Raw genomic sequence first — 55720 nt, 5'->3', positions numbered from 1 at the left:
GTGGAGCGGATGACCGGCCTGGAGGTCGTCGAGGTCAACATCGCGGTCAGCGACGTGAAGCTGCCGGAGGACGAGGAAGAGGAGCCCGAGCCGAGGCTCCAGTAGCCGGGCCGGCCCACCAGACGCACCACACGCAGAGGAGAGCGGGATGAGCATGGCGGTGGTCGGCCTGCTGGCCGGCATGGCCCTCGGATTCGCCGGGTACTTCGGCGGCTTCGGGGCGTTCCTGCTGGTCGCCGCCCTGGGTGCGATCGGCTTCGTGGCCGGGCGCTTCCTGGACGGGGACCTGGAGCCCGGCGAGTTCTTCCGGGCGCGCGAGCGCGACGACCGGCGGCGGTGACCACGGGTGGCCGTCGACGCCGTCAGCGCCGCCGACCGGGGGGCCACCGACATCGCCGACCGCGTGGTGGCGAAGATCGCCGCGCACGCAGCGCGGGAGGCCCTCGGCGAGCTGCCCGAGGACGCCCACGCGCCGCGCGCCACCGTGACCGTGGACCGCGACCGGGCCCGTGTGCGGATCAGCCTCGAACTGGGCTATCCCGGTGACATCGGCGCGCAGTGCCGCGAGGTGCGTCGACAAGTGGCCGAGCGGGTAAGCGCGTTGGCGGGAATGCGGGTGCCCGAGGTGGCCGTCCAGGTGGAGCGGCTGCACTCCGCGCACACCCGTCGGGACCGCGGGAGGCTTCGGTGAACATCGAGCTCGACCAGTCCGCCTCGTCGGCGGCGTACGAACCCGTGCCCGTCCTCGAGAAGGAGGACGGACACCGGGCCCGGCCCGCCCGCGCGGGCCGCTTCTGGTCCGCGCGCCGGGTGCCCGCCGCGCTGGCGGCCCTGGTGCTGCTGGCCGCCGCGGGACTGCTCCTCTACGACCTGGCGGCGGTACGCACCCACCACACCGCCCTGCCCTGGCGCAGGTCCCTCGCGCACGAGCTGGCCCGCCGCCCGCTCGACGACCCCTGGGTGCTCGCCGGGGCCGGGGTGGCCGTCGCGCTCGGCCTCTGGCTGCTCCTGCTCGCGCTCACCCCCGGGCTGCGCGCCGTCCTGCCCATGCGCACCGGGGCCAACCCGGTGCGGGCCGGGCTCGACCGGGAGGCGGCGGCGCTGGTGCTGCGCGACCGGGCCGTGGAGGTGCCGGGCGTGCAGTCGGTACGGGTGCGCGTGCGGCGCTCCCGGGTGGCGGTCGCGGCCGTCTCCCACTTCCGCGAACTCGACGACGTACGGGCCGATCTGGACGCGGCGCTCGGCGACGGCATCCGGCAGCTGGGCCTCGCCCGGCCGCCCGCGCTGTCGGTGCGGGTGCGGCGCCCGGCGGGAAAGGGGTGAGGGGCGTGCTGCGTACGGTGAACAGGGTCCTGCTCGCACTGGGCGGGCTCGTCCTGCTCGCGCTCGGCGGCGCCGTGCTCGCGGCCGGGCTCGGGGCGGGGCTGCCCTCCTGGTGGCCCTGGTCGGGCCGGGACGACGTGCTGCTCAGCCGCGCCGACCGGGCGGCCGTGCCCTGGCCCGCCCTGGTCGCCGCGCTCGCCGCCCTGGTGGTCATCGCCCTGTGGTGGCTGCTCGCCACGCTGCGCCGGGCCCGCCTGGCGGAGGTGGTGGTCGACAGCGGCGACGGCGAGGGGGCGCTGCTCCGGGGGCGTGCCCTGGAGGGCGTGCTGGCCGCGGAGGCCGAGGCGCTGGGCGGGGTGGAGCGGGCCCAGGTGACGCTGCTGGGCCGGCGCGCCGCTCCGCACGCGCGCGTGGGCCTGGTCCTCGAACCGCACGCGGCGCCCGCGGAGGTGCTGTGGGGGCTGACGGGGGAGGCGCTGGCGCACGCGCGTGACTCGGCGGGGCTCGCGGCCCTCCCGGCGGAGGTCCGCGTCCGCGCCGCAGGACACCGGGCCCGCCGGGTGACCTGACGCCCACCCGGGCCGTGGGCAATCGTTCCGCCCCTTGCGGAACGCCCGCCCACAGCCCGGGGGCGGTCAGAACCCGTGGCGCGCGCCCCCGTCGACCGGGAGCATGATCCCCGTGAGGTACGACGCCGCGGGCGACAGCAGGAACGCCGCCGCGTTGCCGAACTCCTCCGGCGTGCCGTACCGCCGCAGCGGGATGCGGGACTCGTGTCCCGTACGGGTGGCCGACGCGTCGCCGGAGAGGGCGTCGAGCTCGCGCACCCGGTCGGTGTCGATGCGGGCCGGGAGCAGTCCGACGACCCGGATGCCGCGCGGACCCAGCTCGGTGGCCAGGGACTTGGCGAAGCCGGCCAGACCGGGGCGCAGGCCGTTGGAGATCGTCAGGCCCGGGATCGGCTCGTGCACCGAGGCGGAGAGCACGAAGCCGATGACCCCGCCCTCGCCCAGTTCGGCCGCGGCGGTGCGGGCCAGCCGCACCGCGCCCATGAACACCGAGTCGAAGGCCGACCGCCACTGCTCGTCCGTGTTGTCGGCGGCGGTGCCCGGCGCGGGCCCGCCCACGCTGATCAGCACCCCGTCGAGCCGCCCGAAGTGCGCGCGGGCGGCGGCGACGGCCCGCTCCGCGGTGGCCGGGTCGGCGTTGTCGGCGGCCAGGCCCACCGCGTCCGGGCCCAGTTCGGCGGCGGCGTCCGCCACGTTCTTCTCGTCGCGGGCGACGAGGACGACCTTCGCGCCGTCCGCCACCAGGGCGCGGGCGGAGGCGAAGCCCAGTCCGCGGGAGCCACCGGTGACGACGTAGACGCGGTCCTTCAGTCCAAGATCCATGCGCCTATCCTGCCGCCTCGGCGTCGTCCCGGGCCAGCGCGAGCGCCGTGCACACCAGCCCGATGTGGCTGAAGGCCTGCGGGAAGTTGCCCAGCTGCCGCCGCGCCACCGGGTCGTACTCCTCGGCCAGCAGCCCCACGTCGTTGCAGAGGCCGAGCAGCCGCTCGAAGAGCTCGCGGGCCTCCTTGTCGCGCCCGGTCATGCGCAGCGCGTCCGCCAGCCAGAACGAGCAGACCAGGAAGGTCCCCTCCTGCCCGGGCAGCCCGTCGACCGCGGCCCCCTCGGCGCCGTCCTCGGTGCTGTAGCGGCGTACGAACCCGTCGGCGGCCAGCTCGTCCCGCACCGCCTCCACGGTCCCCACCACCCGCGGGTCGTCCGGCGGCAGGAAGCCCACCCGGGGGATCAGCAGGGTCGCCGCGTCCAGCTCCCGCGAGCCGTAGGACTGGGTGAAGGTGTTCCGCTCGGGGTCGTACCCCTTCTCGCACACCTCCTGGTGGATGGCCTCCCGCATGGCCCGCCAGCGCTCCGCGTCGCCGCCCAGGTGCGGCTCCTGCTCCAGGAGGCGCACCACCCGGTCCGCCGCGACCCACGCCATCACCTTGGAGTGCACGAAGTGGCGCTTGGGGCCGCGCACCTCCCAGAGCCCCTCGTCGGGCTCGCGCCACGCGGACTCCAGGAACCCGAGCAGGCTCAGCTGGAGCTTCCAGGCGTGCTCCTTGGGCGGCAGCCCGGCCTGGTGGGCCAGGAACAGCGAGTCGACCACCTCGCCGTACACGTCGATCTGCGTCTGGTCGACCGCGCCGTTGCCGATGCGTACGGGAGTGGAGCCGGCGTACCCGCCCAGCCACGGCAGCTCCAGCTCGGGCAGCCGCCGCTCGCCGCCGAGCCCGTACATGATCTGCAGGTCGGCGGGGTTCCCGGCGATGGCGCGCAGCAGCCAGTCGCGCCAGGAGGCGGCCTCGTCCAGGTAGCCCGCCTCCAGGAGGGCGCCGAGGGTGAGGGTGGAGTCGCGCAGCCAGCAGTAGCGGTAGTCCCAGTTCCGCACCCCGCCCAGGTCCTCGGGCAGCGAGGTGGTCGCGGCCGCGACGATCCCCCCGGTCGGGGCGAAGGTCAGGGCCTTCAGCGTGATCAGGGACCGCATCACGGCGGACCGGTACGGGCCGTCGTAGTCGCAGCGGCCGGCCCACTCCTTCCAGTCCTCCAGGGAGTGCTCCAGCGCCTCGAACGGGTCGACCAGGTCAGGGCGCGGCTCGTGCGAGGGGTGCCAGGTGAGCACGAACGCCACCTGCTCGCCCGCCTCCACGGTGAACGACGAGCAGGTGCTGTACCCCTGGCCCCAGGTCCTGACCTCGGGCACGCTGCGCAGCCACGCCGCGTCCGGCCCGGCGACCGCCACCCGGTGGCCGTCGGTGCGCCGCACCCAGGGGACCACCCGGCCGTAGTCGAAGCGCAGCCGCAGCACGGCCTCCATCTCGACGGTGCCGCTGACGCCCTCCACGATCCGTACGACGTCGGGCGCGGTGTCGCGCTGCGGCATGAAGTCGACGACCTTGACGGTGCCGGTGGCGGTCTCCCAGAACGTCTCCAGGACCAGCGAGTCACCGGCGTAGCCGCGCCGGGTGCAGACGTCCGCGCCCCGGGGTGCGATCCTCCAGTGGCCGTTCTCCTCGTCGCCCAGCAGCGCCGCGAAGCAGGCGGCGGAGTCGAAGCGCGGCAGGCACAGCCAGTCGACCGACCCGTCCCGGCCGACCAGGGCGGCGGTCTGCAGGTCGCCGATGAGCGCGTAGTCCTCGATGCGTTGCGTCACGCCAGGCGTGTTCCCGCGCCGCCTCACCGCCAATCAGCCCCAAGCCGCAGGTGACGGACGTTACGCGGGGGCCGCCGCGGGCTCCTCGGACGGTTCGGCGCGGGCCGCCTCCCGGTCCCGCTTCTCCCGGCGCACCAGGATGGACCAGCCGACCGGGACGCCCGCGGCGAACAGCCACCACTGCACCGCGTACGCCATGTGCGGGCCGATCGACGAGCTGTCCGGCTCGGCGATCTGCTCGGGGGTGCCGTTCGCGGCGGCGGGGGAGGTCAGCTCGATGTAGCCGCCGAGCACCGGGCGGCCGATGAGCGCGGCCTGCTGCTCGCTGTTGATGAGCATCACCTGGCGCGGCGGCAGGCCCTTGAGGTCCTTGATGCCGCTGGCGCCGGTGGTCTCGTCGGCCTTGAGGCGGCCGGTGACCGTGACCTCGCCCTTGGGCGCGGGCGGCACCGGCGGGAAGGACTGCTGGTCGGCGGCGGCCGGGATCCAGCCGCGGTTGACCAGCAGCGTGTCGCCGCCGTCCAGCCGCAGGGGGGTGAGCACGTGCACGCCGACCTGGTCGTCGGAGCTGGTGCGGCGGCGCACGACGACCTCGTGGGCGGTGTCGAAGGTGCCGGTGGCGGTGACCTGCCGCCAGTAGTCGGCGCGCGGGACGGTGTGTCCGGGGGAGGTCAGCTCGGTGACCGGGACGGGCCGGGCCTTCAGGTTGTCCGCGATCAGGGTGTTCTGGGCGACCCGGTGCTGGTGGCGGTGGAGCTGCCAGAAGCCCAGCTCGATCATCACGGGGATGAGGACGAGGGCGACGAGGGTGAGGATCACCCACTGCCGGGACAACAGGAAGCGGTACACCCCATGACCGTACAACTCGGCCACGGGGCGCTCGACGCTGGGGCGCACCTACGGTGGCGCGTACCGGTCAGACCTTGTCGACGATGCCCACCTTGCCCTCCGCCCGGGCGCAGTGGGCTCCGCAGAACCACTGGCCGTCGGCCTCCACGCCCTGTCCGATGACCCGGACGCGGCAGTGCTCACAGATGGGCGCCATGCGGTGGATGGCGCAGGAGAAACAGTCGAAGACGTGCACCGCGCCCTGCGCGTGCACCTCGAACGACATTCCGTAGTCGTTTCCGCAGACCTCACAACGTGCCATGCGCCACAGGGTGCGGGGCGGTGCGCCGCCCGCGGGAACGGCGCGCCCGTGCGGTCACTCGTCTGCCGGTGCGACGTCCCGCAGGAGCTGGGTGAAGGCTGCCTCGTCGACGACCGGCGTGCCGAACGACTTCGCCTTGACGGTCTTGGAGGTGGCCGAGTCGGGGTCGTTGGTGACCAGCAGGCTGGTGAGCCGCGACACACTGGTCGCGACGTGCAGCCCGGCCTCCACCGCCCGGTCCTCCAGCAGCTCGCGGTCGACGGAGGTGTCGCCGGAGAAGGCCACCCGCATGCCCTGCTTGAGCGGGGCGTCCGACCGGTAGCGCCCGGGGTTGGGGTAGGGGCAGGCCGGGCGCTTGCGCGAGGCGCGCCAGCCGTTCTGCCGGTAGGAGGCCTGGTAGCCGATGCGCGGGGAGGTGGCGGGGGAGGCGGCCCACTCGGTCAGTGGGCGGCACTCCAGGAGCGGCAGCCGGACCCCGCGCTCGGCCGCCGTGTGCAGGCTCGGGCGGAACGCCTCGGCCAGCACGCGCGCGTCGTCCAGCGCGTTGTGCGCGCGCTGCTGCACCACGCCGTAGTGCGCCGCCAGGGACTCCAGCTTGTGGTTGGGCAGCGGGAGCGCGAGCTCCTTGGAGAGCGCGATGGTGCACAGCCGCTGGCGCACCGGCGCGGTGCGCTCCGCGCGCGCGTACTCCCTGGCGATCATCTGCCAGTCGAACATCGCGTTGTGCGCGACCAGCACCCGGCCGTCGAGCCGGGCGGAGAACTCGGCGGCGATCTCCGCGAACAGCGGGGCGCCCTCCAGCAGGTCGCTGGTCAGCCCGTGGATCCAGACCGGCCCGGGGTCCCGCTCCGGGTTGACCAGCGTGTACCAGTGGTCCTCGACGTCGCCCTGCGCGTCGAGCCGGTAGACGGCGGCGGACACTATCCGGTCGTCGCGGGCGAGGCCGGTGGTCTCCACGTCGACGACCGCGTACCCCTCTGGGTACGCGGCCGGCCAGGCTGCTGCGGTCGTGCGGTCGTCGAGCATGGTCACAGAGAATACGGGCCGCCACTGACACTTCCGTCCCCGGCTTCCCCCGAGGAGGGCTCCCCGGGAGCCAACAGGGCCTCCACCAGGGCCCGTACGGACAGCGAGAACAACCGTTCCGGATCCGGCGGGCGCGCGAGGGCGCGGGCCAGCGCCGGGTCGTGCTCCGCGGTGCGCGCCGTCCACAGGTCCTCCTCGCCGGGCGACTGCGCGGGCGCCCGCTCGCGGGCCCGCTCGACCAGCAGGAAGCCGACGATCTGGAACTGCACGGCCCGTACCGTCCGTGCCGCGCGGGTGCCGCGCAGGCCCGCCGCGTGCACCTCGTGGACCAGGGCCCGCTGCACCGGCAGGAACATGCGCTCGGTGAGGCCCCGTTCGTGCACCATCGCCACCAGGTGCGGCCGGGCGCGCAGCTCCCGGCGCAGCCGGCGGGCCAGCGAGACGATCCGCTCGGCGGGGGTGGCACCGGCCGGGCCGATGGCGCCGATCTCGCTGACGGTCCGCTCCACGAGCGCGTCGAGCAGCGACTCGCGGTTGCCCACGTGCCAGTAGATCGAGGTGACCGCCGTGCCCAGCTCGGCGGCGAGCTTGCGCATCGTCAGCGCGCCGGGGCCGTGCTGGCGCACCAGCGCCGCGGCGGCCTCCAGGACCTCCTCGCGGGTCAGCGCGGTACGTGCCATCCGGTCCCCCTGTGTCGTGGATTCCCGTAGGTGCACGGCTCTTTACCCTTCATCGGCCGCGGTGTAACTGTGTTACAGCCAGTGCGGCCGGCACCGCCCCTGACGGCCGCACCGCGCGGAACAGCCTTCCTCTGCGACGAAGGGTGGTACGACATGGCACGAGTACGGTACGGAGCGCGCACCGAGGCCGAGATCGCCGCGGCCCGCGCCAAGGGCGCCTCGCTCCCCGACATCTGGTCCACCGGCGTCGTCGCCGTCTGGGAGAGCGACCCGGACGCGATCGCGGCCGTCCTGCCGCCGCCGCTCAAACCCACCGGGCGCCCCCTGGTCCGGGCCAACATCAGCAAGGTCGACCTGCCGGGCTACCCGCTGGGCGCCGGATCGGTCGCCGTCGCGGCCGCCCACGGCGACCAGGAGGGCTGGTACCCGCTGGTCATGCCGATGACCCACGAGCGCGCCCTGACCGGCGGGCGCGAGGTCTTCGGCGAGCCCAAGAAGCTCGGCGAGGTCACCGTCGAGCGCGACGGCCTGGTGGTGCGCGCCGCGCTCGCCCGGCACGGCATCGCCTTCGTCGAGGTGCGCGGCGCCGTCGACGGCCCGCTGCCGGTGCCCGGACCGGTCGAGAAACTCGACTTCTACTTCAAGTTCCTGCCCGCCGTGGACGGTTCGGGCTTCGACGTCGACCCGGTCCTGGTGCACTGCGTGCGCAACGAGAAGGTGCGCAAGCTGGAGCGGATCACCGGGGACGTGGTCCTGCGCGAGTCGATGTTCGACCCGGTCGCCGACCTGCCGGTGCGCAGGCTCGTCGAGATCACCATCGGCGAGAAGACCACCGACCAGAAGGGCCGCGTCGTCGAGCGCGTCAGCGCCCAGGCCCTGCTGCCCTACATCCACCAGCGCTACGACGACCCCCAGCAGATCCTCGACGGACCGCCCGAGGGGAGCGCCTGACATGGAGCTGCGCCCCGGACAGGTCGCCGTGGTCACCGGCGCGGCCAGTGGCATCGGCCTCGCCATGGTCCGCCGCTTCGCGGCCGAGGGACTGAAGGTCGTCCTCGCCGACGTCGAGGAGGCCGCCCTGGAGAAGGCCGCCGCCGCCCTGCGCGACGAGGGGGCCGCCGTGCACGCGCGCGTGGTCGACGTCAGCGACCGCGACTCCGTCGTCGCCCTCGCCGACGCGGCGTACGACGCCTTCGGCACCGTGCACGTGCTGTGCAACAACGCGGGCGTCGGCTCCGGCGCCGAGGGCCGCATGTGGGAGCACGAGCCCAACGACTGGAAGTGGGCCTTCTCCGTCAACGTGTGGGGCGTCTTCCACGGCGTCCAGGCCTTCGTCCCCCGCATGATCGCCGACGGCGGCCCCGGCCACGTCGTCAACACCTCCTCCGGCGACGGCGGCATCGCGCCGCTGCCCACCGCCTCCGTCTACGCCGTCACCAAGGCGGCCGTGGTCACCATGACCGAGTCGCTGTACGCCCACCTCAGGGCCGAGGGCGCCCCCGTCGGCGCCTCCGTGCTCTTCCCCGGGCCGCACATGCTGCGCACCGGACTGTGGGAGTCGCACCGCAACCGCCCCGACCGGTACGCCAAGGAGCGCCCGCGCCGCACCCCGTACCGCAGCCTCGACCAGTGGGAGGCGGCCATGAAGGAGGCGGGCAAGGAGGTGGCCTTCACGCCCGTCGAGGAGGTCGCGGAACTCGTCGTCGACGGCATCCGCGCCGACCGCTTCTGGATGCTGCCCGCCAGCGAGCACAGCGACCGGCAGATCCGGGCCCGCTCCACCTCGATGCTGGAGCGCGCCAACCCGGCCTACCTCGAAAGCTTCATCCTCGACTGAACCCGACCGAACGGACCGAGGCACCCGATGACGAACGGTTTCCACGACCCGTACCTGATCATCTCCTCCGACTGCCACGCCGGGCTCCCCACCGAGCGGTACCGGCCCTACCTCGACTCCCGCTTCCACCGGGACTTCGACGACTTCCTCGCCGGGCGCGAGCGCCGCCGCGAGGAGGCGACCCGGCTCGGCATCCGCAACGAGGCGTTCGCCAGCAAGTGGTTCAGCGAGAACGAGGAGGGGCTGCGCGGCGGCTGGGACTCCGCCCAGCGCCTCAAGGAACTGGACGGCGACGGGGTCGCCGCCGAGGTGGTCTTCCCCGACGCGGACGCCGTCGACAGCCAGACCGCCGCCCCGTTCGGCGTGGGCCTCGGCCTCTCCGGCGACCAGGACCCCGCCCTCGGCATGGCGGGCGCCCAGGCGCACAACCGCTGGCTCGCCGACTTCGTCTCCGAGAACCCCGAACGCCACTGCGGCGTCGCCCTGCTCCCCGTCACCGCCGGCACCGACGAGGTCGTCGCAGAGATCCACCGGGCCAAGGAGTCCGGGCTCGGCGCCCTGATGATCCCCTCGATGTGGGTCGACAAGGAGCCCTACCACGACCGGCGCTACGACCCCGTGTGGGCCGCCGCGGCCGAGACCGGGATGCCGGTGCTCACCCACTCCGGCGCCGCCCCGCGCCACGAGTACGGCGACCACCTGGGCATCTACGTCTCCGAGGTCACCTGGTGGCCGGCCCGGCCGCTCTGGTTCCTGCTCTGGTCCGGCGCCTTCGAGCGCCACCCGGGCCTGAAGTTCGGCGTCGCCGAGTCCGGCTGCTGGTGGCTGCCGAACCTGCTGTGGTTCATGGACCGGCTCTACCTGGGCGCGCACGGCGGCAAGAAGCTCTCCCCGTTCGCCGAGCTGAAGCGCCCGCCCAGCGAGTACCTGGACCGCCAGGTGTTCGTCTGCGCCACCAACACCAAGCGCCGCGAACTGGCCCAGCGCTACGAGATCGGCGTCGACAACATCCTGTGGGGCAGCGACTTCCCGCACCCCGAGGGCACCTGGCCCGACACCCGGGGCTGGCTCAAGCGGACCTTCCACGACATCCCGGTCGCCGAGACCCGCCGGATGCTGGGCCTGGCCGCCGCCGAGGTGTTCGGCTTCGACACCGACAAGCTCGCCCCGCTCGCCCGCCGCATCGGGCCCACCCCCGCCGACCTCGGCCAGCCCGAGGACCAGACGGCCGTGGAGGCCTCCTGGGCGCGCTCGCGCGAGGTGGGCAGGCACTGGCTCACCGACCACGACTTCCCGGTGCTGGGGGCCAGCTGATGGAGCGCTACACCGTCATCTCGGCCGACTGCCACGCCGGGGCCGACCTGCTCGACTACAAGCCCTACCTGGAGAAGCGCCACCACGACGACTTCGACGCCTGGGCCGCCGGTTACGTCAACCCCTACGAGGACCTGCTCGCCGACACCGCCGACCGCAACTGGAACTCCGACCGGCGCGTCAGCGAGCTGGAGCGGGACGGCATCGTCGCCGAGGTCGTCTTCCCCAACACCATCCCGCCGTTCTTCCCCAGCGCCTCCCTGATGGCCCCCGCGCCGAGCAAGGAGGAGTACGAGCAGCGCTGGGCGGGCCTGCGCGCCCACAACCGCTGGCTCGCCGACTTCTGCTCCCAGGCCCCCGGGCGCCGGGCCGGGGTCGCCCAGATCCTGCTCAACGACGTCGACGCGGCCGTCGACGAGATCCGCCGCACCAAGGAAGCGGGCCTGACCGGCGGGATCCTGCTGCCCGGCGCCCCGCCGGGATCGGGCGTCCCCGAGCTCTACTCCCAGGCGTACGACCCGATCTGGGCCGTCTGCTCCGAACTGGACGTCCCCGTCAACCACCACGGCGGCTCCGCCTCCCCGCCGCTGGGCGAGGAACCGGCGGCCCGCGCGGTCTTCATGGTGGAGACCACCTGGTTCTCCCACCGCGCCCTGTGGCACCTGATCTTCGGCGGTGCCTTCCGCAGGCACCCCGCGCTGAAGCTGGTCCTCACCGAGCAGGGCTCCGGCTGGATCCCCGGCGTCATCCAGATGCTGGACTACTACCACGGCCGCCTGGTGGCCGCCGCGGGCAGGGCCGCCACCGCCGAGTCCAAGTTCGGCGCCGGGCTCGGCGCCTCGATGGGCAAGGGTCCCAGCGAGGTCTGGCGCGACAACTGCTTCGTCGGCGCCAGCTTCATGCGTCCGCACGAGGTGCCGCTGCGCGACCGGATCGGCCTCGACAAGATCATGTGGGGCTCCGACTACCCGCACGACGAGGGCACCACCCCGTTCTCCCGCGAAGGCCTCCGCATCGCCTACGCGGGCCTGCCCCGCGAGGAGGTCGCGGCCATGGTCGGCGGCAACGCGGCCCGCGTGTACGGCTTCGACCTGGCCCGCCTCGACGCCCTCGCGGCCGTCCACGGGCCCACGGTGGCGGAGGTCGACGAACCCCTGAAGGAGGTGCCCGCCGGGGCCACCAGCCCCGCGTTCGCCCCGGGCGGGTCGGTACGCATCTGGTGAGGCGGCGGGTGAGAACTTGGCCGCATGACTGAAACCGGCTCCCACGAAGCGTCCCGCGAGGGCGCCCCGGAGGACCACGGCGAGGCCCACGACGGAGCCCTCGGCTCGCGGCTCAACTGGCTGCGGGCCGCGGTGCTCGGCGCCAACGACGGCGTCGTCTCCACCGCGGGCCTCGTCGTCGGCGTCGCCGGGGCCACCGGCGACCGCGGCGCCCTGCTCACCGCTGGCCTCGCCGGACTGCTCGCGGGGTCCCTGTCGATGGCCGCGGGGGAGTACGTCTCCGTGTCCACCCAGCGCGACTCCGAGAAGGCCGCCCTCGCCCAGGAGAGGCGCGAGCTGCGCGAACAGCCCGAGGCGGAACTGCGCGAGCTCACCGACCTGTTGGAGGCGCGGGGCCTGACCCGCGAGGTGGCCCGCGAGGCGGCCGGACAGCTCACCGAACGCGACGCGCTGCGCGCCCACGCGCGCGTGGAGCTCGGCATCGACCCCGACGAGCTGACCAACCCCTGGCACGCCGCAGGAGCGAGCTTCCTCGCCTTCACCGTCGGCGCCCTCCTGCCCCTCCTGGCGATCGTCCTCCCGCCGCCCTCCGTCCGCCTGTACGTCACCGTCCTCTCCGTCCTCGCCGCGCTGACCCTCACCGGCTGGTGGAGCGCCCGCCTGGGCGCGGCCCCGGTGGGAAGGGCGGTGGCCAGGAACGTGGGCGGGGGAGCGGTGGCGATGGCGGTCACTTACGGGGTGGGGGTGTTGTTGGGGGCGGTGGGGGTGTGAGGGTCAGAAGGCGCGCGCGATGCGCAGGCGCTCGGGCGGTATTCGCTCGTGGCCGGTGAGTGGGGTGCTGTCGTCGGCGCTGATCGCGAGCTGGTCCCGCTCGGCGAGAGGACGCAGATCCACGGGCCCGGACCCGCTCGTACAGCCCCACAGGTAGAGAGTGCGCAGGGCCGGTAGCTCCGGCACGAGCCCCAGGCCCGGCGGGAGGGCGCAGCGCTGGAGGTACAGCTCCTCCAGTCGCGGGAACGAGGCGAGCAAGGGGAGGTCGGCCTCTTCCAGGTTGCTGAGGAACAGCTGGGTGATGCGCTCCGCGTGGGGCATGCCCGCGAGCTGCCGCAGCCGTGCCGGGCCGGAGATCTGGAGCGAGACCAGCCCCGGCCAGCGCTCGATCCCGTCGAGACGCACCCGAGAGGCCGTCTCGTGCAGGGTGAGCCCGGTGAGCTGTTCACCGACGGGCAGTTCCTCCAGGCACGTCAGGCCCATCGGCTGCGTCAGCGAGAGCCGGAGCAGGCGCGGCATCTCCCGCAAGGGATCGAGGGAGAGGTCGTCCCGTACCTGCGACAAGGACATGAAGGACAGGGAGGACCCCCGAAGGGGCGAGAGGTCACGCAGCTCCAGGCACCCGCTCAGCCAGAGCTCGTCGAGCCCGGCGAACCGGCGCAGGGGCGACAGGTCGGCCGCCCGGTTCTGGAAGAGGAAGAGGCGCCGCAAGTCGTCCAGGGCGTGCAGGACGGACAGGTCCGGGTGATCGCCCTTGAGGTTCACGGAATGGACCGAAGGGAGGTCCCGCAGCGCCGCCAACTGCGCGTCCGTCTCCACCGGCAGCATGTGCCCGGTCCACGAGGAGACGGACAGGACCTCCCTCGCATAGGCGGCGGTGTCGAACGCCCCCCAGCCCTCCGCGATCTGCACACGGACCGGGAACCGCTCATCCTCGCGCAGCCGCGCCACCACCTCGAAGCCGCCGTCCCCGCCGATCAGTCGCGCCGTCATCACCACGGCCGCCGCCTCGTACTCGTCCAGCCCCTCCCCGGACCCCGGCAGCAGCTCCAGCACCAGCTCCCCGACCTTCGCCAGCTCCTCCGCGGCCCTCCGGCTCCTCGGCGGCAGCAAGTCCCGCGTCCGCTCCTGCACCCGCTCCCGCACCCCCGGGTCCAGCTCCGGCGCGTGTTCCAGGCTGGCCGCCGCGAGGAGGACCAAGCGGTGCCGGTGCTCCTCCTCCGCGTCCGCGCGGTCGAGGAGGTCCGTGAGGAGGCGGGCCCGTTCGTCCGCGCGCGCGTGGCCCACCGCCATCTGCACCACGTCGTCCCACGCGTCGTCGTGCGCCTGGCGCAGCAGCACCCCGAAGTCGCGGGCCTCCACGGCCGCCCTGGCGCCCAGGTAGTCCTGGAAGGTGCGGTGCACGAACCCCACCGCGCCCGGGGCCGGTTCGCGCAGCAGCCCGCTGCGGATCAGCAGGTGGGCGAAGACCTCCTCGGCGCCCGCCTCCACCTGGGACATCGCGGTGAGCCAGCCGTCCAGGAGCTCCACCACGTCGGTGCGGTCGGCCTCGGCGAGACCGTTGCGGATGAGCCAGTACGCCAGGCGCTGGAGCAGCGCGGTCTGCTCCTCGCGGGTCAGGTCGACCCCCTCCACGCCCACGATGTCCCGCTCGGTGTCCCGGCGCACCAGCAGCATGTCGAGCGCCGCGTCGTACAACTCCTTGCGGGCCCGGGGCAGTTGCATGCGGCGGTCGCGGTTGAGCGCGCAGAGCAGGGCGCACATCAGCGGGTTGGTGGCCAGCCTGGCCAGGTCGCGCCTGCTGCCCACGGCGCGCCGCAGGGACGCCTCGTACACGCCGAGCTGCTCCAGCTCCCCGGGCGAGGCGCACTCGGTGCGGGCGGCCTCGTGCCAGTGGGCGACGAAGGAGCGGATGTCTGCGCGGTCCATCGGCAGCAGCGAGTGCGCGGTGAACCCCTGCCGGGCCAGCCAGTCCTCGGGGACGGCGGCCGGGCGGGTCGTCACCACGTACCGCGCGCGGGGGTAGGCGGTGACCAGGGCGCGCAGCCAGCTCTCGGTGCGGCGGCGCAGCCGGGCCGGCACCTCGTCGACGCCGTCCACGAGCACGACGGCGCGTCCCTCGGTGAGCAGCCCCTCCACCCAGCCCGCGGGCGCCGAACCGCCCATCGGCACCCCGCCGGCGCGCAGGAATTCGTCCGGCTGCGGCAGTGCGTCGGCGGCGGTGAAGGCGCGCAACCGCAGGACGAAGGGCACGCGGCGGTTCCAGTCGGCCAGTTCGCCGGTGAAGGTCCGTCGGGCCGTGTTCAGCGCGAGCCACTGCAGGAGGGTCGTCTTGCCCGAGCCGGCGGGTCCGCGCAGCACCAGCCGGCCGGACGAGGCGAGGGCCTGCTCGGCCTTCACGGCGACCGGCGAGCCGCCCGCCGGGCCGAAGCCCCCGGGGCCCGGTGCCGCCGGGTCGCCACTGACGGCCAGGCTGATGTACGCCGTGTCCAGCGGCCACTCCTGGTGGCCGGAGCGGCCCAGGGTGAGCCCGAACAGTTCGAGCCGCCCGTGCGTCTCGGCCAGGAAGTCCGCGTACCGCTGCTCGAACTCCAGCGCGAGGGCCTCGGGCGGGCGAACCGCCAGGGCGGCCACCGCGTCCCGGGTGCGGGCGGCCGCCCGGGTCTGCTCCACCGCGGCGCGGGTCGCGAACGACGGGTGGGCGGTGGCCTGTTCGAGCAGGTGCGCGCAGCACAGGAGCAGCAGCTCGTCGTACAGCTGGAGCGTGCGCCCGGACAGGCCCGCGTCCGGGGCGCGCAGCTCGTCCCGTAACCGCGCGGGCTCCAGGTCGAGGGCGAACAGCCGGTCCGTGTCGAGGGCGCCCGCCCGTGCGAAGGAGTCGCGGACGGCCAGGGCGGCGGCCTCCCGCTCATGGTCCGGCAGGTCCCCGTAGCCGGCGGCGAGGCGCTCGCCGAGGACCCGGGCCAGCCGCTCGGGCCCGGCCGGGCGGGGGAGCGGGCGCAACGGGGACGGCACCAGGCCCGCCCCGCTGCGCGGCGTCACCAGTGATTTGGCCAGGGCGCCCGCGACGGTCCCCGCGAGCCGCACCAGCACGGCCTCGATGCCTGTCATGGTCCTGCCTCCCCCCGGCCCTCCCCCCGAAGAGCCTGCTGACCGCCATGATCGTACGAACCGCCGCGGCGGGGGTAGTCATCGAAGGTCGTTGGCGGAATCCACCAAAGTCAACTGACAACTCGTCTCGCATACTTGTCGGTAACAACCTCTAGTCGCGCCCCGACCCGCGCCTCTACGGTGCAGGCATGCCGAACCTGCCCGATGTCGTGCTGTGGTCGATACCCGCCTTCGTGCTGCTCACCGTGATCGAGATCGTGAGCTACCGGCTCCATCCCGACGAGGACGCCGCCGGGTACGCGGCCAAGGACGCCGCCACCAGCATCGGCATGGGACTGGGCAGCCTCGCCTTCGACTTCGTGTGGAAGATCCCGATCGTGGCGATCTACACGGCGGTGTACGCCGTCACCCCGCTGCACGTGCCCGTCCTGTGGTGGACCCTGCCGCTGATGCTGCTCGCGCAGGACTTCTTCTACTACTGGTCCCACCGCGGCCACCACGTCATCCGCATCCTCTGGGCCTGCCACGTGGTGCACCACTCCAGCCGGAAGTTCAACCTCTCCACCGCGCTGCGCCAGCCCTGGACCTCGCTCACCGTCTGGCCGTTCTACCTGCCGCTGATCGCCTGCGGCGTGCACCCGGCCGCGCTCGCCTTCTGCTCCTCGGTCAACCTCGTCTACCAGTTCTGGGTGCACACCGAGCGCGTCGACAAGCTGCCCCGCCCCTTCGAGTTCGTCCTCAACACCCCCTCCCACCACCGCGTCCACCACGCCTCCCAGGGCGGCTACCTGGACCGCAACTTCGGCGGCATCCTCATCGTCTGGGACCGGCTCTTCGGCTCGTTCGTGCCCGAGACCGAGCGCCCGGTGTTCGGGCTCACCAAGAACATCGAGACCTACAACCCGCTGCGCGTCGCCACCCACGAGTACGCCGCCATCGCCCGCGACGTGCGCGCCGCGCGCACCTGGCGCGAGCGCGCCGGGCGCGTCTTCCGCGGCCCCGGCTGGCAGCCCGCCGCCCCGGCCGTCCCCGGCGCCCCCGCCGAGCGCAGCCCGGAGCACGTCGCGTGAGCCGCACCGCACGCGTACCCGCCTGGGCGGTCCCGCCCACCGGTGACGGCCGCGCCGACCGGGCCGCCCGCGCCCTGCTCGCCGCCTTCGCCGTGGCCCTGCTGGCCGACCTGGCCTCGCTGCTCCTCGACCTGCGCGCGGGGCACCTGGTCGCCAAGCCGCTCCTGATGCCGCTGCTCGCCGGGTACGCCGTGGCCCGGCGCGCGCCCCGGGCCCTGGTGGCGGCCCTGCTGTTCGGCTGGGGCGGAGACGTCCTGCTGCTCTCCGACGCCGACTGGGCCTTCCTCGCCGGGATGGCCTCCTTCGCCGCCGGCCACGTCTGCTACCTGCTGCTCTTCGGCCGGGCCCGCTCCTCCGCGCCGCTCGCCCTGGTCTACCTGATCGCCCTGGCCGGCACCGTCACCCTGCTCTGGCCCGGCCTCCCCGCGGACCTGCGGATCCCGGTCGCCGGGTACGCCACCCTGCTCACCGCCATGGCCTACCGGGCGAGCTCCGCCGGGGCGGTCGCGGGCGCCGGCGGCTTCCTGTTCCTGCTCTCGGACACCCTGATCGCCGGCGGCGTCGCCGACTGGCCGCGGCCCCCCGTCCCCGACTTCTGGGTGATGCTGACGTACGGGCTGGCCCAGTTCCTGCTGGCCGCGGGCACCCTCGGGCACGCGGGCGCGCGCACCCGGGCGTACGGTGAAAGCCGAGGCGGCACGCGCACCCCCGTGTGACCGCCCGCCGGCACCACCGTTCGACAGCAAGGAACCACCCCTCATGCGCGCCACCACCATCCACGCCCCCTTCGACATGCGCGTGGAAGACGTGCCCGACCCCGTGGTGCGGCAGCCCACCGACGCCGTCGTGCGCGTCCTGCGCGCCTGCATCTGCGGCAGCGACCTGTGGGCCTACCGGGGCGAGTCGGCCCGCAAGCCCGGCCAGCGCATCGGCCACGAGTTCCTCGGCATCGTCGAGGAGGCGGGCCAGGACGTGTCCGGCTTCGCCCCCGGCGACCTGGTCGTGGCCCCCTTCGTCTGGTCCGACGGCACCTGCGACTTCTGTGGCGAGGGCCTGCAGACCTCCTGCCCGCAGGGCGGCTTCTGGGGCACCCCGGGCTCCGACGGCGGCCAGGGCGAGGCCGTGCGCGTCCCGTTCGCCGACGGCACCCTGGTCAAGCTGCCCGCCGAGGCCGCGGGCGACGACCGCCTGCTGGCCGCCCTGCTCGCCCTCTCCGACGTCATGGGCACCGGCCACCACGCCGCGCTCGGCGCGGGCGTCACCAAGGGCTCCACGGTCGCCGTGGTCGGCGACGGCGCGGTCGGCCTGTGCGGCGTGCTCGCCGCCCGCCGCCTGGGCGCCGAGCGGATCATCGCCCTCGGCCGCCACCAGGCGCGCACGGACATCGCCCGCACCTTCGGTGCCACCGACGTGGTGGCGGAGCGCGGGGAGGCCGCCGTCGCCGCCGTGCGCGAGCTGACCGGCGGGCAGGGCGCGCACGCGGTGATCGAGGCCGTCGGCACCGAGCAGTCGATGCGCACCGCCGTGGAGATCACCCGCGACGGCGGCTCCATCGGCTACGTCGGCGTCCCGCACGGCTCCGGCACCGGACTGGACCTGGGCGTGATGTTCGACCGGAACATCGCGCTGCGCGGTGGCGTCGCGCCCGTGCGCGCGTACATCCCCGAGCTGCTGCCCGACGTCCTGGACGGCACCATCGACCCCTCGCCGGTCTTCGACATGACGGTCGACATCGAGGGCGTCCCCGGCGGCTACAAGGCGATGGACGACCGCTCGGCCCTGAAGGTCATCGTCAAGCCGTAGGGCTCCCGTACGGACCGGAACCCTTGTCGCAGGGTGGCACTCAGTGCCACCCTGCGGGGATGACGACGACACCCTCCAGCGGTACGGCGCGGGCGTGGGCGGCTCTCGGCGGCGATCCCGCCCTTGTCGACGGCGTCGCGTACGGCGGCCCGGGCGGCGGGCTCCCCTCCCGGCTGCCGGTGGCGGAACTGGCCCGGGCCACCGTCGCGGCCTGCTCGCTGGCCGCCGCCGAACTGGCCTCCGTACGCGCGGGCGCACCCGTCGCGCGCGTACGCGTGGACGAGGGCCGGGTCGCCGCGGCCTTCCTGAGTGACCGTCTGGTCCGGCTGGACGGCCGGGCGCCGACCACGTTCGCGCCGCTGTCCCGGTTCTGGCGGACGGCGGACGGCTGGGTGCGCACGCACGCCAACTACCCGCACCACCGCGCCCGGCTGCTCGGCGCGCTCGGGCTGCCCGAGGAGGCCGGGCCCGAAGCGCTGGGCGCCGTGCTCGCGGAGCGCCGCGCGGCCGACGTCGAGGAGGCGGCGTACGCGGCCGGGGGCCTCGCGGTCGCCGTGCGCACCCGCGAGCAGTGGGCGCGCGGCGAACAGGGCCTCCAGGTGGCCCGGCAGCCGCTGCTGACGAGCGAGCCGCTGGGCGACGGACAGCTGGCGGTGCCGGGCGCGGACGCGGCCCTGCCGTGCGCCGGGCTGCGGGTCCTCGACCTGACCCGGGTGCTGGCGGGACCGATCGCGACCCGCACCCTGGCGCTGCTCGGGGCGGACGTGCTGCGGATCGACACCCCGCGACTGCCGGAGGCCCAGGACGCCCACGACGACACGGGCCTGGGCAAGCGCTCGGCCCTGGTCGACCTGGAGTCGGCGCGGGGGCGCGCGGACTTCGGGGAACTGCTGGCGTCGGCGCACGTGGTGGTGACCGGGTACCGCCCGGGCGCCCTGGACCGGTTCGGCCTGGCGCCCGGGGACCTGGCCGCGCGCCGTCCCGGGCTCACCGTGGCCCAGGTGTCCGCCTGGGGTCCCCACGGGCCCTGGCGGGCGCGCAGGGGCTTCGACAGCCTGGTCCAGGCGGCCACGGGCATCGCACTCCTGGAGGGCTCGGAGGGCTCGGAGCGGGAGCCGGGGGCGCTGCCCGCCCAGGCCCTGGACCACGGCAGCGGCTATCTGCTGGCCGCCGGGGTGCTGCGCGCGCTGGCCCTCGGCGGCGGCCGGCTGGTGCGCCTGTCGCTGGCCCGCACCGGGCACTGGCTGACCGGCGAACTGGCCGGGGAGCCGCACGCGCAGGGGGCGCCCGACCACGCGGCGCACCTGGTGGAGCGGGACACGTCGCGCGGACGGCTGCGGTACGCGCTGCCCGCGGTGGGCTTCGAGGGCGGCCCGTCGGACTGGGCGCGCCCGTCGGGGCAGTGGGGCGCCGACCCGGCCAGGTGGTCCGCGCCGGAGTGAACGCGGCCGCGCGCCCCGGGACCGTACCCAACCCGACCCCGGCACCGGGCCCCGTACCCACCCGTCCCCGGCCCCCGGACCCGTACCCACCCGCCCACACGAAGGACCCCGGCGCACCGCACCGGGGTCCTCCGTTTCACGACCTCACGCCCCGCCCGGCGCGTCAGCGACGCCTCGGGCCGCGGGGAACGAGGGACGATCAGCGGCGCACCGCGTCCAGCGCGTCCGCCACACCCGTGCCGTAGAAGCTGTTGTAGCGCTTGTTGCCCGCGCACACGGCGTCGATCTTGCCGTCGCCGTCGATGTCGTAGGGCGCGCCGCACGCGGTGTCGTCCGCCTGCTCGTACAGCATCTGCTTCAGCTCACCGGCCGAGGCCCACGGGTTCGTCGACTTCAGCAGCGCCACCACGCCCGCGACGTGCGGGGACGCCATCGACGTACCGCCCTTGTAGCCGTACTTGTTGCCCGGCAGGGTCGACAGGATCAGACCGTTGACCGCCGGCGGCTCCGGGGCCTGGTAGATCGTGCGGTCGCCGCCCGGCGCCGCGATGTCGATGACGCCCGTGCCGTAGTTGGAGTACGACGCCTTCAGGCCCTTGGCACCCGTCGCCGACACGGTCACCACGCCCGGCAGCATGGACGGGATGTCCAGGCACTCGCGCGGGTTGATGACACGGTCCGAGGGGGTGCTGTCGTCGGGGCTGCTGTCGTCCAGGATCTCCTCGGCGGCCAGGTCCTGGCTGGAGTTGCCCGCCGCGGCGACGTTGACCATGCCCTTGCGCTCCGCGTAGCGGGTCGCCCGGGTCAGCGCGTCGACGAGCGCCTTCTGGTCGGGGTCGTTCTTGCAGTTGTACAGCCACGGGTCCGTGTAGTAGCTGTTGTTGCTCACGTCGGCCCCGTGCTCCACGGCCCACACCAGCGAACAGACCACGGCCTCGGTGTAGTACAGGCCGGTGGCGGGCTCCGCCACCTTCAGGCTGGCCACCTTCACGCCCGGCGCCACGCCCGTGATGCCGACGCCGTTCTTCGCGGCGGCGATGGTGCCCGCCACGTGCATGCCGTGGTCGCTCTCGCCGGCGACCGGACGCCACGCCTTGTCCTTCTGCGTCGGCACACCGCCCAGACAGCTCGCCGAGGCCTTCTCGTCGAAGTTCGGCGCGATGTCCGGGTGGGTGTCGTCCACACCGGAGTCGATCACGGCGACCGTGACGTTGCGGCTGCCCAGCGACCGCTTGTGCGCCTTGTCCGCCTTGATGGCGGGCAGGTCCCACTGCAGCGGCTCCAGGGCGTCCTGCTCGTCGCCCGCCTTGGTGGCCCTGGCCGCCTTCGCCGCCGCGGCCTGCGCCTCCGCGGCGGTCAGCGGCTGCTCGGCGGCGATGTCGTCGCTCGACTGCGCGGCGAGCGGAACCGTACGGGTGGCACCCGCCGACTCGACCCCGCGTGTCTTGCGGATCGTCTGCGCGAACTGCGCGTTCTTCGAGTGGACGACGATGACGCCGATCTGGTCGTACGCGATGACGACGTCGCCACCGGCGGCCTTGATGGCCTTCTTGACCGACTTGGCGACGCTCTTGCCGCCCTTGACGTTCACGACGTACGACATCGAGGGGCCGTCGGCCGTGACGGCGGCCGGTGCGCCCCCGGCGGGGGCGGCCGTCGCCGCGCCCGCGGGCAGGAAGCCGAGGGAGGCCGTGAGGGCCAGACCGGCGGGCAGGGCGAGTATCCGCCCGCGTCTGCTTCCCAGATGAGCCATGGGTTCTCCACATCATCCGTGTCCGTCGCCCGCACGCCCCGTTGCGCACGGACGGGTACATGACCACGGAAGCTATCGCCGATCATCCCGGCACATCAATGAGTTGACGGACAACGCCGGAAATCCGGGCGGAGAAAACGGCCGGCATTGAACCACCCGGCCCCGCGCTCCGTGCCGTTGTCAGGGGGAGGACCAACATCACCCGCCGACCCCTGTGAGGCACTTCTTGTCCATCCCTACCGCACCCGCGTCGCGAGGAGAATCCGTGGCTACCGATGCACCGCCGCCCGAGGGCGGCACGGACACCAGGTCCGCCCAGCCCACGACCGAGGAGTTCGTCGTGGTGCAGGAGAGCGCGGAGTTCGGCGAGCTGCGGCGCGCGCACCGCTCCTTCGCCTTCCCCCTCACCCTCGGGTTCATCGCCTGGTACCTGCTGTACGTGCTGCTGTCCAACTACGCGGGCGGCTTCATGGGCACCAAGCTCTTCGGCAACATCAACGTGGCCCTCGTGCTCGGCCTCGGACAGTTCCTGACCACCTTCCTCATCGCCTGGCTCTACTCGCGGCACGCGGCCGAGAAGCTCGACCCCAAGGCGGAAGCGATCAAGTCCCGTATGGAGGCCGACGCATGAGCACGACCCTGACGCTCGCCGCCGAGAGCGCCACCACCCAGCACCGCCCGCTGATCATCACTCTTTTCGGCCTGTTCGTGGTCGCGACCCTGGTGATCACCGTGTGGGCCGGCCGGCAGACCAAGTCCGCCGCCGACTTCTACGCGGGCGGCCGCCAGTTCACCGGCTTCCAGAACGGCCTGGCGATCTCCGGCGACTACATGTCCGCCGCGTCCTTCCTCGGCATCGCCGGCGCCATCGCCCTGTTCGGCTACGACGGCTTCCTGTACTCCATCGGCTTCCTGGTCGCCTGGCTGGTCGCGCTGCTCCTGGTGGCCGAGCCGCTGCGCAACTCCGGCCGGTTCACCATGGGCGACGTCCTCGCCTACCGGATGCGCCAGCGCCCGGTGCGCACCGCCGCGGGCACCTCCACCATCGTCGTCTCGATCTTCTACCTGCTCGCCCAGATGGCGGGCGCGGGCGTCCTGGTCTCGCTGCTGCTGGGCATCACCAGCGACGGCGGCAAGGTCGCGATCGTGGCCCTGGTCGGCCTGCTGATGATCGTGTACGTCACCATCGGCGGCATGAAGGGCACCACCTGGGTGCAGATGGTCAAGGCCGTCCTGCTCATCGCGGGCACCCTGCTCATCACCTTCCTGGTCCTGCTGAAGTTCCACTTCAACATCTCCGACCTGCTGGGCAAGGCGGCGGAGAACAGCGGCAAGGGCGCGGCGTTCCTGGAGCCCGGCCTGAAGTACGGCGCCACCGGCACCTCCAAGCTGGACTTCCTCTCGCTCGGCATCGCCCTGGTGCTCGGCACCGCGGGACTGCCGCACATCCTGATCCGCTTCTACACCGTCCCCACCGCCAAGGCCGCCCGCAAGTCCGTCAACTGGGCCATCGGCATCATCGGCGCGTTCTACCTGATGACCATCGCGCTGGGCTTCGGCGCGGCCGCGCTCGTCGGCCCGGCCGAGATCACCGCGTCCAACAAGGCGGGCAACACCGCCGCCCCGCTGCTCGCCCTGCACATCGGCGGCACGGACTCGGCGGGCGGCGCGATCCTGCTGGCCGTGATCTCCGCGGTCGCCTTCGCCACCATCCTCGCCGTCGTCGCCGGCCTCACCCTCGCCTCGTCGTCGTCCTTCGCGCACGACATCTACGCGAACGTGATCCGCAAGGGCCAGGCCAGCGAGAAGGAGGAGGTGCGGGCGGCCCGCTGGGCGACCGTCTTCATCGGCATCGTCTCCATCGCCCTCGGCGCCCTCGCCCGCGACCTCAACGTCGCCGGGCTGGTCGCCCTGGCGTTCGCGGTCGCCGCGTCCGCCAACCTGCCGACGCTCCTCTACAGCCTGTTCTGGAAGCGCTTCACCACCCAGGGCGCGCTGTGGTCCATCTACGGCGGCCTGGTCAGCTCCGTGGTGCTGGTGCTGTTCTCCCCGGTGGTCTCCGGCAACCCCAAGACGTCGATGTTCAAGACCGTCGACTTCCACTGGTTCCCGCTGGAGAACCCGGGCCTGGTCTCCATCCCGCTGGGCTTCCTGCTCGGCTGGATCGGCTCGCTGCTGTCCAAGGAGCAGCCGGACAAGGGCAAGTACGCGGAGCTCGAGGTCAAGTCGCTCACCGGAGTCGGCGCCCACTGACCTGCGCGGACCTCTGGGACACGGCCGCGTCGTAGGACCCTACGACGCGGCCGTGCCGTACCTCGTGACAATCGGCCCCTGATGTTGTCGGTGTGCTGGCGTAGGCTCGATCCCGTCGCACCGCACACGTCGTCGCGCCACCACGGCGCCACGACGTCCTGATCGTCCGGGAGGGGGCCAGCAGTGCTCATCGACACCTACGGCCGAGTCGCCACCGACCTGCGGGTCTCACTGACCGACCGGTGCAACCTGAGGTGTACGTACTGCATGCCCGAGGAGGGCCTGCAGTGGCTCTCCAAGCCGGACCTGCTCACCGACGACGAGATCGTCCGGCTGGTCCGCATCGCCGTCACCGACCTGGGCGTCACCGAGGTCCGCTTCACCGGCGGCGAGCCCCTGCTGCGCCCCGGCCTGGTCGGCATCGTGGAGCGCTGCGCGGCCCTGGAGCCGCGCCCCCGGATGTCCCTGACGACCAACGGCATCGGCCTCAAGCGCACCGCCGCCGCCCTCAAGGCGGCCGGCCTCGACCGGGTCAACGTCTCGCTGGACACCCTGCGGCCCGACGTCTTCAAGACGCTCACCCGCCGTGACCGCCACAAGGACGTCCTGGAGGGCCTGGCCGCCGCGCGCGACGCCGGACTCACTCCGGTGAAGGTCAACTCGGTGCTGATGCCGGGGCTCAACGACGACGAGGCCCCCGACCTGCTGGCCTGGGCCGTGGAGCACGACTACGAGCTGCGCTTCATCGAGCAGATGCCGCTGGACGCCCAGCACGGCTGGAAGCGCGACGGCATGATCACGGCCGGTGACATCCTGGCCTCCCTGCGCACCCGCTTCACCCTCACCGCCGAGGGCGACGACGAGCGCGGCTCCGCGCCCGCCGAGCGCTGGGTCGTGGACGGCGGCTCCCACCGGGTGGGCGTCATCGCCTCCGTCACCCGCCCCTTCTGCCGCGCCTGCGACCGTACGAGGCTGACGGCCGACGGGCAGATCCGCACCTGCCTGTTCGCCACCGAGGAGACCGACCTGCGGGCCGCGCTGCGCTCGGACGCGCCGGACGAGGAGGTCGCCCGCATCTGGAAGGTCGCGATGTGGGGCAAGAAGGCCGGATCCGGTCTCGACGACCCGACGTTCCTGCAGCCCGACCGCCCGATGTCGGCGATCGGCGGCTGACCGGAGCCCTGTGGTACGGGCGGTGGCCGTCCCCGTCGGGGCTACGCCCCGCGCTCCCGCTCCTGCCAGTCGGCGAGCGTCACGACGTCCTTCAGGAAGCTCCGGACGTCCAGGAAGCGCGACAGGTGCTCGCGGTGCTCGTCGCACGCGAGCCAGGTCTTGCGGCGCTCCGGCGTGTGCAGCTTCGGGTTGTTCCACGCCAGTACCCACACGGCGTCGGCGCGGCAGCCCTTGGCGGAGCAGATCGGGTTCTCTTCACTCACGGTTTCGTCCCAAAACGGCCTGGAAACAAGGCGACGCCGAGCAGCCACGGGGGGAGCTGCCCGGCGTCGGTCCGTCGCTCCGACGGGGGATGCGGAGCGCACAGGCAGTATGTCACGCGGACCCCGGTGCGGTGCACTGGAACTTCATGATTGATCTGAGCTTTTCTTGAGCTTCGGCCCCCGTGCGGGCCGTGCCGCAAACGGAAGGACCGCCGCCGCGACCGGCCGCGATCAGGTCTGCTCGAAGCGCCGTTCCGTCCGCTCGTCCGCCACCGGTTCCGGCGCCGGAAGGGCCGGGCGCACCGGCGCGGGCACGAACGTGGAGGGCAGCCCGGGCGCGTTCTCCCGCCCCGCGTTGGCGATCACCACGGCCACGTACGGCAGCAGCACGCCCAGGGCGAGGCAGACGATCGCCACGTGCCGCTCCACGTTCCACAGCACCGCCGCGCCGATCACGGAGAGTGTCCGCACCAGCATCGAGATCACGTACCGGCGCTGCCGACCGCGCACGTCGTCCGCGAGGCCCTGCCGGGCTCCGGTGATCCGGAAGACCTCGGCGCCACCGTGCTTCCGCATCGCGTCCACCACCCGTAACTCCCTGGGGGCTCTCCCCGGCCCTCGCGTCGTTCCACCGTACGCCCGGGGTCCGCGCGGTACGAGAGCGGGGCCGGACTTCACCGGGCCGGGACGCCCCGGACGACACGTACGGACTCGTCCGACATGCGCCGTATGGCCGATGGCCGGAGACTGGGCGCACATGGGCACACCGCGCCGCATGAGGAGGCGACCATGAGCTGGTTGTGGGCAATCATCGTGGGTCTGGTGCTCGGTCTGATCGCGAAGGCGATCCTGCCGGGCAAACAGCAGATCCCACTGTGGCTGACGACCGTGTTCGGAATTCTCGGCAGCATCGTAGGCAATGCCGTCGCGAGCTGGATCGGAGTCAACGACACCAAGGGAATCGACTGGATCAGGCACCTGCTCCAGCTGATCGGCGCCGTCGCCGTGGTCGGTGTGGGCGACCTGCTCTGGCAGGCGATCAGAGGGGACAGACAACGCACCTGACGTGCACGGAGGCCGGGCCCCGCAAGGGGTCCGGCCCGCGCGCCGGGCAGTTCCCGACCGTTTCCGCCCGGCACACCGGTGGCCCGGTTCCGCGACGCTCCGCGGACCCGGGCCACCCGTGCGACGCACAGGGCGCGGCGGTCAGGCCGTGACCTCCACCGCCGCCAGGTTCTTCTTGCCGCGCCGCAGCACCAGCCAGCGGCCGTGCAGCAGGTCACCGGTGGTCGCCACGGCGTCCTCGGCGGTGACCTTGACGTTGTTCACGTACGCACCGCCCTCCTTCACCGTGCGGCGCGCCGCCGACTTGCTGGCCACCAGGCCGACCTCGGCGAACAGGTCCACGACCTGCCCCAGCTCCGAGACCCGCGCGTGCGGCAGCTCCGACAGCGCGGCGCGCAGCGTCGCCTCGTCCAGGTCCGCGAGCTCGCCCTGGCCGAACAGCGCCTTGGAGGCGTTGATGACGGCGGCGCACTGGCCGGCGCCGTGCACCAGCGTGGTCAGCTCCTCCGCCAGCGCGCGCTGGGCGGCGCGCGCCTGCGGGCGCTCCTCGGTCTGCCGCTCCAGCTCCGCCAGCTCCTCGCGGGACTTGAAGGACAGGATCCGCAGGTAGCGGGAGACGTCCCGGTCGTCCGTGTTCAGCCAGAACTGGTAGAACGCGTACGGAGTGGTCATCTCAGGGTCGAGCCACAGGGTGCCCGTCTCGGACTTGCCGAACTTGGTGCCGTCCGCCTTGGTCATCAGCGGCGTCGCCACGGCGTGCACCTCGGCGTCCGGCTCCAGGCGGTGGATCAGGTCCAGGCCGGCCGTGAGGTTGCCCCACTGGTCGCTGCCGCCCTGCTGCATGGTGCAGCCGTGGCGGCGGTACAGCTCCAGGAAGTCCATGCCCTGGAGCAGCTGGTAGCTGAACTCGGTGTAGCTGATGCCCTGCTCGGACTCCAGACGGCGGGCGACCGAGTCCTTGGTGAGCATCTTGTTGACGCGGAAGTGCTTGCCGATGTCCCGCAGGAACTCGATCGCGGACAGCCCCGCGGTCCAGTCCAGGTTGTTGACCATCGTCGCCGCGTTCTCGCCCTCGAAGGACAGGTACGGCTCGATCTGGGCGCGCAGCCGGTCCACCCACAGGGCGATGGTCGCCGGGTCGTTCAGCGTGCGCTCCGCGGTCGGGCGCGGGTCGCCGATCTGACCCGTCGCGCCGCCCACCAGGGCCAGCGGCCGCAGGCCGGCCTGCTGCAGGCGGCGCATGGTCAGCACCTGCACCAGGTGCCCGACGTGCAGGCTGGCCGCGGTCGGGTCGAAGCCGCAATAGAACGTCACGGGACCGTCCGCGAGCGCCTTGCGCAGGGCGTCCTCGTCAGTGGACTGGGCGAGCAGCCCGCGCCACTTCAGCTCGTCGACGATGTCCGTCACGGTCGTACGTCTCCTCTGTACGGGATGAAAAGGGTCTCCGGCCAGTCTAGGCGGGTCAGACGCCCTCGCCGACCGGGTTAAAGCGCCGCGGGCGGTCACACGCCCTCGCCGACCGGGTCCGATCGCCGCGGGCGGTCACACGCCCTTGCTGACCGAGCTCATGTTGAAGTCCGGCACCCGCAGCGCCGGCATCGCGGCCCGGGTGAAGTAGTCGCCCCACTCGCGCGGCAGCGTCCGCTCGGTCCGCCCCGCCTCCGAGGCGCGCGACAGCAGGTCCACCGGCGACTCGTTGAACCGGAAGTTGTTCACCTCGCCGACCACCTCGCCGTCCTCCACCAGGTAGACGCCGTCCCGGGTCAGCCCGGTCAGCAGCAGCGTCGCCGGGTCGACCTCGCGGATGTACCACAGGCAGGTCAGCAGCAGCCCGCGCCCGGTCGCGGCCACCATCTCCGCCAGCGAGCGGTCGCCACCGCCGTCCAGCACCAGGTTGCCCACCGTCGGGGCCACCGGCAGCCCGGTGAGGGCGGCGCTGTGCCGGGTGGTGGTCAGCCGGGCCAGCTCGCCCTCGCGCACCCACGCGGTGGGCTCCAGCGGCAGTCCGTTGTCGAACACCGACGAGTCGTCGCCCGAGGAGTGCGCCACGACGAACGGCGCGGACTCCAGACCGGGCTCGTGCGGGTCGCTGCGCAGGTTCAGCGGCAGCGGCGAGAGCCGCTCGCCGACCCGGGTGCCGCCGCCGGGGCGGGAGAAGACGGTACGGCCCTCGGCCGCGTCCCGGGCCGCCGACGACCACAGCTGGTAGATCAGCAGGTCCGCGACCGCGGTCGGCGGCAGCAGCGTCTCGTAGCGGCCCGCGGGCAGCTCGATCCGGCGCTCCGCCCAGCCGAGCCGGACGGCCAGCTCCGCGTCCAGGGCGCCCGGGTCCACGTCCTTGAAGTCCCGGGTGGCCCGGCCCGCCCAGGCCGACCGGGTCCGGTCGGGCGACTTGGCGTTCAGCTCCAGCGTGCCGTTCGGCTGGTCGTGCCGCAGCCGCAGGCCCGTGGAGGTGCCCAGGTAGGTGGAGGTCAGCTCGTGACTGGCGAAGCCGTACAGCTCGCGGCCCCCCTCCCGGGCCCGGGCGAAGGCCTCGCCTAGGGCGGGCGCGAAGTCCGTGAAGACGGCCGAGGAGGTCTCGGCGGGCGCGTCCGCGAAGTCCGGGCTCGCGGGCACCCCGGTGACCAGCGGCCGGGCGTCCTCGGCGGGGCCCGCGGCGCGCGCGGCGGCCTCCGCGGCCCGCACCAGGGGCTCCAGGTCGTCGGCGGTGACGGCGGTGCGGGAGACGACGCCCGAGGCGGTGCCCTCGGTGCCGTCGACCGTGGCGATCACGGTCAGGGTGCGGCCGCGGGTCACGCCGTTGGTGGTCAGGGCGTTCCCGGCCCAGCGCAGGTTGGCGGAGGAGAGCTCGTCGGCGATGACCACGCAGCCGTCGGCGGTGGACAGCTCCAGGGCGCGCTCGACGATCTCGTGCGGCTTGGTCGTACGGGGGCTCATCGGCCGGCCTCCTGGGTGGTGTTCAGAACGTTGACGCCCCGGAAGAGGGCCGAGGGGCAGCCGTGCGAGACCGCCGCGACCTGGCCCGGTTGGGCCTTGCCGCAGTTGAAGGCGCCGCCCAGGACGTACGTCTGGGGGCCGCCGACCTTCTCCATGGAGCCCCAGAAGTCGGTGGTCGTCGCCTGGTACGCCACGTCCCGCAGCTGCCCGGCGAGCCGCCCGTTCTCGATGCGGAAGAAGCGCTGCCCGGTGAACTGGAAGTTGTAGCGCTGCATGTCGATGGACCAGGAGCGGTCGCCGACGACGTAGATGCCGCGCTCCACCCCGCCGATCAGGTCCTCCGTCGACAGCCCGCCCGGCTCCGGCCGGAGCGAGACGTTGGCCATGCGCTGCACGGGCACGTGCCCGGGGGAGTCGGCGTAGGCGCAGCCGTTGGAGCGGCCGAGCCCGGTGAGCTTCGCGATGCGCCGGTCCAGCTGGTAGCCCACCAGCGTGCCGTCCTTCACCAGGTCCCAGGACTGGCCCTCGACGCCCTCGTCGTCGTAGCCGATGGTCGCCAGGCCGTGCTCGGCGGTGCGGTCACCGGTCACGTTCATCACCGACGAGCCGTACGTCAGCTTGCCGAGCTGGTCGAAGGTGGCGAAGGAGGTGCCCGCGTAGGCCGCCTCGTAGCCGAGCGCCCGGTCCAGCTCGGTGGCGTGGCCGATCGACTCGTGGATGGTCAGCCACAGGTTGGAGGGGTCGATGACCAGGTCGTAGGCGCCCGCCTCGACGCTGGGCGCGCGCATCTTCTCGGTCAGCAGCGCCGGGATCTCCTCCAGCTCCGCGTCCCAGTCCCAGCCGGTGCCCGTCAGGTACTCCCAGCCGCGCCCGGCCGGCGGGGCGATGGTGCGCATCGAGTCGAACTCGCCGGTCGTGGCGTCCACCGCGACGGCCGTCAGCTGCGGGTGCAGCCGGACGCGCTGCTGCGTGGTGACGGTGCCCGCGGTGTCCGCGTAGAACTTGTTCTCGTGCACGGTGAGCAGCGAGGCGTCCACGTGCGCCACGCCGTCCGCGCGCAGCAGCCGCCCGCTCCAGTCGGCCAGCAGCCCCGTCTTGTCCTCGTCGGGCACGGTGAACGGGTCGATCTCGTACGACGAGACCCAGGTCCGCTCGGCGTGCACCGGCTCCGCCGCCAGCTCCACCCGCTCGTCCGACCCGGCGGCCGCGATCACCCGCGCGGACAGCTGGGCCATCGCGACCGCCTGCGAGGCGACCCGCGCGGCGGCGTCCATGGTGAGGTCGACGCCGGAGGCGAACCCCCAGGCGCCGCCGTGCACCACCCGCACCGCGTAGCCGAGGTCGGTGGTGTCGGACGAGCCCGCGGGCCGGGCGTCGCGCAGCCGCCAGGAGGCGCTGCGCACCCGCTCCAGGCGGAAGTCCGCGTGCTCGGCGCCCAGCGCTCGCGCGCGGGCCAGTGCGGCGTCGGCGAGGGCCCGCAGCGGTAGCCGCAGGAAGGCTTCGTCGATCGAATGGGTCCCAGTTGGCACAGGTGTCTCCCGTTTGGTGTGAGACGGTCGCCCCGATCATGTCGCGCGACCGGGCCCGGTGCCCAGTCCCTTTTCTGTAGGGACCCGACAGTGCTTCCCAGCAGCCACTGTCAGGGCCCGATTCCACACGAGCCGGGCCGTACCGATAGGTTTTCGAGGTACCAGACCGCTATCGAAAGGGTGATCCGTTGAGCCGCTCGGTTCTCGTCACCGGAGGAAACCGGGGCATCGGCCTCGCCATCGCCCGCGCGTTCGCCGAGGCCGGCGACAAGGTCGCGATCACGTACCGGTCGGGCGAGCCGCCGGCCGGCTTCCTGGCCGTCAAGTGCGACATCACCGACACCGAGCAGGTGGAGCAGGCCTACAAGGAGATCGAGGAGAAGCACGGTCCGGTCGAGGTGCTGGTGGCCAACGCCGGCGTCACCCGTGACCAGCTCCTGATGCGCATGTCCGAGGAGGACTTCACGTCCGTCCTCGAGACCAACCTGACCGGCACCTTCCGCGTCGTCAAGCGTGCCAACCGCGGCATGCTGCGCGCCAAGAAGGGCCGCGTCGTCCTGATCTCCTCGGTCGTCGGCCTCCTCGGCTCGGCCGGCCAGGCCAACTACGCCGCCTCGAAGGCCGGACTGGTCGGCTTCGCCCGCTCGCTGGCCCGGGAGCTGGGTTCGCGCAACATCACCTTCAACGTCGTCGCCCCCGGTTTCGTCGACACCGACATGACCAAGGTGCTGACCGACGACCAGCGCGCGAACATCGTGAAGCAGGTGCCGCTCGGCCGCTACGCGCAGCCGGAGGAGATCGCCGCGGCGGTCCGCTTCCTGGCGTCCGACGACGCCTCGTACATCACTGGAGCCGTCATCCCGGTTGACGGCGGATTGGGCATGGGTCACTGACCATCATGAGTGGAATCCTCGAGGGCAAGAAGATCCTCATCACCGGTGTGCTGATGGAGTCCTCCATCGCGTTCCACGCCGCGAAGATCGCCCAGCAGCAGGGCGCGGAGATCATCCTCACCGCCTTCCCGCGGCCCACGCTCACCGAGCGCATCGCCAAGAAGCTGCCCAAGCCCGAGAACGTCAAGGTCATCGAGCTCGACGTGTCCAACGACGAGCACCTGGCCCGCCTGGAGGGCCTGGTCCGCGAGCAGCTCGGCGACCGCCTCGACGGCGTCGTGCACTCCATCGGCTTCGCCCCGCAGGACGCGCTCGGCGGCAACTTCCTGAACACGCCGTTCGAGTCCGTGGCCACCGCCATGCACGTCTCGGCGTTCTCGCTGAAGTCACTGACGATGGCGCTGCTGCCGCTGATGACCGAGGGCGGCTCGGTGGTCGGCCTGACCTTCGACGCGCAGTACGCCTGGCCGCAGTACGACTGGATGGGCCCGACCAAGGCCGCCCTGGAGGCCACCAGCCGCTACATGGCGCGCGACCTGGGCAAGCAGGACATCCGCTGCAACCTGGTCTCCGCGGGCCCGCTCGGCTCGATGGCCGCCAAGTCCATCCCGGGCTTCAGCGACCTGGCGGACGTCTGGAACTCCCGCTCCCCGCTCGCCTGGGACCTGGCGGACCCCGAGCCGGCCGGCAAGGCCATCGTGGCCCTGCTGTCGGACTGGTTCCCGAAGACCACCGGCGAGATCGTCCACGTGGACGGCGGCCTGCACGCGATCGGCGCCTGACGCCCCGGCCGTACCGCACGTCCCTCCGGTCGTACGGAGACGATGCCCCGCACCCGACAGGGTGCGGGGCATCGCCCGTTCGGCCTTCGCGGCGGGCGCGGGGGCGGTGCGGCGGGTGAGGGTGGTGGGGCAGAGCTCGTGCCCTCCCCGCACTTCCGGCCGAGGAGGTCCCACAGGTGCGTACCACCTGGCGTTCCACCACCGCGGCCCTGGCCGCCTGCGCGGTCTGCCTCTGGCTGGTGCCCGGGGCGCAGTCCTCGGTCGCGCACGCCCCGCGCGCCGTGCGCGCGGAACCGGCCCCCCGGCCCTTCGGCGCGGACTGCGTCACCGGGGTGAGCGGGTCCCACGTCACCGCGTCCTGTCACAACCCCTACCCGGACACCGACCGCGTCCAGCTGCACGTGGAGTGCGCGAACTGGTGGGACGTCGACGCCGACGGCGCCCCGGTGGACGTCGGGCCCACGGAGTACGTGGAGCTGGCGGACCGCTGCTGGACGGAGGTGCGGGAGGTCTGGGTCAGCCACCGGCCGGTGCCGGGGCCCGCAGGCACATGAACGGGTAGCCGGCCGCCTCCGCCGCCGCGGTGTCCCCGTCGCCCGCGCGGATCGCGGCGACCAGGCGCGCGTGGTCCATGTGGTTCTCCGGCAGCAGCACGGCGCCCACGTCGCCCCGCAGCCACGCGCGCAGCAGGTCGCCCAGGTCCGCGTACATCTCGGTCAGCACGTCGTTGTGCGAGGCCGACACCACCGCGTGGTGGAAGGCCGCGTCGGCGGTCACGAAGCGGTCCGCCTCGCCCGACTCCCAGGCCTCCTCGCGCCGGGCGAGCAGCGCGTCGAGCTGGGCCAGGTCCCGCTCGGTGCGGCGCTCGGCGGCCAGCCGGGCGCCGGAGGACTCCAGGGTGGAGCGCAGCTCGGCGATGTGCCGGGGGTCGGCGTCGGCGAACCGCCGGTGCATCACGCCCGCCAGCTCGCTGGTGGCCAGCACGTAGGTGCCCGAGCCCTGGCGGATGTCCAGGAGGCCGTTGTGGGCGAGCGCCCGGACGGCCTCGCGGATCGTGTTGCGGGCCACCCCCAGCTGCTCGACGAGCTCCGGCTCGGTCGGGATGCGGGACCCGACCGGCCACTCGCCGGAGGTGATCTGGTTGCGCAGCTGCGCGATCACCTGGTCGGAGAGGCCGGAACGCCGGGGGGAGGTCAGCGACATGATGCTCCTGCTGCTCGGACCGGATGGGACCGTACGGGACCGGACGGCCGGACGGTGGCGTGGAGGCCGGGCCGGTCGGGGCGGTGGGAACGGATTGGACAACCAATCATCCCATGATTCTATGATGGTGCCATGCCCGACGAGACCCGGACCCTGAGCCACGCCCAAGAGGCCCCCGCCCCGACCACCCAGGACGCCCCCGCGCGGCCGGGCGTGTGGACGGTGCGGTTCCTGATCGTCGGCATCGTGCTCGCCGCGCTCAACCTGCGCCCCGCGATCACCAGCCTGGGCGCCCTCAACGAGGAGGTCCGCGACGGGCTGCGGATGAGCGGCGGCGTCGCCGGCGTCCTCACCTCCGTACCGGCCCTCTGCTTCGCGATCTTCGGCATCACCGCCCCGCGGCTGGCCCGCCGCTACGGCGCGGGCGCCGTCGTCTGCGCCGGCATGGTCGCCATCGCGGCCGGCCTGGCCGTCCGCCCCTTCGCGGGCGGCACTGCGGGCTTCCTCGCCGCCAGCGCGCTGGCCCTGATGGGCATCGCCGTCAGCAACGTGCTGATGCCGGTGATCGTCAAGCGGTACTTCCCCGACCGCGTCGGCACCATGACCGGGCTCTACTCGATGGCCCTGGCCATGGGCACCTCCCTGGCCGCCGCCGCGACCGTGCCCATGACCGAGGCGCTGGGCGGCAGCTGGCAGACCGGACTGATGGTGTGGTCCGCGCTCGCCGCCGTCGCCGTCCTGCCCTGGATCCCGCTCGCCCGCGACCGCGACCGGGCCGCCCCCGCCGGGCCGGTGGCCGCCGCCGCGCCGGAGGGCGCCGCGCCGCGCATCACCCGCAGCCGCACCGCCTGGGCGCTCGCCGTCTTCTTCGGCCTCCAGGCCACCGGCGCGTACATCACCATGGGCTGGATGCCGCAGATCTTCCGCGACGCCGGGGTCTCCGCGTCCACCGCGGGCGTCCTGCTCGCCGTGACCATGGTCATGGGCGTGCCGCTCGCCTTCGTCATCCCGCGCCTGGCGACCCGGATGAGGAACCAGGGCCCGATCGTCCTGGTCCTCGGCCTGTGCGGCCTCACCGGCTACGCCGGCCTGTACTTCGCGCCGGCGGGCGGCGCCTGGGCCTGGGCGCTGCTGCTCGGCGTCTCCAACTGCGCCTTCCCGCTGGCCCTCACGATGATCGGCATGCGGGCGCGGACCGGTGCCGGGGTGGTGCGCCTGTCGGCCTTCGCGCAGAGCGTCGGCTACCTGCTGTCGATCCCGGGCCCGCTGCTGGTCGGCGTGCTGTACGGGGCGACGGGCGGCTGGGGCGTGCCGCTGCTGTTGATGGCCGGCCTGATGCTGCCGCAGATCGTCGTGGGCTCGCTCGCGGGACGGGACCGGACGATCGAGGACGAATGCTGAGGTGCGAGACTGGGTCCATGCCTGGACCTGTGCTCGACCCGAACCCGCCCAACGGCCAGAAGAAGCTGCTCATCGTGCTCGGCGCCATGCTCGCGATCACGGTGGTCATCGGGATCATCGCCTCGATCGCGTCGCCGTGAGCCGTTGAACCTCTGAGCCGTTGAACCTCTGAGGTGTTGAGCTGTGGCGCCTCTGGGCCGCTGGCCCTCTGCGCCGTTGGGTCGCTGGGTCGTCGAGCCGCTGAACCACCGGGCCGCCGGGGGAGCGGGTGGGGTTAACCCCCCGTCCCCTAGGGGGTCAGGGTCAGGGTGAAGTGGGTGGACCTCCGGATGGGCCCGGGGCTCCTTGATCCGTACGTTTGAGGTACCTCGCACCACGACCCTCGAACACCCCGACGGAGGCGGCCATGTCGGCCCGTACCCACACCCGGTCCCGCACCCCGGTCGCGGCGGGCATCGGCACCCGGCTGCCCTGGTGGGCGGTCGCCCTCCCGCTCATCGCCTTCGTCGCCCTGCTGCTGCTCATAGCCGGTCCCGGAGAGGCGCACGCGACGGGCGCGGACCCGGCCCTCGGACGGCTGCTCCAGCAGCTCCAGGAGCTCCTGTCACGCTAGGCGTCACCCGTGCCGGGGATGCCCGTCAACACCCTGCGCCCGGCCGCGCGATTCATGCGAAGCTGGGAAGCATGAGCGTCGATACACCCCGCAGGATCGTCCTACTCCGGCATGCGAAGGCCGACTGGCCCCAGGTGTCCGACCACGACCGACCGCTCGCGGAGCGCGGCCGCAAGGACGCCCCCGTCGCGGGCCGCAGGCTCGCGGAAGCCGGCTTCGCCTTCGACCTGGCCCTCTGCTCCACCGCGGTGCGCACCCGCGAGACCTGGAAGCTCGCGGTGCAGGAGCTTCCCCAGCGCCCGCGCACGGTCTACGAGGACCGGCTCTACGAGGCCTCGCTCGGCGAGCTGATCGCCGTGCTGAACGAGACCCCCGAGGACGTGAACGACCTCGTGATGATCGGCCACAACCCGGGCACGCACGCGCTGGCCGACGCCCTCGCGGGCGAGGTGGAGGGCGACGCCCTGGCCCGGATGAACCGCGCGGGCTTCCCGACCGCCGCGTTCGCCGTCGTCAGCTTCACCGGCACCTGGAAGTCCGTGGAGCACGGGGTGGGCAAGCTCGTCTCGTTCTGGGCGCCCCACGAGTAGTCGCGACCCAGGAGCGGCCTCCGTTCGTACGGGGAAGGCCCGGCGTCTCGTACGGGGAGGGGCCCGGCGCCCCTCGGGTGCCGGGCCCCTCAACTCCCTTGGACGCCGGGTGCGTTGTCTCCCGCCGACGTCAGGTGTGCCGGCTCCCGCCGGTCAGGCGACGACGGTGTCCGCGGCCTCGACTTCCTCGCGCGTGATGCCGAGCAGGTACAGCACGGTGTCCAGGAACGGCACGTTCACCGCGGTGTCGGCGGCCTCACGGACCACCGGCTTGGCGTTGAACGCCACACCGAGTCCGGCCGCGTTCAGCATGTCCAGGTCGTTGGCGCCGTCGCCGATCGCGACCGTCTGCTCCAGCGGCACGCCCGCCTCGGTGGCGAACCGGCGCAGCAGCCGCGCCTTCCCGGCCCGGTCCACGATCTCGCCGGTGACCCGCCCGGTCAGCTTGCCGTCCACGATCTCCAGGGTGTTGGCCGAGGCGAAGTCGAGCCCGAGGGACTCCCGCAGCGCGTCGGTGACCTGGGTGAACCCGCCGGAGACCACGCCCACCTGGTAGCCGAGCCGCTTGAGCGTACGGATCAGGGTGCGGGCCCCCGGCGTCAGCCGCACCTCGGCGCGCACCTTCTCCACCACCGACGCGTCGAGCCCGGCCAGCAGGGCGACCCGCGCGTGCAGCGACTGCTCGAAGTCCAGTTCACCGCGCATCGCCGCGGCGGTGACCTCGGCGACCTTGTCCTCGCAGCCCGCGTGCGCCGCGAACAGCTCGATGACCTCGTCCTGGATCAGGGTGGAGTCCACGTCCATCACGACCAGGCGCTGGGCCCGGCGGTGCAGCCCGGCCGAGACGACCGCGATGTCCACGCCGATCCCCGCGGCCTCGATGGCCAGGGTGGTGCGCAGCGGCTCGGTCTCCACGCCCGACACCGCGAACTCCACGGCCGTGACCGGGTACTTGGCGAGCCGGAAGACGCGGTCGATGTTGCCGCCCGCCCCGGCGATCCGGGCCGCGATGGCGGCGGTGGACTCGGCGGTGAGCGGGTGCCCCAGCACGGTGACGTGCGAGCGGCCGCTGCCGCGCGGCCGGTTGTCGCCGGTGCCGGAGATGATCTCGGCCTGGAGCTTGAGGGACTCGGCCCAGCTGTGCACGGTGGCGCGCAGCTCGCCCTCGCTGGTGCCGCCCGCGGTCGGCGCGGTGACCAGCGCGCACAGCACGAGGCGGCCGCGGGAGACGACCTGCTCGATGTCGACCACGTCGACGGAGTAGGCGGCCAGGGTGTCGAAGAGACCGGCGGTGATCCCGGGGCGGTCCTTCCCGAAGATCTTGACGAGGAGAGTGGGAACGTCAGAGGTCTGCGATGCGCTCATGGTGCTCCCACCGTATAGGGCACCGGGTGCCACCAGACCCCCCGTCCCGCCTGGCGGACGGCCGCGCCGCCGTCAGCGCCCGCCGCGCGGCCTCCCCGGGGGCGGCGGACCTTCCTCCGGAGCGTCCCGCGGCGGCTGCGGCGGCTGGTCGGGGGTGAGCGGTCCGGCGACGGTGGGGGCGCCGTGGACGCCCTGGGGCGGGCGCAGATAGGGGTTGGTGTCCTGGTTGGGCGGCCGGTACGGCACGGAGGGCCGGTACGGTCCACGGCCGCCCTGCCCGCTACCGGGTCCGCCGCCCTGCCCGCCACCCTGCCCGGGAGCAGGTCCCGAGGGCCCCGGTGCGGGCGCACTGCCCACGGGCCCCGAGGCGCTGACGGTCGGCGCGCTCCTGGGCGGCGGCGGCACTCCGGGCATCCCGGGCACCCCGGCAGGCGCGCCCGGGCTCCGGGCCGGCACCGGGGGAGCCCCGGGCGGAGCGGCCCCCGGCACCCCCGCCCCCGGCACCCCCGGCAGCACCGCCCGCCGCCCCGCGACCCCCGCCGCGCGCGCGAGCAGCGCCCCCAGGGCGCCCGCCCCCGCGCCCCAGGCGGCACCCAGGGCCAGCGCGGTCAGGGCGCGGCCGTGCAGCCGGATCCCCGCGTCGAAGGCGTTGAAGCCGAGCACCGAGAGGGAGGCGTCGACCGAGATGCCGGTCAGGGCCACGAGCAGCGGGAGCGCGAGGGCGGTGAGCACGCCGAGCCTGAGGGCGCAGCGCCCCGCGAAGCCCATGGCGCCGAGGCCGCCGCGCGCGGTCCGGACGGCGGTGAGCACGCCCGCGTACAGCATCGCGAGGCCGAGGGCGACGGGCAGCAGCCAGACGCGCCCGTCGAGTTCGGCGAGTCTGCCCAGCGTGACCGGCTCGTTCGCCGAGACCTTCAGGAGGTCGTCCAGCGGGTGCGGCAGCGCCTGGGCCAGGGCCCCGGTGGCGCCGCCGTCCCAGGGCACGAAGAGCCCGAGCGGCACCGCCAGCCACACGCCGTTGGGCGCCCCGAGGAGGGCGGCGCCCGCGATCCGGCCGGGGTGGTCGTCGGTGGCCGCCGCGTACGCCGCGGCCGCCCACCCGGCGAGCACGGCGACCAGCAGCACGTGCACCAGCGCGGAGGCGGCGGGCCGCACCACGCGGTGCACGGCGTCCCAGGCGCGCCCGGCCGGCAGCGGGGTGCGGCGGGAGGCGAGCAGGGCGATCACCGCGGTGCCGAGCACCCAGAGCAGCCCGCCCGCCAGCGAGGCCGCGGTGTCCACGCTGAAGCCGACCTTCGCCTTGGCGTCGGCCAGGTCGCCGAGCCGGTCCGGGAGCAGCCCGCCGATGTCGCCGAGGCCGGGGATCTCCAGGCCCCCGTCACCGGAGCCGCCGCTCCCGCCCCCGGGCAGCGACCCCAGGCCCAGCGCGTCGCCGTCGAAGGTGATGACGTCGTGCCCGGCCCAGGCGAGCCCGGCGACGACCGCGGTGAACAGCACGGCCAACGAGGCCACGCGGGCGGCCAGTTCGGCGGCGGCGAGGTGCGCTCCCGTACCGCGCAGGGAGCGCAGGAAGAAGTACGCGAGGACCAGCGCGCCGACCAGGGAGACGCCGAGTGGCGTGATGTCGACGGCCGTTCGGGCCGCGGCGCCGTCCAGGCCGAAGGCAGACACGTTCCCGGTGGGCGTCACCGAGCCGCCCACGGCGAGCACCACGACGGCGGCCGTCATCGGCCCGAGCGACCCCTGCCGGTCCGCCCCCAGCAGGTGCAGGCCGAGGGCCGCGGCGCCCGCCATCGCGACCAGCGCCCAGCTCACGGCGGCGATGGAGGCCAGGATCACATCGGCCCAGCGAATGCGCCGTACGTGACCGCCGGTGACGCCAACAGCCATCAGGATTCCCCCGATTCATGGCAAGTTGCCCCATTTGCTCATGATCCGTAGGGACTCATGGGCGGTTACCACTCTCCGGGGGTGTTTCTCCTCGCGTCAACGGGGCGTCCGGGCCTGCCTGCGCGCGGTCTTCACACCGCCCGACTTTCGGTCGCGGGTGCGGGCCTGAAATAGTTCCCACCGATGTTCGCCATCCCTAGACTCCCTGTGATGGGGGTAACTCGGGGGACAAAAACGTGGGGCATGGAGTGCCAGAACTCGTACTCGAATTGAACGGAAGGACCTGGACCCTCGATCCGTCCAGGTCGTACACCCTCGGTCGCGATCCGCAGGGCGACCTGGTGATCGACGACGCGCGGGTCTCGTGGCGGCACGCCACGATCAGCTGGGGAGGCCGCGGCTGGGTCATCGAGGACCACGGCAGCACCAACGGCACGTACGTACAGGGCCAGCGGATCCACCAGATGGAGATCGGCCCGGGCTCGGCCGTCCACCTCGGCAACGCGACCGACGGACCGCGGGTCAGCCTGTCCGGCTCCGCGGCCGGCGCCTACAGCGCGCAGGCCGCCGCGCCGCAGGCACAGCAGGCGCAGCCGCAGGCGGCGCCGGGGCAGCAGGGCTGGCAGCAGCAGGCGCCGCCGTACCAGGCGCCCCCGCAGCAGCCCGCCCAGCAGGGCTGGCCGCAGCAGCAGGGCGCGGGACAGCGGCCGCAGGTACCGCAGCAGGGCGGCGGTCCGGGCGCCGGCGGTGCCGCGGGGGCCCCGCCGGTCTACGGCGACCGCAGCCCCACCACGTTCCACCAGCTGTCGCTGGGCCGCGTGATGCGCATCGGCCGTGCGCTGGAGAACGAGCTGGTGGTCTCCGACCTCCAGGTCTCCCGCAACCACGCCGAGTTCCACGCGACGCCCGACGGCCGTTTCGAGATCCGCGACCTGGGCTCGCACAACGGCACGTACGTCAACGGCCAGCCGATCGCCAAGGGCGGCACCGCCCTGCTCGGCCCCAACGACATCGTCGGCGTCGGCCACTCCACGTTCCGCATCGTGGGCGGCCAGCTCGAGGAGTTCGTCGACACCGGCGAGGTCTCCTTCTCGGCCCGCCACCTCACGGTGACGGTCGACGGCGGCAAGCAGATCCTCAAGGACGTCTCCTTCGGCGTCCCGGAGAAGTCGCTGATCGCGGTCATCGGCCCGTCCGGCTCCGGCAAGTCGACCCTGCTGAAGGCGCTCACCGGCTACCGGCCCGCCAACCAGGGCGACGTGCTCTACGACAACCGGAACCTGTACAAGCAGTTCGCCGAGCTGCGCCAGCGCATCGGTCTGGTCCCGCAGGACGACATCCTGCACAAGGAACTGACCGTCAAGAAGGCCCTCAAGTACGCGGCCAAGCTGCGCTTCCCCGCGGACACCACCGAGTCCGAGCGCGAGGCGCGCATAGACGAGGTGCTGCGCGAGCTGAAGCTGGACATCCACAAGGAGAAGAAGGTCACCTCCCTCTCCGGCGGCCAGCGCAAGCGCGTCTCGGTCGCCCTGGAGCTGCTGACCAAGCCCTCGCTGATCTTCCTGGACGAGCCGACCTCCGGCCTGGACCCGGGCATGGACCGCGACGTGATGCAGCTGCTGCGCGGCCTGGCCGACGACGGCCGCACCGTGCTCGTGGTCACCCACTCGGTGGCCGAGCTGGCGATCTGCGACAAGCTCCTGGTGATGGCGCCCGGCGGTTCCGTGGCGTACTTCGGCCCGCCCGAGGAGGCGCTCAACTTCTTCGGCTACAGCACCTGGGCCGACGTCTTCTCCGCGTTCGAGAACTACCGCGACTACGACTGGGCGGGCCGCTGGAAGGGCTCGCAGCACTACCAGATGTACGCGGCCGACATCGACGCCGTCGCCGCGCAGTCCGTGCAGATGCCGCCGCCGCAGGCGATCAAGCCGCCCAAGCCGCAGGGCTGGGGCGCCCAGCTGTGGACCCTGATCCGCCGCTACACCTCGGTCATCGCCTCCGACAAGGGCTTCCTGGGCCTGATGGTGATCCTGCCCGCGGTGCTCGGCGTGGTCTCGGTGGTCATCCCGGCCACCTTCGGCCTGGGCAAGCCGACACCGCCGTCCCGGTTCAACGGCGACGCGGGCACGATCATGCTGATCCTCGCGGTCGGCATGTGCTTCTCCGGCGCCGCCAACTCCGTACGAGAACTGATCAAGGAACGGGTCATCTACGAACGGGAACGGGCCACCGGCCTGTCCCGCTCGGCGTACCTGATGTCCAAGGTGATCGTCCTCGGAGTGATCACGGCCATCCAGGGCGTGATCATCTGCACCATCGGCTTCTACCCCCGCGAGCTGCCCGAGAAGGGCCTGATCATGCCGCCGGCCGTGGAGCTGTGCGTCACGATCATCGCGCTCGGCTTCACCTCGATGATGTTCGGCCTGGTCATCTCCTCGCTGGTGAAGACCGCCGAGAAGACCATGCCGCTCCTCGTCATGTTCGCCATCGTCCAGGTCGTCTTCACCGGCATCCTGTTCAAGGTGTACGGCTCGCCGGGCCTGGAGCAGTTCGCCTGGCTGATGCCGTCCCGCTGGGCCATCGCGGCGGCGGGCGCCACCCTGGACCTGGCGCACCTGATGCCGCCGTGGGACCAGAAGAACCCGACCGACCTGGACCCGCTGTGGGAGAGCACCGCGGCCCAGTGGGGGATGAACATCGGCGTCCTGCTCTTCATCGGCGTCGTCTGCGGCTTCGCGGTGGCGCGGCTGCTGCGCCGCCACGAGCCGGAGGTCATGCGCAAGTAGCGCGGACGCGCGCACGCACGCCGAAGGGCGGCACCCCGCACGGGTGCCGCCCTTCGGCGTGGGGACGTCGGTCGCGGCTCAGTAGGCGCTGTTGACGTTGTCGATGGAGCCGTAGCGGTCGGCCGCGTAGTTGGCCGCGGCGGTGATGTTGGCGACCGGGTCGTAGATGTTCCCCGAGGTGCCGGCCACCCGGTAGGCGTTGAAGGTCGGCTGGATGACCTGGAGCAGGCCGATCGACGGGGTGCCGTTCTGGGCGTTGATGTCCCAGCCGTTGATCGCGTTCGGGTTGCCGGTCGACTCGCGCATGATGTTGCGGTGCAGACCGTCGTACGAACCCGGGATGCCGTGCTTCTTCATGATGTCGAGCGACTGGCGGATCCAGCCGTCGAGGTTGTTCGCGTACACCGGCGTGCGGGCGGCGGCGCGGCTGGCCGCGGCCTTGTCCTCGGCGCGCTTCTTGGCGTCCGCCTCGGCCTTCGCCTTCGCGTCCGCCTCGGCCTTGAGCTTCGCGGCCTTCGCCTCGGCCTTGGCCTTGGCGTCCACGACGACGTGCTGCTTGCTGATGCTCGCGTGCACCGCGGTGTTCTGCGCGCTGTCGGCGTCCTGCGACCAGGCCACGGAGGAGCCGGCTGCCAGGGCCTCGGTCTCGGTGGCGCCCCCGCCGGTGGGCAGGGCGGAGAGGGCCAGGGCCGCGGCGCCCAGGGTGGCGACGCCGGCGATCGAGAACTTGTGGGCCTTGGTCAGTCGACTGTGGCCGGGGTTGCTGCTCGCGGACATGCGGGAGTACCTCGTTCGAATCGCGGAAGTCGCTCAGGCCGGGGGCGGCGCTGCGCCCTATCGGCGGCGACGGCTGCAATTCTTAGCGGCCGCAAAATGCCCTGGCAAAGGTGTGACGTACGATCCCGGGTAGTGGAGACGGGCGTCGCGCGGAGGGTGCGAAAGCCCCCGCGTGACCCGCCCGCACCGCTCTGACGCGGCCCTTACGTCTCCACTAGCCTCGTTCGTAAGTGATGTGCGTCCTATGCGCGGGCTCACATCGGAGGCGTAACAGTCTCACCTTCTGTTGCGGGAGCAACGCACTCAGTGAGCGGCCTCCTCCGGGAGGATGAGGTGCACGTCCCCGAACTCGTGCCAGAGGTAGAGCCGGCGCAGCGCCTCCTCGTACGCGGCGACGAGCGCGGCCCGCCCCGCCAGCGCCTCCAGCATCAGCAGGTGCGACGCCCGCGGCTCGTGCAGCCCCGTCAGCAGCCCGTCCACCGCGCCCACCCCGCGCCCGGGCGTCACCACCAGGTCCGTCCACCCCGACGCGGCCCCCACCATCCCGCCAGGGCCGGCCGCCGACTCCAGCGCCCGCACCGCCGTCGTCCCCACGGCCACCACCCGGCCGCCGCCCGCCCGCGCCGCGTTCACCAGCCACGCCGAGGACGCCGGGACCGCGAAGCGCTCCGGGTACGGCGGCTCGTGCGCCTCCGCCGACGCCACCCCGGTGTGCAGCGACACCGGGGCGAACTGCACGCCCCGGCTCACCAGCCGCGCCACCGCCGCCGCCGTGAACGGACGGGCCGCGCTCGGCATCTCCGCCGAACCCGCACCGTCGGGGGAGGGCAGCGCGAACACCGTCTGGTACGCCGACAACGGCTGGTCCCGCTCGGTGTAGCGGTAGCGGATCGGCCGCCCGTACCGCGCGAGCAGCCGCGGCACCTCCACCGACGGCCGCGCCCACCACAGGCGCCCGCCCCCGGCCGCCAGCGGCCCCTCCAGTACGAGCCGGTGCCCGCCCGGCAGCCGTACGGCACCGCCCGCCGGGCCGCCCGGACGCGGCCCCGTCGTCCCCGCCCCGTCCGGCGCCCGCAGCTCCACCGCCCACCGCCCGTCGTCCCCGCGCGTCGAGAAGTGCACCACCACCCGCTCCGCCCCGAGCCGCCCGTCCACCGCCGCCGGCAGCGTCCGCGAGGTGTTCACCACCAGGACGTCCCCGGCCCGCAGCTGGTCCGGCAGCTCCGCGAACGCGTGGTGCGACACCCGCTCCCCGCGCGACACCAGCAGCCGCACGTCGTCGCGGCCCGCACCGCGCTCCTCCGCGGGCACGCGCGCGTGCAGCCCGTCCGGCACTCCCAGCTCCTCCAGCGTGCTCACCGGCCCTCCTCCACCAGCGCCGCGGCCGCGTACCGCCCGCTCGCCGGGCGCTCCCGCAGCAGCCGCAGGAACGCGGGCGCCACCGCCGCCGGGTCCGGCCGCGCCCCCGCGTCGTCCGGCACCGCCGCCGCGTACAGGTCCGTCGCCATGTCCCCCGGGTCCACCGCCCACACCCGCAGCCCCTGCTCCTCCACCGCCAGCACGGCCGCCAGCTGGTCCAGGGCCGCCTTGGACGCCCCGTAACCGCCCCACGTCCCGTACGCCTCCGCGCCCGCGTCCGAGCTGACCGCGACCACCGCGCCCGCCGCACCGGCCCGCAGCAGCGGCAGCGCCTCCTGCACCAGCCCCAGCACGGCCACCACGTTCGTCTCCAGCGCCGCCCGCAGCCCGTCGAGCGCCAGTGCCTCGAGGCGCACCAGCGGCTCGGCACCGAGCGCGCTGGCGTTGTTCACCAGCAGGTCCACCCCGCCGAGACCACGCGCCCGGGCCACCAGCTCCGCCCGGTGCGCCGCGTCCGTGACGTCCCCCGGGACCGCCACCACGCGCGTGCCGTACCCCCGGGCCTCCCGCGCGCTCTCCTGGAGGACCTCCTCCGTCCTGGCGTCCAGGACCAGGTCCCAGCCGTTCCGGGCCAGCTCCCGCGCCAGCGCGCGGCCCAGCCCCTTCGACGCACCCGTGACGATCGCGACGGCCATGACAGGCTCCTCTCCCCGCCGCACCCCCTGTGCGGACCCCTCCCACCCTCCGCCCCGGCCCCCGCCCGCCACCTCGTCCCCGCGCCCGTACCGCCCAAGGCACTTCGACCTAGGCCCAGCGCCCCATCACCAGGCGGTCCCCGGTCCGATGTGCCTGTCACACCCCGCCGGTACCGTGAGGCCATGAGTCACCGACCGAGCTCCGGCCTCGCCGCCGTGAGCACCGCGCTGCTCGCGATGAGCCGGCACCTGGAGGTGCGCGACGTCCTCAAGACGATCGTGGCCTCCGCCCGCGAGCTCCTCGACGCCGAGTACGCGGCCCTGGGCGTGCCCGACGACCACGGCGGCTTCGCCCAGTTCGTCGTCGACGGCGTCAGCGACGAGCAGTGGCGCGCCATCGGCCCGCTGCCCCGGCAGCACGGCATCCTCGCCGCGATGCTGCGCGACGCCAGGCCCGAGCGGCTGGCCGACGTCCGCAAGGACCCGCGCTTCGAGGGCTGGCCCGACTCCCACCCGGACATGTCCGACTTCCTCGGCCTGCCCATCAAGGACGGCGACGAGACCATCGGCGCGCTCTTCCTCGCCAACAAGCGCTGCCCCAAGCCCGCGGGCGGCTGCGGCTTCACCGCGCAGGACGAGGAACTCCTGACGATCCTCGCCCAGCACGCGGCCATCGCCCTGACCAACGCCCGTCTGTACGAGCGCAGCCGAGAGCTCACCATCGCCGAGGAGCGCTCCCGGCTGGCCCACGAACTGCACGACGCGGTCAGCCAGAAGCTGTTCTCCCTGCGCCTGACCGCCCAGGCCGCCACCGCGCTCGTCGACCGCGACCCGGCCCGCGCCAAGGGCGAGCTCCAGCAGGTCGCCGCCCTCGCCGCCGAGGCCGCCGACGAACTGCGTGCCGCCGTCGTCGAGCTGCGCCCCGCCGCCCTGGACGAGGACGGCCTGGTGCACACCCTGCGCACCCAGGTGCAGGTCCTGGACCGGGCCCACACGGCCCGCGTCACCTTCGACAGCAGCGGGGTGCGCGCCCTGCCGGCCGCCCAGGAGGAGGCCCTGCTCCGGGTCGCCCAGGAAGCCCTGCACAACGCCCTGCGGCACTCCGGCGGCGACCGCGTCGCCGTGTGCCTGGCGCGCCACGGCCAGGGCGCGCTGCTCAGCGTCACGGACAACGGACAGGGCTTCGAGCCGCGCTCGGTGCGCCGGGCCGGACGCCACCTCGGCCTGGTGTCGATGCGCGACCGCGCCGGCGGCGTCGGCGGGCGGCTGACCGTGCGGTCGGAACCGGGCGCCGGCACCACGATCGAGATGGAGGTCCCCGGTGGCTGACAAGACCATCCGCGTCCTGCTGGTCGACGACCACCAGGTCGTGCGGCGCGGACTGCGCACCTTCCTGGAAGTCCAGGACGACATAGAAGTGGTCGGCGAGGCAGCCGACGGGGCCGAGGGCGTCGCCCGGGCCGAGGAGCTCAAGCCCGACGTGGTCCTGATGGACGTGAAGATGCCGGGCATGGACGGCATCGAGGCGCTGCGGGCCCTGCGCTCCGCGGGCAACGGCGCCAGGGTCCTGATCGTCACCAGCTTCACCGAGCAGCGCACGGTGGTGCCCGCCCTGCGCGCGGGCGCGTCGGGGTACGTGTACAAGGACGTCGACCCCGACGCCCTGGCCGGCGCCATCCGCTCCGTCCACGCCGGACACGTACTGCTCCAGTCCGAGGTCGCGGGCGCGCTGCTCAGCCAGGACGAGACCGGTGGGGGAGGCGGGCGCGGCGGCACGCTCACCGAGCGGGAGCGCGAGGTGCTCGGGCTGATCGCGGACGGCCGGTCCAACCGGGAGATCGCGCGGGCCCTGGTGCTGTCCGAGAAGACCGTCAAGACGCACGTGTCGAACATCCTGATGAAGCTGGACCTCGCCGACCGCACCCAGGCGGCCCTGTGGGCGGTACGGCACGGCCTGACCTCGTGAGGAACCGCGTCAGCCCGTGTCGACGTACGGTCTGAGATTCATACCGTCGTGTGTATGTCCCTCACACGGCGCATCCTGATCGTCGTGCGGCCGTTCTCCATGGCGTGCTGCGGCGGCTGGCCGCAGCGACTGTTCCAGGAGGATCCTGAAGTGAAGAACCTGAAGAAGGCCGCTGCCATCACCCTGGTCGCCGGTGGGCTCATCGCCGCCGGTGCCGGTGCCGCCACCGCCCACTCCGGCGCGGACGCGGACGGCAAGGCCACCAACTCCCCGGGCGTCGCCTCCGGCAACCTGGTCCAGGTCCCGGTGCACGTCCCGGTGAACGCGGTCGGCAACACCGTCTCGGTGATCGGCGCGCTCAACCCGACCTTCGGCAACGAGGGCGTCAACCAGTAAGACGCCCCGCGTTCCGCAGTGCTGCGGCCCCCCGGCAACCGTCGGGGGGCCGACCCCTTTTCCGGGGCCGTACGCCTTCGGGTCTTCCGGGGCCGTACGCCTTCGGGCGCCGCTCTCCCCGTACCGCCCTCGCCGGCGGCCCGGGAGCGTCCCCCGGGGCCGTCTTTCCGCTGGTGGGGCGCTCTGCCTATGGTCCGACGATTGATCCAAAAGAGCGCATCGGGGCGCTGCCCCGTGTCATCCATCCAGCCCATGCGTTCTTCAGCGTGCGACCCCGCGGCTGGGGTCGAACCGCAACAGGAGGAACACCTTTCATGAACACTGCCAAGAAGGCCGCCATGGTCCTCGCCGTCGCCGGTCTCGCCGCGGGCGCGTCCGCCGGTGCCGCGTTCGCCGATGCCCCGGCCAACGGCAAGGCCGAGAAGTCCCCGGGCGTGGGCTCCGGCAACCTGGTCCAGGTCCCCGTGCACGTCCCGGTGAACGTCACGGGCAACACCGCCACCGCGGCCGGCGGCCTGAACCCCACCTTCCACAACACGTCCGAGAACCGCTGACGCGCTGTGCACCCAAGGAGCGCCCCCGGACCGCGAGGTCCGGGGGCGCTCCGGCGTTCACGCCCGTACGCCCGCGCCCGCACGTTCACGCCCGCGCGAGCGGAAGCCGGGAGCCGCTAGCCCCGGCCGCGCTCCCGCTCCTCCACGTGCGCGTTGTACGCCGCCACCTGCGCCCGTCGCGCCACCCGCTCCACCGGACGCAGCGCCGCACCGCGCGCGGCCATCTCCGAGGCGCTGACCGCCCCGCCGTGCCCGGCGTCGTACGCCAGCGAGACCAGCAGCCCGATCCTGCGCGCCAGTTCGAGCACCCGCACCGCGCGCGGCGGGTAGCCCTGCGGGAGCAGCTCCCGCCCGTCGCCCTCCGCCCGCGCCCGGAACGCGTCGCGCGCCGCCTCCGCCGCCGGGCCCGAAGCGGCCACGTCGAGCCGGGTCAGCACCTCGGTCGCCTCCCGCAGCCCCTCGGCCAGCTCCCGCTCCGCCTCGCCCAGCGACGGCACGTCCGCCGGCGGCGCCTGGCGCACCTCCAGGCAGTGCCACACCACCTCGACGTGCACGTCCCCGGCGGGCCCCGCCTCGGTCACCTCGGGCACCAGGCCGTACGGCGCGCCGAACCCGACGACCGCCTCCCCGGCCTCCAGGGCGCGCGCGTTGAACTCCGGCGGCCCGCTGAGCCCCAGCGGGTGCCCCGGCGCCGGGAGCGCGACCCGGAACCCGGTCACGCCCAGCGCGCGCAGCCGGCCGAACGCGAGCGTCAGACCCACCGGAGCCGCCTCGCCGGGCAACCCCTCGACCCGGTGCACCGCGTCGTCCCCGACGACGGCGAGCGCCGCGTCATCCGGTGAGACAAATCCGGCCAGCAGGGCATTTCCCCAAGCGGCCAACCGTCCTGAGCGTGGTTCAGAGAGCATGCGTCCACCCTAGGCACCCGTCGCGCACCCGCCCTACGCGCAGGACCACTCCGCCGGTGGCGTAGGTTTTATCCGGGAAGCCTCGCCCCGCACGTGCCAGCACGGCCCGGGCGGCCGGCGCGGCACGACGACGAACCGCAAGGGGAGACAACGCGCTCATGAGCGACGTACTTGAGCTGGTGGACGTATCGGTGGTCCGCGACGGACGCGCTCTGGTGGACGACGTCTCCTGGTCGGTCAAGGAGGGCCAGCGCTGGGTCATCCTCGGCCCCAACGGCGCCGGCAAGACCACGCTCCTCAACGTCGCGTCGACCTACCTCTTCCCGTCCACCGGCACCGTCTCCATCCTCGGCGACAAGCTCGGCCGCGTCGACGTCTTCGAACTGCGCCCCCGCATCGGCGTCGCCGGCATCGCCATGGCCGAGAAACTGCCCAAGCGCCAGACCGTCCTGCAGACCGTGCTCACCGCCGCCTACGGCATGACCGCGACCTGGAAAGAGGACTACGACCAGGTCGACGAGGAGCGCGCCCGCGCCTTCCTCGACCGCCTCGGCATGACCGAGTACCTCGACCGCCGCTTCGGCACCCTCTCCGAGGGCGAGCGCAAGCGCACCCTCATCGCCCGCGCCATGATGACCGACCCCGAGCTGCTGCTCCTCGACGAGCCCGCCGCCGGCCTCGACCTCGGCGGCCGCGAGGACCTGGTGCGCCGTCTGGGACGCCTCGCCAAGGACCCGTACGCCCCCTCGATGGTCATGGTCACGCACCACGTCGAGGAGATCCCGCCGGGCTTCACCCACGTCCTGATGATCCGCCAGGGCAAGGTGCTCGCCGCCGGCCCCGTGGAGACCGAGCTGACCTCGCGCAACCTCTCCCTCTGCTTCGGCCTGCCGCTCGTCGTCGAGCACGTCGGCGAGCGCTACACCGCGCAGGGCCTGCCGCTCTCCTGACCCGCCCCGCGCCGGGCCGGGTCCCGGCACGGGCGGGCCCTGTCCCCGGGGCGACCCCCGGACCTACCATGACCACGTGGACATCGACGCGTGGGTCTGGTGGCTGATCGCAGCGGTGGGACTCGGCATCCCGCTCGTGCTGACCGCGATGCCGGAGTTCGGCATGTTCGCCGCGGGAGCCGTGGCGGGGGCCGTCACGGCCGCCCTCGGCTTCGGCATCGTGGCCCAGGTGATCGTCTTCGTCGTGGTCTCGGTCGCGCTGATCGCGGTCGTACGTCCCATCGCCGCCCGGCACGCCAAGGGCAGGCCGGGATTCGCGACCGGAGTGGACGCGCTGAAGGGCCGCCAGGCCCTCGTACTCGAACGGGTCGACGGCCGCGGCGGCCGCATCAAGCTGGCCGGAGAAGTCTGGTCGGCCCGCTCCCTCGACGCCGACCAGGCCTTCGAGCCCGGCCAGGAGGTCGACGTCGTCGAGATCGACGGGGCGACCGCCGTCGTGATGTGAGGCGGGACGTGCCGTGCGGTGCGAGGCTGTGTACGCCATGTGAGGGAACGGGTCACCTGACCGCCCGCGGTCTGGGAAACTCGATCATCGGATCCAACCCGGCAGTCAACCGGCAGCGAAGGGCACGGGGAGCGCGATGTCAGCAGTCATCATCGTCCTGGTCATTCTGGTGGTGCTTGTCTTCATCGCCCTGATCAAGACGATCCAGGTCATCCCGCAGGCCAGCGCCGCGATCGTGGAGCGCTTCGGCCGCTACACCCGCACGCTCAACGCGGGCCTGAACATCGTGGTGCCGTTCATCGACTCCATCCGCAACCGGATCGACCTGCGCGAACAGGTCGTCCCCTTCCCGCCGCAGCCGGTGATCACCCAGGACAACCTGGTGGTCAACATCGACACCGTCATCTACTACCAGGTGACCGACGCCCGCGCCGCGACCTACGAGGTAGCCAGCTACATCCAGGCCATCGAGCAGCTCACCGTCACCACCCTGCGCAACATCATCGGCGGCATGGACCTGGAGCGGACCCTGACCTCCCGCGAGGAGATCAACGCGGCGCTGCGCGGCGTCCTCGACGAGGCCACCGGCAAGTGGGGCATCCGCGTCAACCGCGTCGAGCTCAAGGCCATCGAGCCGCCCACCTCCATCCAGGACTCGATGGAGAAGCAGATGCGCGCCGACCGCGACAAGCGCGCCGCGATCCTCACCGCCGAGGGCACGCGCCAGGCCGCCATCCTCACCGCCGAGGGCGAGAAGCAGTCCCAGATCCTGCGCGCCGAGGGCGAGGCCAAGGCCGCCGCCCTGCGCGCCGAGGGCGAGGCCCAGGCCGTCCGCACCGTCTTCGAGGCCATCCACGCCGGCGACCCCGACCAGAAGCTGCTCTCCTACCAGTACCTCCAGATGCTCCCGAAGATCGCCGAGGGCGACGCCAACAAGCTCTGGATCGTCCCCAGCGAGATCGGCGACGCCCTCAAGGGCCTGTCCGGCGCCTTCGGCAACATCGGCAACGGCACTTCGGGCTTCAACACCAAGAGCGGGACCGAGCGCCGCGAAGAGCCCCCGGTCGACTGACGCGTACACGCTATCGGGCATGATCGGTGCACTCGGCACCGATCATGGAGGCTCCGCGCGTGACCACCTGGGAAATGCTGGCCGTACTCGCCGCGGGCATCGGCGCCGGCACCATCAACACCATCGTCGGCTCCGGGACCCTCATCACCTTCCCGGTCCTGCTCGCCACCGGCCTGCCCCCGGTCACCGCCACCGTCTCCAACGCCCTCGGCCTGATCCCCGGCTCCATCAGCGGCGCCATCGGCTACCGCAAGGAACTCGCCGGACAGCGCCGCCGCGTCCTGCGCCTCGCCACCGCCGCCGCGGTCGGCGGCCTCGGCGGGGCGGTCCTGCTCCTGGTCCTGCCCTCCACGGCCTTCGAGACGATCGTCCCCGTCCTCGTCGCCCTCGCCCTGGCCCTGGTCATCCTCCAGCCGCGCATCTCCCGCGCCGTCCAGCGCCGCCGCGAGGCCCACGGCAGCCAGGCCGACCCCGACGGTGGCCCGCTCCTCGTCACCGGACTGCTCCTCGCCAGCGTCTACGGCGGCTACTTCACCGCCGCCCAGGGGATCATCTACCTCTCCCTGATGGGCATGCTGCTGCCCGACACCCTCCAGCGCCTCAACGCCACCAAGAACATCCTCGCCGCCGTCGTCAACACGATCGCCGCGCTGTTCTTCCTCTTCGTCGCCCACTTCGACTGGACCGCCGTCGTCCTCATCGCCGTCGGCTCCGCCCTCGGCGGCCAGATCGGCGCCCGCGTCGGCCGCAAGCTGCCCCCGGCCGCGCTGCGCGTCGTCATCGTCGCCGTCGGCACCCTCGCCATCGTCCAGCTCCTGCTCCGCTGACGCACGAAGGCCCGTCTCCGGTACGAAGACGGGCCCAGGGCCTACCAGTCGGCAGCGGTTCCTCCGGCGGCACCTCCCGCGGCACCTCAAGCGGCCGAGCGCGCCAGCCACTCCGGGAGCTCCGAGCGCTCACCGGCGCGCAGCCCGAGCAGCATCGCGTCCGCCGGGGTCGGCACGAACGGCTGGAACAGCAGCGGCATCTGCGCCTGCTCCGGAGTCCGGTCCGCCTTGCGGTGGTTGTCCTCGGCACAGGACGCCACCGTGTTCAGCCAGGTGTCCCCACCACCGCGGGACTTCGGCACCACGTGGTCCACCGTCGTCGCGCGCCTGCCGCAGTACGCGCACCGGTGCTGGTCACGGGCCAGCACACCCCTCCTCGACCACGGAGCCTGTCTTCGGAAGGGCACCCGCACGTACCGGCAGAGCCGGATCACCCGGGGCACCGGGATCTCCATCGCCGCACCGCGCACACGGAGCTCGGGATGGGCCTGCTCGACGACGGCCTTGTCCTGCAGCACGAGCACCACCGCACGGTTGAGCGTCACCGTCGACAGCGGCTCGAAGCTCGCGTTCAGTACCAGCGTGTCCCGCACTGTGCCCACCTCCCGTGTGCCTGCCCACCCCCGCGGCGGGCTTGGATCAACTCTGGCCGGGCACGCCACGATGGACAACGCAATAAAAATGCCCGCTTCCGATCTCTCCAAGACCAGAAGCGGGCAAACAAAAGGAGAACGCTCAGCTTTCCGCCGGCACCTCGTACTCACCGACGAGCTGCGCACGCCCCAGAGTGTGGAAGCGCAGGTTGAAGCCGACCACCGCGGGCGACACGTCCGCGTCCGGGCCCAGCTTCTCGCTGTCCACGGCGTACACCGTGAACACGTAGCGGTGCGGCCCGTCCCCGGGGGGCGGCGCGGCCCCGCCGAAGTCCTTCGACCCGTAGTCGTTGCGCACGTGCACCGCGCCCTCGGGCAGCCCGTCGAACTTCCCGCCGCCCGCACCCGCCGGGAGCTCCGTCACCGACACCGGGAGGTCGAACAGCACCCAGTGCCAGAACCCGCTGCCCGTCGGCGCGTCCGGGTCGAAGCACGTCACGGCGAAGCTCTTCGTCCCCGCCGGGAAACCCTCCCAGCGCAGGTGCGGCGAGGTGTTCCCGGCCGCCTGCACCTGGGCCTCGGCCAGCCGGGCACCCGGCGCCACGTCATCGCTCACCACCGTGAACGACGGCACCGGCGGGTGGAAGTCATGGGGGAGCGGAGCCCTCTTCGCCTCGGTCACGTGATACCTCCGAATCGACTGCGAACTGCCTGCGCGGCCAGCCTAGGCGCTGCCTAGAACCAGTTGCGACGGCCACCGACGTCGGCGAGCCACTGGTTCAGGTACGCGGCCCAGTCCGTGCCCTGGAAGTCGTGCAGGCCCACCTGGAACGACCGGTAGGAGTCGCTGCCCTCGCTGAACAGGCCCGGCTTCTTGTCCATCTCCAGGATCACGTCCATCTCGCGGTCGTCCGCGACGAACGTCAGCTCCACCTGGTTCAGGCCCCGGTACTGCGACGGCGGGAGGAACTCGATCTCCTGGTAGAACGGCAGCTTCTGCCGGGTGCCCCGGATGTGCCCGCGCTCCATGTCCGCGCTCTTGAAGCGGAAGCCCAGCTGGATGAACGCGTCCAGGATCGCCTGCTGCGCCGGCAGCGGGTGCACGTTGATCGGGTCCAGGTCGCCGGAGTCCACGGCGCGCGCGATCTCCAGCTCCGTCGTCACGCCGATGTTCATCCCGCGCAGCTGCTGCCCGCCGATCGCCGTCACCGGCGTCTCCCACGGGATCTCCAGCCCGAACGGCACCACGTGCACCGCACCGGCCTGCACCTCGAACGCCCCGCCCAGGCGCACCTTGGTGAACTCGATGTCCTGCTTGACCTCCTGGTCACCGCCCTCCACCTCGACGCGGGCCTGCAGACCGACCGAGAGCCCCTCGATCGCCTGCGCCACGCTGCCGCCCTGGATGCGCACCTCGCCCTGGACGACCCCGCCCGGCACGACGTTCGCCTCGGTCAGCTCGGTCTCGACGGACGCCCCACCGGCACCCAGGCTCGCGAGCAGCTTCTTGAAGCCCATGTGTTCACTCCTTCTCGGTCTTGACCCCTACATACGCGCGACGACCGTAGCCGGTTCCCCACTACGCTCGTACGCCATGATCGCCAGCCCCGACCGCACGCCCCTGCCGAGGCACTTCTTCGACCGCCCGGTCCTCGAGGTCGCCCCGGACCTCCTCGGCCGCACGCTCGTGCGGCACACCGAGCACGGTGCGCTCGAACTGCGCCTGACGGAAGTGGAGGCGTACGCGGGAGGGATCGACCCCGGCTCCCACGCCTACCGCGGCCGCACCGCGCGCAACGCGGTCATGTTCGGCCCGCCCGGACACGCGTACGTCTACTTCACCTACGGCATGTGGCACTGCCTCAACGTGGTGTGCGGACCGGAGGGGACGGCGAGCGGGGTCCTGCTGCGCGCGGGAGAGGTACGGGAAGGAGCCGAGCTGGCCCGCACCCGTCGGGTCTCGGCCCGCAAGGACACGGAACTGGCCAAAGGCCCGGCCCGGCTGGCGACGGCCCTGGACGTCGACCGGAGCCTCGACGGTACGGACCTCTGCGCGCCCCGCACCGGAACCCCGGCGCCGCTCACCCTGCTGACCGGCACCCCGGTCGCCCCCGACCAGGTACGCAGCGGGCCGCGCACCGGGGTCGGGGGAGCGGGGGCGACCCAGCCGTGGCGGTTCTGGATCGACGGCGACCCCACCGTCAGCCCCTACCGGGCGCACGTCCCCCGCAAGAGGAGGGCTTGACTCGGCGCGTCGCGACGCCTAACGTAGCCCGAGCCGCTTGAAACGGGCAGACGTTTCCGCGTCCCCCCGTAGCGGCCATCCTCACTACCTACGACCAACCCCCCAACGGGTGCGATTTCGGCATGCCGAAATTCGATCCGAAACACTCGATTATGAGTTGCCGGGGGAATCGGCTAACGTAGTGAACCGCCGAAAGGCAAAGGCCCTCCAACGGCCGCCGGAATTCAAATTCGGACCGGAAACGGAACGGAAAAGAGTCTGGTAAGGTTGGAACCGCCGGAAAGGGAAACGCGAAAGCGAAGAACGGCCCGGCAGCCCGCTCCAGCGGGTGGCGGAAACGGAAATCGGATCTGCTAAGCTGGAAACACGAAAGACCGAAGGGAAGCGCCCGGAGGAAAGCCCGAGAGGGTGAGTACAAAGGAAGCGTCC

At 73.0% G+C, this 55720-nt stretch carries 58 protein-coding genes (1 of these 58 cut by a window edge); 35 read left to right on the top strand and 23 right to left on the bottom strand.

From position 1 onward, the window contains the following. The 5 genes in view from ABT160_RS21170 to amaP are tightly spaced (at most 43 nt apart) and all read left to right on the top strand, a layout consistent with a single transcriptional unit that may run on beyond the window. Positions 1-105 carry the end of an Asp23/Gls24 family envelope stress response protein gene (locus ABT160_RS21170; protein WP_351649246.1) on the top strand. 366 nt of this gene lie to the left of the window's left edge, so the window shows 105 of its 471 coding nt (coding positions 367-471); the start codon falls outside the window, past its left edge; its stop codon occupies positions 103-105. A gap of 43 nt (positions 106-148) precedes the next feature. Next, positions 149-340: a hypothetical protein gene (locus ABT160_RS21165; protein ID WP_351649245.1), complete on the top strand. Its 192-nt coding sequence runs from the start codon at positions 149-151 to the stop codon at positions 338-340. Positions 341-346: 6 nt separating this feature from the next. Continuing rightward, positions 347-691 carry an Asp23/Gls24 family envelope stress response protein gene (locus tag ABT160_RS21160; protein ID WP_351649244.1) on the top strand — a complete coding sequence of 115 codons (345 nt, stop codon included), beginning with the start codon at positions 347-349 and terminating at the stop codon, positions 689-691. Beyond that, positions 688-1323: a DUF6286 domain-containing protein gene (locus ABT160_RS21155; protein ID WP_502984276.1), complete on the top strand. Its 636-nt coding sequence runs from the start codon at positions 688-690 to the stop codon at positions 1321-1323. Before ABT160_RS21160 ends, ABT160_RS21155 begins: the two co-directional genes overlap by 4 nt. Beyond that, the gene (gene amaP, locus ABT160_RS21150; RefSeq protein ID WP_351649243.1) at positions 1320-1892 is read left to right on the top strand and encodes an alkaline shock response membrane anchor protein AmaP; all 573 of its coding nucleotides are present in this window, start codon (positions 1320-1322) and stop codon (positions 1890-1892) included. The genes ABT160_RS21155 and amaP overlap by 4 nt, the downstream gene beginning before the upstream one ends. A gap of 66 nt (positions 1893-1958) precedes the next feature. Here amaP and ABT160_RS21145 read toward each other — a convergent pair whose 3' ends face one another. The 6 genes from ABT160_RS21145 to ABT160_RS21120 form a co-directional block, all read right to left on the bottom strand. Then, positions 1959-2714, bottom strand: a complete 756-nt coding sequence (locus ABT160_RS21145; RefSeq protein ID WP_351649242.1) for an SDR family oxidoreductase — start codon at positions 2712-2714, stop codon at positions 1959-1961. Between the two features lie 4 nt (positions 2715-2718). Beyond that, on the bottom strand, positions 2719-4521 hold the full coding sequence (locus tag ABT160_RS21140) for a glycoside hydrolase family 15 protein (protein WP_351649241.1): 1803 nt from the start codon (positions 4519-4521) through the stop codon (positions 2719-2721). A 60-nt stretch (positions 4522-4581) separates the two neighbouring features. After that, positions 4582-5370 carry an SURF1 family cytochrome oxidase biogenesis protein gene (locus tag ABT160_RS21135; protein WP_351649240.1) on the bottom strand — a complete coding sequence of 263 codons (789 nt, stop codon included), beginning with the start codon at positions 5368-5370 and terminating at the stop codon, positions 4582-4584. 67 nt (positions 5371-5437) lie between these two features. Further along, positions 5438-5671 (bottom strand): metallothionein, encoded by a 234-nt coding sequence (locus ABT160_RS21130; RefSeq protein ID WP_351649239.1) that lies wholly within the window; start codon positions 5669-5671, stop codon positions 5438-5440. A 54-nt stretch (positions 5672-5725) separates the two neighbouring features. Continuing rightward, positions 5726-6703 (bottom strand): DEDDh family exonuclease, encoded by a 978-nt coding sequence (locus ABT160_RS21125; protein WP_351649238.1) that lies wholly within the window; start codon positions 6701-6703, stop codon positions 5726-5728. Then, on the bottom strand, positions 6700-7377 hold the full coding sequence (locus ABT160_RS21120) for a TetR/AcrR family transcriptional regulator (protein WP_351649237.1): 678 nt from the start codon (positions 7375-7377) through the stop codon (positions 6700-6702). The genes ABT160_RS21125 and ABT160_RS21120 overlap by 4 nt, the downstream gene beginning before the upstream one ends. A gap of 153 nt (positions 7378-7530) precedes the next feature. On the opposite strand from ABT160_RS21120, the gene ABT160_RS21115 reads away from it, so the two are divergent. The 5 genes from ABT160_RS21115 to ABT160_RS21095 are packed head-to-tail and all read left to right on the top strand — an operon-like array spanning position 7531 to position 12522. Beyond that, on the top strand, positions 7531-8328 hold the full coding sequence (locus ABT160_RS21115) for an acetoacetate decarboxylase family protein (RefSeq protein ID WP_351649236.1): 798 nt from the start codon (positions 7531-7533) through the stop codon (positions 8326-8328). 1 nt (position 8329) lies between these two features. Further along, positions 8330-9214, top strand: a complete 885-nt coding sequence (locus tag ABT160_RS21110; RefSeq protein WP_351649235.1) for an SDR family NAD(P)-dependent oxidoreductase — start codon at positions 8330-8332, stop codon at positions 9212-9214. Positions 9215-9241: 27 nt separating this feature from the next. Next, positions 9242-10528 (top strand): amidohydrolase family protein, encoded by a 1287-nt coding sequence (locus ABT160_RS21105; protein WP_351649234.1) that lies wholly within the window; start codon positions 9242-9244, stop codon positions 10526-10528. Continuing rightward, on the top strand, positions 10528-11751 hold the full coding sequence (locus ABT160_RS21100; protein ID WP_351649233.1) for an amidohydrolase family protein: 1224 nt from the start codon (positions 10528-10530) through the stop codon (positions 11749-11751). Before ABT160_RS21105 ends, ABT160_RS21100 begins: the two co-directional genes overlap by 1 nt. Before the next feature lie 24 nt (positions 11752-11775). Next, on the top strand, positions 11776-12522 hold the full coding sequence (locus ABT160_RS21095; RefSeq protein ID WP_351649232.1) for a VIT1/CCC1 transporter family protein: 747 nt from the start codon (positions 11776-11778) through the stop codon (positions 12520-12522). 3 nt (positions 12523-12525) lie between these two features. Here ABT160_RS21095 and ABT160_RS21090 read toward each other — a convergent pair whose 3' ends face one another. Then, entirely contained in the window at positions 12526-15633 is a 3108-nt protein-coding gene (locus ABT160_RS21090; protein WP_351649231.1) for an NACHT domain-containing protein, read from the bottom strand. A gap of 188 nt (positions 15634-15821) precedes the next feature. On the opposite strand from ABT160_RS21090, the gene ABT160_RS21085 reads away from it, so the two are divergent. The 4 genes from ABT160_RS21085 to ABT160_RS21070 are packed head-to-tail and all read left to right on the top strand — an operon-like array spanning position 15822 to position 19948. Continuing rightward, entirely contained in the window at positions 15822-16703 is an 882-nt protein-coding gene (locus tag ABT160_RS21085) for a sterol desaturase family protein (RefSeq protein ID WP_351649230.1), read from the top strand. After that, positions 16700-17419 carry a lysoplasmalogenase gene (locus ABT160_RS21080; RefSeq protein WP_502984275.1) on the top strand — a complete coding sequence of 240 codons (720 nt, stop codon included), beginning with the start codon at positions 16700-16702 and terminating at the stop codon, positions 17417-17419. Before ABT160_RS21085 ends, ABT160_RS21080 begins: the two co-directional genes overlap by 4 nt. Before the next feature lie 43 nt (positions 17420-17462). Continuing rightward, positions 17463-18506 (top strand): zinc-dependent alcohol dehydrogenase family protein, encoded by a 1044-nt coding sequence (locus tag ABT160_RS21075; RefSeq protein ID WP_351649229.1) that lies wholly within the window; start codon positions 17463-17465, stop codon positions 18504-18506. Between the two features lie 59 nt (positions 18507-18565). Beyond that, positions 18566-19948, top strand: coding sequence for a CoA transferase (locus ABT160_RS21070; protein WP_351649228.1), 1383 nt, complete (start codon positions 18566-18568; stop codon positions 19946-19948). A gap of 199 nt (positions 19949-20147) precedes the next feature. Here ABT160_RS21070 and ABT160_RS21065 read toward each other — a convergent pair whose 3' ends face one another. Next, positions 20148-21701, bottom strand: a complete 1554-nt coding sequence (locus ABT160_RS21065; RefSeq protein ID WP_351649227.1) for a S8 family peptidase — start codon at positions 21699-21701, stop codon at positions 20148-20150. 265 nt (positions 21702-21966) lie between these two features. On the opposite strand from ABT160_RS21065, the gene ABT160_RS21060 reads away from it, so the two are divergent. From ABT160_RS21060 to moaA, 3 genes are all read left to right on the top strand, one after another. Further along, entirely contained in the window at positions 21967-22332 is a 366-nt protein-coding gene (locus ABT160_RS21060) for a DUF485 domain-containing protein (protein WP_351649226.1), read from the top strand. Beyond that, the gene (locus ABT160_RS21055; protein WP_351649225.1) at positions 22329-23954 is read left to right on the top strand and encodes a monocarboxylic acid transporter; all 1626 of its coding nucleotides are present in this window, start codon (positions 22329-22331) and stop codon (positions 23952-23954) included. Before ABT160_RS21060 ends, ABT160_RS21055 begins: the two co-directional genes overlap by 4 nt. Positions 23955-24137: 183 nt before the next feature. Then, positions 24138-25127 carry a GTP 3',8-cyclase MoaA gene (gene moaA / locus ABT160_RS21050; protein WP_351649224.1) on the top strand — a complete coding sequence of 330 codons (990 nt, stop codon included), beginning with the start codon at positions 24138-24140 and terminating at the stop codon, positions 25125-25127. A gap of 41 nt (positions 25128-25168) precedes the next feature. Here the strand turns inward: moaA and ABT160_RS21045 are convergent, their stop codons facing one another. Continuing rightward, a complete protein-coding gene (locus ABT160_RS21045) occupies positions 25169-25390 on the bottom strand; it encodes a hypothetical protein (RefSeq protein ID WP_351649223.1) in 222 nt (73 codons plus the stop codon). A gap of 231 nt (positions 25391-25621) precedes the next feature. Beyond that, positions 25622-25966, bottom strand: coding sequence for a DUF3099 domain-containing protein (locus ABT160_RS21040; protein WP_351649222.1), 345 nt, complete (start codon positions 25964-25966; stop codon positions 25622-25624). Between the two features lie 213 nt (positions 25967-26179). Here ABT160_RS21040 and ABT160_RS21035 point away from each other — a divergent pair, with 213 nt between their 5' ends. Next, on the top strand, positions 26180-26455 hold the full coding sequence (locus tag ABT160_RS21035) for a GlsB/YeaQ/YmgE family stress response membrane protein (RefSeq protein ID WP_351649221.1): 276 nt from the start codon (positions 26180-26182) through the stop codon (positions 26453-26455). 141 nt (positions 26456-26596) lie between these two features. On the opposite strand, the gene tyrS is transcribed toward ABT160_RS21035, so the two are convergent. The 3 genes from tyrS to ABT160_RS21020 form a co-directional block, all read right to left on the bottom strand. Continuing rightward, on the bottom strand, positions 26597-27862 hold the full coding sequence (tyrS, locus tag ABT160_RS21030) for a tyrosine--tRNA ligase (RefSeq protein WP_351649220.1): 1266 nt from the start codon (positions 27860-27862) through the stop codon (positions 26597-26599). 135 nt (positions 27863-27997) lie between these two features. Further along, positions 27998-29392: a metallopeptidase TldD-related protein gene (locus ABT160_RS21025; RefSeq protein ID WP_351649219.1), complete on the bottom strand. Its 1395-nt coding sequence runs from the start codon at positions 29390-29392 to the stop codon at positions 27998-28000. Then, entirely contained in the window at positions 29389-30921 is a 1533-nt protein-coding gene (locus tag ABT160_RS21020; RefSeq protein ID WP_351649218.1) for a TldD/PmbA family protein, read from the bottom strand. Before ABT160_RS21020 ends, ABT160_RS21025 begins: the two co-directional genes overlap by 4 nt. 188 nt (positions 30922-31109) lie before the next feature. On the opposite strand from ABT160_RS21020, the gene fabG reads away from it, so the two are divergent. From fabG to ABT160_RS21005, 3 genes are all read left to right on the top strand, one after another. Further along, entirely contained in the window at positions 31110-31814 is a 705-nt protein-coding gene (fabG, locus tag ABT160_RS21015) for a 3-oxoacyl-[acyl-carrier-protein] reductase (RefSeq protein WP_351649217.1), read from the top strand. A gap of 5 nt (positions 31815-31819) precedes the next feature. Then, complete coding sequence (gene fabI / locus ABT160_RS21010) at positions 31820-32596, top strand: enoyl-ACP reductase FabI (protein ID WP_351649216.1); 777 nt, start codon at positions 31820-31822, stop codon at positions 32594-32596. A gap of 176 nt (positions 32597-32772) precedes the next feature. After that, a complete protein-coding gene (locus ABT160_RS21005) occupies positions 32773-33150 on the top strand; it encodes a hypothetical protein (RefSeq protein ID WP_351649215.1) in 378 nt (125 codons plus the stop codon). Here the strand turns inward: ABT160_RS21005 and ABT160_RS21000 are convergent. After that, complete coding sequence (locus tag ABT160_RS21000; protein WP_351649214.1) at positions 33113-33799, bottom strand: FadR/GntR family transcriptional regulator; 687 nt, start codon at positions 33797-33799, stop codon at positions 33113-33115. The two genes, ABT160_RS21005 and ABT160_RS21000, sit on opposite strands and share 38 nt — an antisense overlap. 132 nt (positions 33800-33931) lie before the next feature. Between ABT160_RS21000 and ABT160_RS20995 the strand changes: the two genes are divergently transcribed. From ABT160_RS20995 to ABT160_RS20980, 4 genes are all read left to right on the top strand, one after another. Continuing rightward, positions 33932-35200 (top strand): CynX/NimT family MFS transporter, encoded by a 1269-nt coding sequence (locus tag ABT160_RS20995; RefSeq protein WP_351649213.1) that lies wholly within the window; start codon positions 33932-33934, stop codon positions 35198-35200. After that, a complete protein-coding gene (locus ABT160_RS20990) occupies positions 35194-35340 on the top strand; it encodes an SGM_5486 family transporter-associated protein (protein ID WP_351649212.1) in 147 nt (48 codons plus the stop codon). Before ABT160_RS20995 ends, ABT160_RS20990 begins: the two co-directional genes overlap by 7 nt. Positions 35341-35606: 266 nt before the next feature. Beyond that, positions 35607-35813, top strand: a complete 207-nt coding sequence (locus tag ABT160_RS20985; protein ID WP_351649211.1) for a hypothetical protein — start codon at positions 35607-35609, stop codon at positions 35811-35813. Positions 35814-35884: 71 nt separating this feature from the next. Then, a complete protein-coding gene (locus tag ABT160_RS20980; protein WP_351649210.1) occupies positions 35885-36403 on the top strand; it encodes a SixA phosphatase family protein in 519 nt (172 codons plus the stop codon). Between the two features lie 153 nt (positions 36404-36556). On the opposite strand, the gene serB is transcribed toward ABT160_RS20980, so the two are convergent. Next, positions 36557-37768, bottom strand: a complete 1212-nt coding sequence (gene serB, locus ABT160_RS20975; RefSeq protein ID WP_351649209.1) for a phosphoserine phosphatase SerB — start codon at positions 37766-37768, stop codon at positions 36557-36559. A 72-nt stretch (positions 37769-37840) separates the two neighbouring features. Next, entirely contained in the window at positions 37841-39658 is a 1818-nt protein-coding gene (locus ABT160_RS20970) for a streptophobe family protein (RefSeq protein ID WP_351649208.1), read from the bottom strand. 236 nt (positions 39659-39894) lie between these two features. On the opposite strand from ABT160_RS20970, the gene ABT160_RS20965 reads away from it, so the two are divergent. After that, positions 39895-42444, top strand: a complete 2550-nt coding sequence (locus ABT160_RS20965) for an ABC transporter ATP-binding protein/permease (protein WP_351649207.1) — start codon at positions 39895-39897, stop codon at positions 42442-42444. Between the two features lie 78 nt (positions 42445-42522). Here ABT160_RS20965 and ABT160_RS20960 read toward each other — a convergent pair whose 3' ends face one another. The 3 genes from ABT160_RS20960 to ABT160_RS20950 all read right to left on the bottom strand — a co-directional run bounded on the left by ABT160_RS20960 (position 42523) and on the right by ABT160_RS20950 (position 45275). Further along, entirely contained in the window at positions 42523-43221 is a 699-nt protein-coding gene (locus tag ABT160_RS20960) for a transglycosylase SLT domain-containing protein (RefSeq protein WP_351649206.1), read from the bottom strand. Positions 43222-43524: 303 nt separating this feature from the next. Continuing rightward, positions 43525-44580: an S-adenosylmethionine:tRNA ribosyltransferase-isomerase gene (locus tag ABT160_RS20955; RefSeq protein ID WP_351649205.1), complete on the bottom strand. Its 1056-nt coding sequence runs from the start codon at positions 44578-44580 to the stop codon at positions 43525-43527. Next, positions 44577-45275, bottom strand: a complete 699-nt coding sequence (locus ABT160_RS20950; RefSeq protein WP_351649204.1) for an SDR family NAD(P)-dependent oxidoreductase — start codon at positions 45273-45275, stop codon at positions 44577-44579. Before ABT160_RS20950 ends, ABT160_RS20955 begins: the two co-directional genes overlap by 4 nt. Before the next feature lie 183 nt (positions 45276-45458). Between ABT160_RS20950 and ABT160_RS20945 the strand changes: the two genes are divergently transcribed. From ABT160_RS20945 to ABT160_RS20930, 4 genes are all read left to right on the top strand, one after another. Continuing rightward, positions 45459-46604, top strand: coding sequence for a GAF domain-containing sensor histidine kinase (locus tag ABT160_RS20945; RefSeq protein WP_351649203.1), 1146 nt, complete (start codon positions 45459-45461; stop codon positions 46602-46604). Then, positions 46597-47241 (top strand): response regulator, encoded by a 645-nt coding sequence (locus ABT160_RS20940; RefSeq protein WP_351649202.1) that lies wholly within the window; start codon positions 46597-46599, stop codon positions 47239-47241. Before ABT160_RS20945 ends, ABT160_RS20940 begins: the two co-directional genes overlap by 8 nt. A 150-nt stretch (positions 47242-47391) precedes the next feature. Next, complete coding sequence (locus ABT160_RS20935; RefSeq protein ID WP_351649286.1) at positions 47392-47637, top strand: chaplin; 246 nt, start codon at positions 47392-47394, stop codon at positions 47635-47637. A 314-nt stretch (positions 47638-47951) separates the two neighbouring features. After that, the gene (locus tag ABT160_RS20930; protein WP_351649200.1) at positions 47952-48191 is read left to right on the top strand and encodes a chaplin; all 240 of its coding nucleotides are present in this window, start codon (positions 47952-47954) and stop codon (positions 48189-48191) included. 116 nt (positions 48192-48307) lie between these two features. Here the strand turns inward: ABT160_RS20930 and ABT160_RS20925 are convergent, their stop codons facing one another. After that, positions 48308-49099: an Rv1486c family protein gene (locus tag ABT160_RS20925; RefSeq protein ID WP_351649199.1), complete on the bottom strand. Its 792-nt coding sequence runs from the start codon at positions 49097-49099 to the stop codon at positions 48308-48310. A gap of 158 nt (positions 49100-49257) precedes the next feature. On the opposite strand from ABT160_RS20925, the gene ABT160_RS20920 reads away from it, so the two are divergent. The 4 genes from ABT160_RS20920 (at position 49258) to ABT160_RS20905 (ending at position 52453) form a co-directional block, all read left to right on the top strand. Then, the gene (locus tag ABT160_RS20920; protein ID WP_351649198.1) at positions 49258-50049 is read left to right on the top strand and encodes an ABC transporter ATP-binding protein; all 792 of its coding nucleotides are present in this window, start codon (positions 49258-49260) and stop codon (positions 50047-50049) included. 76 nt (positions 50050-50125) lie between these two features. Then, positions 50126-50554, top strand: coding sequence for an NfeD family protein (locus tag ABT160_RS20915; protein ID WP_351649197.1), 429 nt, complete (start codon positions 50126-50128; stop codon positions 50552-50554). A 136-nt stretch (positions 50555-50690) separates the two neighbouring features. Continuing rightward, complete coding sequence (locus ABT160_RS20910; RefSeq protein ID WP_351649196.1) at positions 50691-51626, top strand: SPFH domain-containing protein; 936 nt, start codon at positions 50691-50693, stop codon at positions 51624-51626. Positions 51627-51685: 59 nt separating this feature from the next. Then, on the top strand, positions 51686-52453 hold the full coding sequence (locus ABT160_RS20905; protein WP_351649195.1) for a sulfite exporter TauE/SafE family protein: 768 nt from the start codon (positions 51686-51688) through the stop codon (positions 52451-52453). 86 nt (positions 52454-52539) lie between these two features. Here ABT160_RS20905 and ABT160_RS20900 read toward each other — a convergent pair whose 3' ends face one another. From ABT160_RS20900 to ABT160_RS20890, 3 genes are all read right to left on the bottom strand, one after another. Beyond that, a complete protein-coding gene (locus ABT160_RS20900) occupies positions 52540-53046 on the bottom strand; it encodes an HNH endonuclease (protein WP_351649194.1) in 507 nt (168 codons plus the stop codon). Positions 53047-53188: 142 nt separating this feature from the next. Further along, positions 53189-53728, bottom strand: a complete 540-nt coding sequence (locus ABT160_RS20895) for a YbhB/YbcL family Raf kinase inhibitor-like protein (RefSeq protein WP_351649193.1) — start codon at positions 53726-53728, stop codon at positions 53189-53191. A gap of 53 nt (positions 53729-53781) precedes the next feature. Then, entirely contained in the window at positions 53782-54564 is a 783-nt protein-coding gene (locus ABT160_RS20890; protein ID WP_351649192.1) for a sporulation protein, read from the bottom strand. Between the two features lie 76 nt (positions 54565-54640). Between ABT160_RS20890 and ABT160_RS20885 the strand changes: the two genes are divergently transcribed. Continuing rightward, the gene (locus ABT160_RS20885) at positions 54641-55291 is read left to right on the top strand and encodes a DNA-3-methyladenine glycosylase (RefSeq protein WP_351649191.1); all 651 of its coding nucleotides are present in this window, start codon (positions 54641-54643) and stop codon (positions 55289-55291) included. Positions 55292-55720: the final 429 nt, after the last annotated feature.

This window comes from Streptomyces sp. NPDC001941 (genome assembly GCF_040296945.1).
GTDB lineage: Bacteria > Actinomycetota > Actinomycetes > Streptomycetales > Streptomycetaceae > Streptomyces.
Note: the sequence above shows the minus strand (reverse complement) of the source record. Positions and strands in the feature narration are given on the sequence as shown.

Excerpts from the sequence above, each read along its gene's own strand:
- ABT160_RS20980 (WP_351649210.1), top strand. The coding sequence starts at position 35,885 with ATGAGCGTCGATACACCCCGCAGGATCGTCCTACTCCGGCATGCGAAG.
- ABT160_RS21115 (WP_351649236.1), top strand. The coding sequence starts at position 7,531 with ATGGCACGAGTACGGTACGGAGCGCGCACCGAGGCCGAGATCGCCGCG.
- ABT160_RS20925 (WP_351649199.1), bottom strand. The coding sequence starts at position 49,099 with ATGCTCTCTGAACCACGCTCAGGACGGTTGGCCGCTTGGGGAAATGCC.
- ABT160_RS20960 (WP_351649206.1), bottom strand. The coding sequence starts at position 43,221 with ATGTCCGCGAGCAGCAACCCCGGCCACAGTCGACTGACCAAGGCCCAC.
- ABT160_RS21145 (WP_351649242.1), bottom strand. The coding sequence starts at position 2,714 with ATGGATCTTGGACTGAAGGACCGCGTCTACGTCGTCACCGGTGGCTCC.
- ABT160_RS21165 (WP_351649245.1), top strand. The coding sequence starts at position 149 with ATGAGCATGGCGGTGGTCGGCCTGCTGGCCGGCATGGCCCTCGGATTC.
- ABT160_RS20950 (WP_351649204.1), bottom strand. The coding sequence starts at position 45,275 with ATGGCCGTCGCGATCGTCACGGGTGCGTCGAAGGGGCTGGGCCGCGCG.
- ABT160_RS21120 (WP_351649237.1), bottom strand. The coding sequence starts at position 7,377 with ATGGCACGTACCGCGCTGACCCGCGAGGAGGTCCTGGAGGCCGCCGCG.
- ABT160_RS21095 (WP_351649232.1), top strand. The coding sequence starts at position 11,776 with ATGACTGAAACCGGCTCCCACGAAGCGTCCCGCGAGGGCGCCCCGGAG.
- ABT160_RS20990 (WP_351649212.1), top strand. The coding sequence starts at position 35,194 with ATGCTGAGGTGCGAGACTGGGTCCATGCCTGGACCTGTGCTCGACCCG.
- serB (WP_351649209.1), bottom strand. The coding sequence starts at position 37,768 with ATGAGCGCATCGCAGACCTCTGACGTTCCCACTCTCCTCGTCAAGATC.
- ABT160_RS20890 (WP_351649192.1), bottom strand. The coding sequence starts at position 54,564 with ATGGGCTTCAAGAAGCTGCTCGCGAGCCTGGGTGCCGGTGGGGCGTCC.
- ABT160_RS21075 (WP_351649229.1), top strand. The coding sequence starts at position 17,463 with ATGCGCGCCACCACCATCCACGCCCCCTTCGACATGCGCGTGGAAGAC.
- ABT160_RS21025 (WP_351649219.1), bottom strand. The coding sequence starts at position 29,392 with ATGAGCCCCCGTACGACCAAGCCGCACGAGATCGTCGAGCGCGCCCTG.
- ABT160_RS21085 (WP_351649230.1), top strand. The coding sequence starts at position 15,822 with ATGCCGAACCTGCCCGATGTCGTGCTGTGGTCGATACCCGCCTTCGTG.
- ABT160_RS21055 (WP_351649225.1), top strand. The coding sequence starts at position 22,329 with ATGAGCACGACCCTGACGCTCGCCGCCGAGAGCGCCACCACCCAGCAC.
- ABT160_RS21065 (WP_351649227.1), bottom strand. The coding sequence starts at position 21,701 with ATGGCTCATCTGGGAAGCAGACGCGGGCGGATACTCGCCCTGCCCGCC.
- fabI (WP_351649216.1), top strand. The coding sequence starts at position 31,820 with ATGAGTGGAATCCTCGAGGGCAAGAAGATCCTCATCACCGGTGTGCTG.
- ABT160_RS21105 (WP_351649234.1), top strand. The coding sequence starts at position 9,242 with ATGACGAACGGTTTCCACGACCCGTACCTGATCATCTCCTCCGACTGC.
- ABT160_RS20995 (WP_351649213.1), top strand. The coding sequence starts at position 33,932 with ATGCCCGACGAGACCCGGACCCTGAGCCACGCCCAAGAGGCCCCCGCC.
- ABT160_RS21035 (WP_351649221.1), top strand. The coding sequence starts at position 26,180 with ATGAGCTGGTTGTGGGCAATCATCGTGGGTCTGGTGCTCGGTCTGATC.
- ABT160_RS20970 (WP_351649208.1), bottom strand. The coding sequence starts at position 39,658 with ATGGCTGTTGGCGTCACCGGCGGTCACGTACGGCGCATTCGCTGGGCC.
- ABT160_RS20920 (WP_351649198.1), top strand. The coding sequence starts at position 49,258 with ATGAGCGACGTACTTGAGCTGGTGGACGTATCGGTGGTCCGCGACGGA.
- ABT160_RS20985 (WP_351649211.1), top strand. The coding sequence starts at position 35,607 with ATGTCGGCCCGTACCCACACCCGGTCCCGCACCCCGGTCGCGGCGGGC.
- ABT160_RS20945 (WP_351649203.1), top strand. The coding sequence starts at position 45,459 with ATGAGTCACCGACCGAGCTCCGGCCTCGCCGCCGTGAGCACCGCGCTG.
- ABT160_RS21110 (WP_351649235.1), top strand. The coding sequence starts at position 8,330 with ATGGAGCTGCGCCCCGGACAGGTCGCCGTGGTCACCGGCGCGGCCAGT.
- ABT160_RS21000 (WP_351649214.1), bottom strand. The coding sequence starts at position 33,799 with ATGTCGCTGACCTCCCCCCGGCGTTCCGGCCTCTCCGACCAGGTGATC.
- ABT160_RS21130 (WP_351649239.1), bottom strand. The coding sequence starts at position 5,671 with ATGGCACGTTGTGAGGTCTGCGGAAACGACTACGGAATGTCGTTCGAG.
- ABT160_RS20930 (WP_351649200.1), top strand. The coding sequence starts at position 47,952 with ATGAACACTGCCAAGAAGGCCGCCATGGTCCTCGCCGTCGCCGGTCTC.
- ABT160_RS21040 (WP_351649222.1), bottom strand. The coding sequence starts at position 25,966 with ATGCGGAAGCACGGTGGCGCCGAGGTCTTCCGGATCACCGGAGCCCGG.
- ABT160_RS21090 (WP_351649231.1), bottom strand. The coding sequence starts at position 15,633 with ATGACAGGCATCGAGGCCGTGCTGGTGCGGCTCGCGGGGACCGTCGCG.
- ABT160_RS20910 (WP_351649196.1), top strand. The coding sequence starts at position 50,691 with ATGTCAGCAGTCATCATCGTCCTGGTCATTCTGGTGGTGCTTGTCTTC.
- ABT160_RS20885 (WP_351649191.1), top strand. The coding sequence starts at position 54,641 with ATGATCGCCAGCCCCGACCGCACGCCCCTGCCGAGGCACTTCTTCGAC.
- ABT160_RS21100 (WP_351649233.1), top strand. The coding sequence starts at position 10,528 with ATGGAGCGCTACACCGTCATCTCGGCCGACTGCCACGCCGGGGCCGAC.
- ABT160_RS21070 (WP_351649228.1), top strand. The coding sequence starts at position 18,566 with ATGACGACGACACCCTCCAGCGGTACGGCGCGGGCGTGGGCGGCTCTC.